60 protein-coding genes, 1 tRNA gene and 1 pseudogene (1 of these 62 cut by a window edge) are annotated in these 53,941 nt (G+C 72.1%); 29 read left to right on the top strand and 33 right to left on the bottom strand.

Annotated elements, in window-relative coordinates; translation table 11 throughout:
* Nucleotides 1-79 carry the 3' end of a DnaJ family domain-containing protein gene (locus tag ACWEVP_RS18265; protein ID WP_452063703.1) on the top strand. 335 nt of this gene lie to the left of the window's left edge, so only the last 79 of its 414 coding nucleotides appear in the window; the start codon falls outside the window, past its left edge; it ends in the stop codon at nucleotides 77-79.
* Here the strand turns inward: ACWEVP_RS18265 and ACWEVP_RS18260 are convergent.
* The gene (locus ACWEVP_RS18260) at nucleotides 62-709 is read right to left on the bottom strand and encodes a YidC/Oxa1 family membrane protein insertase (RefSeq protein WP_452063702.1); all 648 of its coding nucleotides are present in this window, start codon (nucleotides 707-709) and stop codon (nucleotides 62-64) included. The two genes, ACWEVP_RS18265 and ACWEVP_RS18260, sit on opposite strands and share 18 nt — an antisense overlap.
* A 64-nt stretch (nucleotides 710-773) precedes the next feature.
* Nucleotides 774-1,046: a DUF6412 domain-containing protein gene (locus tag ACWEVP_RS18255; protein WP_452063701.1), complete on the bottom strand. Its 273-nt coding sequence runs from the start codon at nucleotides 1,044-1,046 to the stop codon at nucleotides 774-776.
* 96 nt (nucleotides 1,047-1,142) lie between these two features.
* On the opposite strand from ACWEVP_RS18255, the gene ACWEVP_RS18250 reads away from it, so the two are divergent.
* From ACWEVP_RS18250 to ACWEVP_RS18235, 4 genes are all read left to right on the top strand, one after another.
* On the top strand, nucleotides 1,143-2,261 hold the full coding sequence (locus ACWEVP_RS18250) for a metallophosphoesterase (protein WP_452063700.1): 1,119 nt from the start codon (nucleotides 1,143-1,145) through the stop codon (nucleotides 2,259-2,261).
* Between the two features lie 95 nt (nucleotides 2,262-2,356).
* Entirely contained in the window at nucleotides 2,357-3,001 is a 645-nt protein-coding gene (locus tag ACWEVP_RS18245) for a DUF998 domain-containing protein (RefSeq protein ID WP_452063699.1), read from the top strand.
* On the top strand, nucleotides 2,998-3,789 hold the full coding sequence (locus tag ACWEVP_RS18240) for an alpha/beta fold hydrolase (protein ID WP_452063698.1): 792 nt from the start codon (nucleotides 2,998-3,000) through the stop codon (nucleotides 3,787-3,789). Before ACWEVP_RS18245 ends, ACWEVP_RS18240 begins: the two co-directional genes overlap by 4 nt.
* A gap of 57 nt (nucleotides 3,790-3,846) precedes the next feature.
* Nucleotides 3,847-4,494, top strand: a complete 648-nt coding sequence (locus tag ACWEVP_RS18235; RefSeq protein ID WP_452063697.1) for an HAD family hydrolase — start codon at nucleotides 3,847-3,849, stop codon at nucleotides 4,492-4,494.
* On the opposite strand, the gene ACWEVP_RS18230 is transcribed toward ACWEVP_RS18235, so the two are convergent.
* Both ACWEVP_RS18230 and ACWEVP_RS18225 read right to left on the bottom strand, forming a co-directional pair.
* A complete protein-coding gene (locus tag ACWEVP_RS18230) occupies nucleotides 4,480-4,947 on the bottom strand; it encodes an NUDIX domain-containing protein (protein ID WP_452063696.1) in 468 nt (155 codons plus the stop codon). The two genes, ACWEVP_RS18235 and ACWEVP_RS18230, sit on opposite strands and share 15 nt — an antisense overlap.
* Before the next feature lie 8 nt (nucleotides 4,948-4,955).
* Nucleotides 4,956-5,699, bottom strand: a complete 744-nt coding sequence (locus ACWEVP_RS18225; protein WP_452063695.1) for an aspartate racemase/maleate isomerase family protein — start codon at nucleotides 5,697-5,699, stop codon at nucleotides 4,956-4,958.
* A gap of 122 nt (nucleotides 5,700-5,821) precedes the next feature.
* Between ACWEVP_RS18225 and ACWEVP_RS18220 the strand changes: the two genes are divergently transcribed.
* Nucleotides 5,822-6,256 carry a DoxX family protein gene (locus ACWEVP_RS18220; RefSeq protein WP_452063694.1) on the top strand — a complete coding sequence of 145 codons (435 nt, stop codon included), beginning with the start codon at nucleotides 5,822-5,824 and terminating at the stop codon, nucleotides 6,254-6,256.
* 19 nt (nucleotides 6,257-6,275) lie between these two features.
* On the opposite strand, the gene ACWEVP_RS18215 is transcribed toward ACWEVP_RS18220, so the two are convergent.
* From ACWEVP_RS18215 to ACWEVP_RS18195, 5 genes are all read right to left on the bottom strand, one after another.
* On the bottom strand, nucleotides 6,276-6,878 hold the full coding sequence (locus tag ACWEVP_RS18215; protein WP_004561734.1) for a GTP-binding protein: 603 nt from the start codon (nucleotides 6,876-6,878) through the stop codon (nucleotides 6,276-6,278).
* Nucleotides 6,859-7,230: a DUF742 domain-containing protein gene (locus ACWEVP_RS18210; protein ID WP_072476759.1), complete on the bottom strand. Its 372-nt coding sequence runs from the start codon at nucleotides 7,228-7,230 to the stop codon at nucleotides 6,859-6,861. The genes ACWEVP_RS18215 and ACWEVP_RS18210 overlap by 20 nt, the downstream gene beginning before the upstream one ends.
* Entirely contained in the window at nucleotides 7,227-7,640 is a 414-nt protein-coding gene (locus ACWEVP_RS18205; protein WP_072476758.1) for a roadblock/LC7 domain-containing protein, read from the bottom strand. Before ACWEVP_RS18205 ends, ACWEVP_RS18210 begins: the two co-directional genes overlap by 4 nt.
* Entirely contained in the window at nucleotides 7,640-10,153 is a 2,514-nt protein-coding gene (locus ACWEVP_RS18200; protein WP_452063693.1) for a sensor histidine kinase, read from the bottom strand. Before ACWEVP_RS18200 ends, ACWEVP_RS18205 begins: the two co-directional genes overlap by 1 nt.
* A gap of 598 nt (nucleotides 10,154-10,751) precedes the next feature.
* On the bottom strand, nucleotides 10,752-11,408 hold the full coding sequence (locus ACWEVP_RS18195) for a transcriptional regulator (protein ID WP_452063692.1): 657 nt from the start codon (nucleotides 11,406-11,408) through the stop codon (nucleotides 10,752-10,754).
* Between the two features lie 192 nt (nucleotides 11,409-11,600).
* Here ACWEVP_RS18195 and ACWEVP_RS18190 point away from each other — a divergent pair, with 192 nt between their 5' ends.
* Complete coding sequence (locus ACWEVP_RS18190; RefSeq protein WP_452063691.1) at nucleotides 11,601-13,457, top strand: AMP-dependent synthetase/ligase; 1,857 nt, start codon at nucleotides 11,601-11,603, stop codon at nucleotides 13,455-13,457.
* Here ACWEVP_RS18190 and ACWEVP_RS18185 read toward each other — a convergent pair.
* Entirely contained in the window at nucleotides 13,454-14,353 is a 900-nt protein-coding gene (locus tag ACWEVP_RS18185; RefSeq protein WP_452063690.1) for an SDR family NAD(P)-dependent oxidoreductase, read from the bottom strand. The two genes, ACWEVP_RS18190 and ACWEVP_RS18185, sit on opposite strands and share 4 nt — an antisense overlap.
* A 383-nt stretch (nucleotides 14,354-14,736) precedes the next feature.
* On the opposite strand from ACWEVP_RS18185, the gene ACWEVP_RS18180 reads away from it, so the two are divergent.
* Both ACWEVP_RS18180 and ACWEVP_RS18175 read left to right on the top strand, forming a co-directional pair.
* A complete protein-coding gene (locus tag ACWEVP_RS18180) occupies nucleotides 14,737-15,951 on the top strand; it encodes an MFS transporter (protein WP_452063689.1) in 1,215 nt (404 codons plus the stop codon).
* Nucleotides 15,952-16,262: 311 nt separating this feature from the next.
* A complete protein-coding gene (locus ACWEVP_RS18175) occupies nucleotides 16,263-17,702 on the top strand; it encodes a diguanylate cyclase (RefSeq protein WP_452063688.1) in 1,440 nt (479 codons plus the stop codon).
* A 21-nt stretch (nucleotides 17,703-17,723) separates the two neighbouring features.
* Here ACWEVP_RS18175 and ACWEVP_RS18170 read toward each other — a convergent pair whose 3' ends face one another.
* Complete coding sequence (locus tag ACWEVP_RS18170; protein WP_452063687.1) at nucleotides 17,724-18,605, bottom strand: hypothetical protein; 882 nt, start codon at nucleotides 18,603-18,605, stop codon at nucleotides 17,724-17,726.
* Nucleotides 18,606-18,767: 162 nt separating this feature from the next.
* Between ACWEVP_RS18170 and ACWEVP_RS18165 the strand changes: the two genes are divergently transcribed.
* The 3 genes from ACWEVP_RS18165 to ACWEVP_RS18155 all read left to right on the top strand — a co-directional run bounded on the left by ACWEVP_RS18165 (nucleotide 18,768) and on the right by ACWEVP_RS18155 (nucleotide 23,437).
* The gene (locus tag ACWEVP_RS18165) at nucleotides 18,768-20,921 is read left to right on the top strand and encodes a phospholipase A2 (RefSeq protein ID WP_452063686.1); all 2,154 of its coding nucleotides are present in this window, start codon (nucleotides 18,768-18,770) and stop codon (nucleotides 20,919-20,921) included.
* Between the two features lie 143 nt (nucleotides 20,922-21,064).
* Nucleotides 21,065-22,726: an LCP family protein gene (locus tag ACWEVP_RS18160; RefSeq protein ID WP_452063685.1), complete on the top strand. Its 1,662-nt coding sequence runs from the start codon at nucleotides 21,065-21,067 to the stop codon at nucleotides 22,724-22,726.
* Between the two features lie 240 nt (nucleotides 22,727-22,966).
* Nucleotides 22,967-23,437, top strand: coding sequence for a helix-turn-helix domain-containing protein (locus ACWEVP_RS18155; protein WP_452063684.1), 471 nt, complete (start codon nucleotides 22,967-22,969; stop codon nucleotides 23,435-23,437).
* A 49-nt stretch (nucleotides 23,438-23,486) separates the two neighbouring features.
* Here the strand turns inward: ACWEVP_RS18155 and ACWEVP_RS18150 are convergent, their stop codons facing one another.
* Nucleotides 23,487-24,944: a flavin-containing monooxygenase gene (locus ACWEVP_RS18150; protein ID WP_452063683.1), complete on the bottom strand. Its 1,458-nt coding sequence runs from the start codon at nucleotides 24,942-24,944 to the stop codon at nucleotides 23,487-23,489.
* Between the two features lie 114 nt (nucleotides 24,945-25,058).
* Here ACWEVP_RS18150 and ACWEVP_RS18145 point away from each other — a divergent pair, with 114 nt between their 5' ends.
* A complete protein-coding gene (locus tag ACWEVP_RS18145) occupies nucleotides 25,059-25,616 on the top strand; it encodes a TetR/AcrR family transcriptional regulator (protein WP_452064001.1) in 558 nt (185 codons plus the stop codon).
* 205 nt (nucleotides 25,617-25,821) lie between these two features.
* Complete coding sequence (locus tag ACWEVP_RS18140) at nucleotides 25,822-26,235, top strand: hypothetical protein (RefSeq protein WP_452063682.1); 414 nt, start codon at nucleotides 25,822-25,824, stop codon at nucleotides 26,233-26,235.
* Nucleotides 26,236-26,241: 6 nt separating this feature from the next.
* On the opposite strand, the gene ACWEVP_RS18135 is transcribed toward ACWEVP_RS18140, so the two are convergent.
* A complete protein-coding gene (locus ACWEVP_RS18135; RefSeq protein WP_086679911.1) occupies nucleotides 26,242-26,463 on the bottom strand; it encodes a DUF3618 domain-containing protein in 222 nt (73 codons plus the stop codon).
* Between the two features lie 97 nt (nucleotides 26,464-26,560).
* Between ACWEVP_RS18135 and ACWEVP_RS18130 the strand changes: the two genes are divergently transcribed.
* Nucleotides 26,561-26,634, top strand: a tRNA-Leu gene (locus ACWEVP_RS18130).
* Between the two features lie 454 nt (nucleotides 26,635-27,088).
* Here the strand turns inward: ACWEVP_RS18130 and ACWEVP_RS18125 are convergent.
* Entirely contained in the window at nucleotides 27,089-27,940 is an 852-nt protein-coding gene (locus ACWEVP_RS18125) for an NAD(P)H-binding protein (protein WP_452063681.1), read from the bottom strand.
* Nucleotides 27,941-28,024: 84 nt separating this feature from the next.
* On the opposite strand from ACWEVP_RS18125, the gene ACWEVP_RS18120 reads away from it, so the two are divergent.
* Complete coding sequence (locus tag ACWEVP_RS18120) at nucleotides 28,025-28,951, top strand: AraC family transcriptional regulator (RefSeq protein ID WP_452063680.1); 927 nt, start codon at nucleotides 28,025-28,027, stop codon at nucleotides 28,949-28,951.
* On the opposite strand, the gene ACWEVP_RS18115 is transcribed toward ACWEVP_RS18120, so the two are convergent.
* A complete protein-coding gene (locus tag ACWEVP_RS18115) occupies nucleotides 28,944-29,891 on the bottom strand; it encodes a saccharopine dehydrogenase NADP-binding domain-containing protein (RefSeq protein WP_452063679.1) in 948 nt (315 codons plus the stop codon). The two genes, ACWEVP_RS18120 and ACWEVP_RS18115, sit on opposite strands and share 8 nt — an antisense overlap.
* Nucleotides 29,892-29,961: 70 nt before the next feature.
* Here ACWEVP_RS18115 and ACWEVP_RS18110 point away from each other — a divergent pair, with 70 nt between their 5' ends.
* On the top strand, nucleotides 29,962-30,882 hold the full coding sequence (locus ACWEVP_RS18110) for a helix-turn-helix domain-containing protein (protein ID WP_452063678.1): 921 nt from the start codon (nucleotides 29,962-29,964) through the stop codon (nucleotides 30,880-30,882).
* On the opposite strand, the gene ACWEVP_RS18105 is transcribed toward ACWEVP_RS18110, so the two are convergent.
* Nucleotides 30,876-31,958 carry an aldo/keto reductase gene (locus ACWEVP_RS18105; RefSeq protein WP_452063677.1) on the bottom strand — a complete coding sequence of 361 codons (1,083 nt, stop codon included), beginning with the start codon at nucleotides 31,956-31,958 and terminating at the stop codon, nucleotides 30,876-30,878. The genes ACWEVP_RS18110 and ACWEVP_RS18105 overlap by 7 nt on opposite strands.
* Before the next feature lie 140 nt (nucleotides 31,959-32,098).
* On the opposite strand from ACWEVP_RS18105, the gene ACWEVP_RS18100 reads away from it, so the two are divergent.
* The 5 genes from ACWEVP_RS18100 (at nucleotide 32,099) to bcp (ending at nucleotide 35,468) form a co-directional block, all read left to right on the top strand.
* Nucleotides 32,099-32,989 carry an AraC family transcriptional regulator gene (locus ACWEVP_RS18100; protein ID WP_452064000.1) on the top strand — a complete coding sequence of 297 codons (891 nt, stop codon included), beginning with the start codon at nucleotides 32,099-32,101 and terminating at the stop codon, nucleotides 32,987-32,989.
* Between the two features lie 49 nt (nucleotides 32,990-33,038).
* Nucleotides 33,039-33,926: a hypothetical protein gene (locus tag ACWEVP_RS18095; protein WP_452063676.1), complete on the top strand. Its 888-nt coding sequence runs from the start codon at nucleotides 33,039-33,041 to the stop codon at nucleotides 33,924-33,926.
* 135 nt (nucleotides 33,927-34,061) lie between these two features.
* Nucleotides 34,062-34,244 (top strand): hypothetical protein, encoded by a 183-nt coding sequence (locus ACWEVP_RS18090; RefSeq protein ID WP_452063675.1) that lies wholly within the window; start codon nucleotides 34,062-34,064, stop codon nucleotides 34,242-34,244.
* A 192-nt stretch (nucleotides 34,245-34,436) separates the two neighbouring features.
* The gene (locus ACWEVP_RS18085; protein WP_452063674.1) at nucleotides 34,437-34,979 is read left to right on the top strand and encodes a hypothetical protein; all 543 of its coding nucleotides are present in this window, start codon (nucleotides 34,437-34,439) and stop codon (nucleotides 34,977-34,979) included.
* A gap of 15 nt (nucleotides 34,980-34,994) precedes the next feature.
* Nucleotides 34,995-35,468, top strand: coding sequence for a thioredoxin-dependent thiol peroxidase (gene bcp / locus ACWEVP_RS18080; RefSeq protein ID WP_452063673.1), 474 nt, complete (start codon nucleotides 34,995-34,997; stop codon nucleotides 35,466-35,468).
* A gap of 18 nt (nucleotides 35,469-35,486) precedes the next feature.
* Here bcp and rdgB read toward each other — a convergent pair whose 3' ends face one another.
* The 5 genes from rdgB to ACWEVP_RS18055 are packed head-to-tail and all read right to left on the bottom strand — an operon-like array spanning nucleotide 35,487 to nucleotide 39,131.
* Nucleotides 35,487-36,095, bottom strand: coding sequence for an RdgB/HAM1 family non-canonical purine NTP pyrophosphatase (rdgB, locus tag ACWEVP_RS18075; RefSeq protein ID WP_452063672.1), 609 nt, complete (start codon nucleotides 36,093-36,095; stop codon nucleotides 35,487-35,489).
* Complete coding sequence (gene rph, locus ACWEVP_RS18070; RefSeq protein WP_093948149.1) at nucleotides 36,092-36,868, bottom strand: ribonuclease PH; 777 nt, start codon at nucleotides 36,866-36,868, stop codon at nucleotides 36,092-36,094. Before rph ends, rdgB begins: the two co-directional genes overlap by 4 nt.
* A gap of 24 nt (nucleotides 36,869-36,892) precedes the next feature.
* A complete protein-coding gene (locus ACWEVP_RS18065; RefSeq protein ID WP_372664185.1) occupies nucleotides 36,893-37,660 on the bottom strand; it encodes an MBL fold metallo-hydrolase in 768 nt (255 codons plus the stop codon).
* Between the two features lie 29 nt (nucleotides 37,661-37,689).
* Entirely contained in the window at nucleotides 37,690-38,496 is an 807-nt protein-coding gene (gene murI, locus ACWEVP_RS18060; protein ID WP_364452653.1) for a glutamate racemase, read from the bottom strand.
* On the bottom strand, nucleotides 38,493-39,131 hold the full coding sequence (locus tag ACWEVP_RS18055) for a rhomboid family intramembrane serine protease (protein ID WP_452063671.1): 639 nt from the start codon (nucleotides 39,129-39,131) through the stop codon (nucleotides 38,493-38,495). Before ACWEVP_RS18055 ends, murI begins: the two co-directional genes overlap by 4 nt.
* A gap of 93 nt (nucleotides 39,132-39,224) precedes the next feature.
* On the opposite strand from ACWEVP_RS18055, the gene ACWEVP_RS18050 reads away from it, so the two are divergent.
* Nucleotides 39,225-40,073: an arylamine N-acetyltransferase family protein gene (locus ACWEVP_RS18050; RefSeq protein WP_452063670.1), complete on the top strand. Its 849-nt coding sequence runs from the start codon at nucleotides 39,225-39,227 to the stop codon at nucleotides 40,071-40,073.
* On the opposite strand, the gene ACWEVP_RS18045 is transcribed toward ACWEVP_RS18050, so the two are convergent.
* The 7 genes from ACWEVP_RS18045 to clpS form a co-directional block, all read right to left on the bottom strand.
* Nucleotides 40,063-40,785, bottom strand: coding sequence for an aspartate/glutamate racemase family protein (locus ACWEVP_RS18045; protein WP_452063669.1), 723 nt, complete (start codon nucleotides 40,783-40,785; stop codon nucleotides 40,063-40,065). The two genes, ACWEVP_RS18050 and ACWEVP_RS18045, sit on opposite strands and share 11 nt — an antisense overlap.
* Nucleotides 40,786-40,799: 14 nt before the next feature.
* On the bottom strand, nucleotides 40,800-41,750 hold the full coding sequence (locus ACWEVP_RS18040; RefSeq protein ID WP_452063668.1) for a PLP-dependent cysteine synthase family protein: 951 nt from the start codon (nucleotides 41,748-41,750) through the stop codon (nucleotides 40,800-40,802).
* Between the two features lie 3 nt (nucleotides 41,751-41,753).
* Nucleotides 41,754-42,026, bottom strand: coding sequence for a MoaD/ThiS family protein (locus tag ACWEVP_RS18035; RefSeq protein WP_372664180.1), 273 nt, complete (start codon nucleotides 42,024-42,026; stop codon nucleotides 41,754-41,756).
* A 67-nt stretch (nucleotides 42,027-42,093) separates the two neighbouring features.
* Complete coding sequence (locus ACWEVP_RS18030; protein ID WP_452063667.1) at nucleotides 42,094-42,501, bottom strand: Mov34/MPN/PAD-1 family protein; 408 nt, start codon at nucleotides 42,499-42,501, stop codon at nucleotides 42,094-42,096.
* Nucleotides 42,502-42,639: 138 nt separating this feature from the next.
* Entirely contained in the window at nucleotides 42,640-43,620 is a 981-nt protein-coding gene (locus ACWEVP_RS18025; RefSeq protein ID WP_452063666.1) for a P1 family peptidase, read from the bottom strand.
* Nucleotides 43,617-44,174 (bottom strand): DUF2017 domain-containing protein, encoded by a 558-nt coding sequence (locus ACWEVP_RS18020; protein WP_086679754.1) that lies wholly within the window; start codon nucleotides 44,172-44,174, stop codon nucleotides 43,617-43,619. The genes ACWEVP_RS18025 and ACWEVP_RS18020 overlap by 4 nt, the downstream gene beginning before the upstream one ends.
* On the bottom strand, nucleotides 44,171-44,470 hold the full coding sequence (clpS, locus tag ACWEVP_RS18015) for an ATP-dependent Clp protease adapter ClpS (RefSeq protein WP_043776748.1): 300 nt from the start codon (nucleotides 44,468-44,470) through the stop codon (nucleotides 44,171-44,173). Before clpS ends, ACWEVP_RS18020 begins: the two co-directional genes overlap by 4 nt.
* 74 nt (nucleotides 44,471-44,544) lie before the next feature.
* On the opposite strand from clpS, the gene ACWEVP_RS18010 reads away from it, so the two are divergent.
* Genes ACWEVP_RS18010 through ACWEVP_RS18000 form a run of 3 tightly spaced genes read left to right on the top strand, consistent with a single transcriptional unit; the run spans nucleotide 44,545 to nucleotide 47,071 of the window.
* Nucleotides 44,545-45,846, top strand: coding sequence for a nicotinate phosphoribosyltransferase (locus ACWEVP_RS18010; protein ID WP_452063665.1), 1,302 nt, complete (start codon nucleotides 44,545-44,547; stop codon nucleotides 45,844-45,846).
* Between the two features lie 14 nt (nucleotides 45,847-45,860).
* Nucleotides 45,861-46,430 carry an isochorismatase family protein gene (locus ACWEVP_RS18005; protein WP_452063664.1) on the top strand — a complete coding sequence of 190 codons (570 nt, stop codon included), beginning with the start codon at nucleotides 45,861-45,863 and terminating at the stop codon, nucleotides 46,428-46,430.
* Complete coding sequence (locus ACWEVP_RS18000) at nucleotides 46,427-47,071, top strand: bifunctional 4-hydroxy-2-oxoglutarate aldolase/2-dehydro-3-deoxy-phosphogluconate aldolase (RefSeq protein WP_452063663.1); 645 nt, start codon at nucleotides 46,427-46,429, stop codon at nucleotides 47,069-47,071. Before ACWEVP_RS18005 ends, ACWEVP_RS18000 begins: the two co-directional genes overlap by 4 nt.
* Nucleotides 47,072-47,098: 27 nt before the next feature.
* On the opposite strand, the gene ACWEVP_RS17995 is transcribed toward ACWEVP_RS18000, so the two are convergent.
* Complete coding sequence (locus tag ACWEVP_RS17995) at nucleotides 47,099-47,716, bottom strand: choice-of-anchor P family protein (RefSeq protein WP_452063999.1); 618 nt, start codon at nucleotides 47,714-47,716, stop codon at nucleotides 47,099-47,101.
* A gap of 213 nt (nucleotides 47,717-47,929) precedes the next feature.
* Between ACWEVP_RS17995 and ACWEVP_RS17990 the strand changes: the two genes are divergently transcribed.
* From ACWEVP_RS17990 to ACWEVP_RS17980, 3 genes are all read left to right on the top strand, one after another.
* Nucleotides 47,930-48,517 (top strand): biotin transporter BioY, encoded by a 588-nt coding sequence (locus ACWEVP_RS17990; protein WP_452063662.1) that lies wholly within the window; start codon nucleotides 47,930-47,932, stop codon nucleotides 48,515-48,517.
* 101 nt (nucleotides 48,518-48,618) lie between these two features.
* Nucleotides 48,619-50,667 (top strand): ATP-dependent DNA helicase, encoded by a 2,049-nt coding sequence (locus ACWEVP_RS17985; protein WP_452063661.1) that lies wholly within the window; start codon nucleotides 48,619-48,621, stop codon nucleotides 50,665-50,667.
* 58 nt (nucleotides 50,668-50,725) lie between these two features.
* The gene (locus tag ACWEVP_RS17980; RefSeq protein ID WP_086672538.1) at nucleotides 50,726-51,067 is read left to right on the top strand and encodes a hypothetical protein; all 342 of its coding nucleotides are present in this window, start codon (nucleotides 50,726-50,728) and stop codon (nucleotides 51,065-51,067) included.
* Here the strand turns inward: ACWEVP_RS17980 and ACWEVP_RS17975 are convergent.
* The 4 genes and pseudogenes from ACWEVP_RS17975 to ACWEVP_RS17960 all read right to left on the bottom strand — a co-directional run.
* Nucleotides 51,064-51,468, bottom strand: coding sequence for an OsmC family protein (locus ACWEVP_RS17975; RefSeq protein ID WP_452063660.1), 405 nt, complete (start codon nucleotides 51,466-51,468; stop codon nucleotides 51,064-51,066). The two genes, ACWEVP_RS17980 and ACWEVP_RS17975, sit on opposite strands and share 4 nt — an antisense overlap.
* Before the next feature lie 16 nt (nucleotides 51,469-51,484).
* Complete coding sequence (locus tag ACWEVP_RS17970) at nucleotides 51,485-52,264, bottom strand: peptidyl-tRNA hydrolase (RefSeq protein ID WP_452063659.1); 780 nt, start codon at nucleotides 52,262-52,264, stop codon at nucleotides 51,485-51,487.
* Complete coding sequence (gene serB, locus ACWEVP_RS17965) at nucleotides 52,261-53,490, bottom strand: phosphoserine phosphatase SerB (RefSeq protein ID WP_452063658.1); 1,230 nt, start codon at nucleotides 53,488-53,490, stop codon at nucleotides 52,261-52,263. The genes ACWEVP_RS17970 and serB overlap by 4 nt, the downstream gene beginning before the upstream one ends.
* 118 nt (nucleotides 53,491-53,608) lie before the next feature.
* Nucleotides 53,609-53,941, bottom strand: a pseudogene (locus ACWEVP_RS17960) (cytochrome ubiquinol oxidase subunit I); the annotation flags it as partial.

Raw genomic sequence — 53,941 nt, 5'->3', positions numbered from 1 at the left:
CGGCCCGCCGCTCACGGTGGCGCTCGTGGACGTCGAGGAGGCCGTCGCGGACTGGCGGCGGTCACGAGCCGCGTCGTAGCAGCGCCCGTTCCGCGGCGGTCCACGCCGTCGTCGTGAGCAGGTAGATCCCGGCGGCCTGCGGCAGGACGAGCGTCGCGAGCACGGTGCCGTACGGCAGCAGCCGGATCAGCTTGCCGCCCGGGGCGTCCACGGTGGCCTGCCGGTTCAGCCGGACCGAGAACCACGCGACGACCGCCAGCCCGGCGGCGATGACGAACACGAGCGGGCCGCCGGCGAGACCGTGCGCGCCCAGCGGCGTCCCCAGGAGGGTCGCGCCGAGCAGCGAGTTGGGTTCGCCGCCGATGACCGGCGTCGTGAAGAGCCGGTACATGACCGTGAAGAACGGCAGCTGCAGCAGCATCGGCAGGCAGCCGGTGAACAACGAGGTCCCGGATTCCTGCTGCAGCTTCGTCACCTCCGCGGCGAGCCGGTCCCGGTCACCGCCGTGTTTGGCCTGCAGCGTCTTGATTTCCGGCAGCAACGCGGACCGGGCGCGCTCGCCACGGGCGGCCGACCGGGCGAGGGGGTGCAGCAGCAGCCGCACGGCGAGGGTGAACAGGACGATGGCCAGCGCGGTCGAGAACGGGCCGGTCAGTGCGTGGATCAGGTGGTACGCGCCTTCGACGGGCACGTCGAGAAAGCCGAACATGGGCAGCACTCCGCATGAGCAGAAGGGGTGTGGGTGAGCGGAATGGCTGCGTCGAAACGGGTTCCTACGCAGCCGTGCTGCGGGAACCGGGTGCTCGTGGCCTGCTGCGTCCCGGGGCGCCGGGGTCGCGCAGGCGGATCGACTCGGCGCGCCGGGCGCGGCGGCGCAGGGCGGTCGCGCGGCTGCGCACCGGCGCCGACCAGAGGGCGAGCTCGGCGCGGTGGGTGCTGCCGACCAGCAGCACGACCAGCAGGCTCGCGGCGGCGATGGAGGCGAAGGCGACCAGCGCCGTCGGGCTCGCGACGACGGGGAACGCCAGCTCCAGCAGTGTGTTCACGGCCGGTGTCACCCCCTGTCCTCCGAGACCCCAGGGTAGCGGAATCGCGACCCCGGCGGTCCGGGGTAAGAGCCCGATGGGCTGTAACCTGAATCGATGAGAGGCCAATTCGTCGTCGTGCCGATCCTGGCGCTGATCCTGCTGTTCACCGTGCCCTGGTGGACGCTCGTCCTCGCGCCGGACTGGGGCACGGCGGCCACGGTCGCCGGTACCGCGGTGTTCGCGCTGGGCCTGGTCACCATGCCGGTCGCGATGTTCCGCGGGCACGCGCGGCACCATGACGCCGCCGCGAAGCTCGGCGACTCGCTGCTGGCCGTGATCTGGGTGCTGTTCAGTTGGTCGGTCCTGAGCCTGGTGCTGCGCGCCGCGCTGCTCGGCGTCGACGACCCGCTGCGCTCGCGGATCGTCGCGGGCGCAACGTTCGTGGTGGCGGCCGGGCTGCTCGTGCACGGCAACCGCGTCGCGATGCGGGTGCCGCCGGTGAAGGCGACCGACGTCGTCATCCCGCGGCTCGGCCCCGGCCTCGACGGCCTGCGCGTGGCGGTGCTGACCGACACCCACTACGGGCCGATCGACCGGACGAAGTGGTCGGAGCAGGTGGTCGCGGCGGTCAACGCGCTCGGGGCGGACGTCGTCTGCCACGCGGGCGACCTGGCCGACGGCTCGGTCGCCGCGCGCCGCAAGCAGGTCGACCCGCTCGGCGGGGTCCAGGCCGCGCTCGGGCGGTTCTACATCACCGGCAACCACGAGTACTTCGGCGAGGCCCAGGCCTGGATCGACCACATGGAAGGCCTCGGCTGGGACACCCTCCACAACCGCTCGACGCTGCTGGAGCGCGGCGGCGACCGGATCGTGTTCGCCGGCATCGACGACCCGACCGGCTCGGCGTCGGGCCTGCCCGGCCACGGCCCCGACCTGGCGGCGGCGCTGGCGGACGCCCCGGACGACGTCCCGGTGGTCCTGCTGGCGCACCAGCCGAAGCAGGTCAAGCAGGCGCGCGAAGCCGGCGTCGCGCTGCAGATCTCGGGGCACACGCACGGCGGGCAGATCTGGCCGTTCCACCTCCTGGTGCGGCTCGACCAGCCGACGCTGTCGGGGCTGACCCGGCACGGGCCGACCCAGCTGTACAACAGCCGGGGCACCGGGTTCTGGGGACCGCCGTTCCGGGTCTTCGCGCCCAGCGAGATCACGCTCCTCACACTGCGCTCCGCCTGACCTGAAGCCGTGACGGGCAGCCTCACCGCAAGCGAGCCCACCGACAACTTTTTTTGTCTTGACAGTTTCGACCGTCGGATGCCACGCTGTCCGCCATGACCTCCACAACGCTTCCCACCAGCACCCTCCCGAGTACTCGCACGCTGCTGACCTGCGGAGTCCTCGCCGGGCCCGTCTTCGTCGTCACCGGCGTCCTCCAAGGCCTGACCCGTGCCGGCTTCGACTTCACCCGGCACCCCGCGAGCGTCCTGTCCAACGGGTCGCTCGGCTTCGTCCAGGTCGCGAACTTCCTGGTCACCGGCCTGCTCACGATCGCGGCCGCGGCCGGGATCCGGCGTGTCCTGCCCGGCCGGTGGGGGCCGAGACTGCTGACCGTCTACGGCGTCGGCCTGCTGTGCGCGGGTGTGTTCCGCGCCGACCCGCAGGACGGGTTCCCGGCCGGCACGCCCGCGGGCCCGCCGTCGACGATCAGCTGGCACGGAACGCTGCACTTCGCCGCCGGAGGCGTCGGCTTCCTCGCCCTGGTCGGAGCCTGCTTCGCGATCGGCTCGCACCTCACGCCCGCCCGGGCGTGGTACTCGCGGCTCAGCGGGTTGCTGTTCCTCGCGGGCTTCGCCGGCGTAGCGTCCGGGTCGGCGAGCCCGGTCGTCACCCTCGGCTTCTGGGCGGCCGTCGTGATCGCCTTCGCCTGGCTCGCCACCACGTCCACCCACCTGCTGTCGCGAGGAGAATCCCGATGAGCACGACGGTTTCCGCCGACGGCACGAAGATCGCCTACACGCGTGCCGGGTCCGGTCCCGCGCTCGTCCTCGTCGACGGCGCGATGTGCTACCGCGGCTCGTCCCCGAACGACGCCCTCGCGAAGGAGCTGGCCGCGCGCTTCACGGTCTACACCTATGACCGGCGCGGCCGCGGCGAAAGCGGCGACACCGGGCCGTACGCGGTCGAGCGCGAGGTCGAGGACCTCGCCGCGCTGGTCAAAGAAGCCGGCGGCGAGGTGTTCCTGTTCGGCATCTCGTCCGGCGCCGCGCTGGCGCTCGAAGCGGCCCGCACCCTCCCGGTGACGAAGCTGGCGCTGTACGAACCGCCGTTCGTCGTCGACGGCACGCGCCCGCGCGTCCCGGCCGACTACCCGGCCCGGCTCGACGCCGCGCTCCGCGACGGCAAGCCCGGCAAGGCGGTCAAGATGTTCATGACCGAGGGCGTGGGCTTGAGCGGCGCGACGGTGGCGCTGATGCGGATCATGCCGTTCTGGGCGAAGCTCAAGCGCGTGGCCCCCACGCTCCCGTACGACACAGCGCTGGTCTTCGACCACCAGGCCGGCGAGCCCCTCCCGGCCGCGTGGCCGGAGGTGAAGGTCCCGGCGCTGGCGATCGACGGCGGCAAGAGCCCGGACTGGATGCGCCACGGCGTGGCGTCGCTGGCGAAGGTGCTGCCGTCGGCGGAGTACCGGACGCTGCCGGGCCAGACGCACATCGTGAAGGCCACGGCGCTGGCCCCGGTGCTGGCGGGCTTCTACCTGGGCTAGCCACCCTCGTCACACCTCCCTTGCCCGGTCGATCACCGACCGGGCAGGGTGCAGGACGTGCCCACCCGCGCCCTGGTCTTCGACTTCGACGGGACCCTCGCCGACACCGAGTCCGCCGTCCTGCAGTCCTGGCGGGAGCTCTTCCTCGACCACGGCGTGGAGCTGCCCATGGAGGCGTGGTACGCCGTCATCGGCACCCAGCACACCACACCGGCCATGTTCGCCCTGCTCGCCGAACACGTCCCCGGCATCGACCCCGAGGCGCTGCGGCCGAAGACGAAGGCCCGCGTCTTCGAACTCCTCGACGAGCTCGGCCCGCGGGACGGCGTCCGCACCTACTTGGAGACCGCGAAGCAGCACGGCCTCAAGCTGGCCGTCGCCTCCAGTTCGTCCGGGGCCTGGGTGAACCCGCACCTCGACCGGCTCGGCATCGCGCCCTACTTCGACGCCGTGCTCACCGGGGACCGCCACCAGGCCAAGCCCGACCCCGACCTCTACCTCGCCGCCCTGGACGCGCTCGGCGCCGCGGCGGAAGAGACCATCGCCTTCGAGGACACGCCGCACGGCGTCACCTCCGCGAAGGCCGCCGGGCTGACCTGCGTCGCCGTGCCGAACGCCATCACCGAGAGCCTCGACTTCGGCCGGGCCGACATCGTGCTGCCGTCGTTCACCGCCAAGCCGCTCGAGGCGCTACTGAGCCACTAGCTCCAGCAGCCGGTCCAGGAACGGCAGCTGGCCCTTCAGCAGCTTCTCGCGCGCGACCGCCACCGTGAACCACTCGACCCGGTCGACCTCGGGGAACTCCTGCTGCTTGCCCGAGCGCGGCGGCCACTCCATGCTGAACGTCCCGGGCACGACCGACGCCGGATCGAGGTCGGCCTCGACCGCCCACGCCGTGACGACCTTGCCGCCCGACTGCTTCACCTCGCCCAGCGGGACGTACTCACCCGCGGGCGCCGGCAGGCCCAGCTCCTCTTCGAACTCACGCCGCGCGGCGTGCTCCGGCTCCTCGTCCGGGTCGAGCTCACCCTTGGGCAGCGACCACGCCGCCGCGTCCTTCTTCGCCCAGAACGGCCCGCCCATGTGCCCGAGCAGCACTTCGACGTCCTCGCCCCGCCCGCGGTGGAGCAGGAGCCCGGCACTGCGTTTGCCCGCCATCGCCCCAGTCAACCGCATGCGGCCGCCCGGCCGAACAGGACACCGGCGTTCGGCGCGCCGGGTCGACGGCCCAGGACGTCGTAGGCGGCCCAGACGCTGACCTGGGTGGCGGTCAGGACCGGACGGCCGGCGGCGTCGTCGAGCCGGTCGGCGATCGCGGCGGTGTGCAGCGCGGTCTCCGGCAGGACCACGGCCTGGGCCCCGTCGTGCCGGCAGGACCGGACCAGCGCTTCGATCCGGTCGCCGGTCCACCCGGCGAGCTCGCGGTCGGAGGACGCGTCGGCGTCGACGCGGGCGACGGTGGCCGCGCCGGCCTCGGCGAGGCGCCGGACGAAGTGCTCACTGGCCGAGGGGTGGTAGACCGAGGCCAGGGCCACCCTGGTCAGCCCGAGCCGCCGCACGGCGTGCTGGAACGCCGAAGTCGTGCTGACGACCGGCAGCCCGGTCAGCCGCCGCAGCGTGCGGAGCTGCCGGCCGACGCCGTGCTCGCCGTGCAGGAAACTGGCGCTGGTCACGGCGAAGATCGCCGCGTCGAACCCGTCGAGCGCCGGGATGACCCGTTCGAGGTGGGCGTCCGAACCCAGCTCGCGGACCGCGGCGTAGGTCTGCTCGGTGCCGAGCGCGGACAGGTCGCCCACGCCTTCCGGCCAGGGGAAGTGGACCGGGACGACCCGGGCCGGCGGGTCACAGCGCGCGGCGAGGTCGACGAAGTCGTCCTCGGCGGCGTCGGGCGTCGGGTAGAGCAGCGCCAAGCGGATCATCTTGGCGGGTACCCACGCGGCCGAAAAAACTTTTCGCGGGGTTGTCGATCCGGGGGGAAGCCACTCGACGCGTAGGCAGAAGGCAAGGAAGAACCCAGGGAAGGAACCCCGAAATGACCACCACCACCGCCCGCGAGACCCAGACCAGCACCGCCGCCAAGGCCACCCCGGTCACCGGCATCGTCGTCGGCGCGAGCCGGATCGTGATCTCGTTCCTGTTCGGCTTCCACGGTCTGCAGGGATTCGGCTTCTTCGGTGGCATCGACGGCCAGGGCGGCGGCGTCCCGTTCGGCTCGTTCCCCGGCTGGTGGGGCAGCGTCATCGAGCTCGTCGGCGCGCTGCTGCTGCTCGTCGGGCTCGCCAGCAGGCCGGCCGCGATCCTGCTCTCCGGCGTGATGGCCTACGCCTACTTCACCGTGCACGCCCCGATGGGCCTGCTGCCGCTGCAGAACATGGGCGAGCCCGCCGCGGTCTACTCGTGGATCTTCCTGCTGTTCGCCGCGATCGGCCCGGGCCGGTTCGCGCTCGACCGCCTGATCAAGCGCTGACCGGGGACGCGCGGCCCGGCTAGTAGCCGCCCTGGGCGGCCGCGAGGTCGGACCGCGCCATCACGTGTTCCATCAAGCTGGTCAGCACCTGCTTCGTCGACTCGCGCTCGCGGGCGTCGCACAGCAGCAGCGGGACGTCCATGCCGACGTCGAGCGCCTGCCGGACCTCCTCGGTGCCGTAGCGGTACGCGCCGTCGAAGCAGTTCACGCCGACGACGAACGGCAGGTTGCGGCGCTCGAAGAAGTCGACCGCCGCGAAGCAGCTGTCCAGCCGGCGGGTGTCGGCCAGCACGACGGCGCCGAGCGCGCCCTCCGCCAGCTCGTCCCACATGAACCAGAACCGGTCCTGCCCGGGGGTGCCGAACAGGTACAGGATCAGGTCCGGGTTGATCGTGATGCGGCCGAAGTCGAGCGCGACCGTCGTCGTGGTCTTCTGCTCGACGCCCGAGAGGTCGTCGACCCCCTCGGACGCGGTCGTGATGACCTCTTCGGTCCGCAGCGGCGGCACTTCGCTCACCGAGCCGACCATCGTGGTCTTGCCGACCCCGAACCCGCCGGCGATGAGTACCTTGACCGCGGTCGCGGTCAGGTTCCGCCGGGGGTCAGAGTTTCCGGATGCCATCAAGGACCGCCTGCAATACGTGTCGGTTGGGGGTTTCCTGGACCGGTGCCGCGGTACGGAACAGCACCAGGTTCTGCTCGATGAGGTCGCTGAGCATCACCTTGACCACCGGCAGCGGCAGGTCGACGCGGGCGGCGACCTCGGCCACCGAGACCGGCCGCTGGCACAGGGCGATGATGCGCGCGTACTCCGGTTCGAGCATGCCCGCTTCGTGCGCCGTGCGCAGCGCGACGACGAGCGTGATGAGGTCGAGCCCGAGCGTGTCCGACCGCGTGCGGCCGCCCGTGACCGCGTAGGACCGGACCAGGGGGCCGGCCTCGTCGTCGAACCAGGCTTCGTGCCGTCCGCTCATGGCGACGTGGGCTGGACGCCGGCGCCGGTCCGCGGGGCCGAAGTGAGCACCTGGCCGACTCGCTTCACCATCAGGTTCATCTCGTACGCGACGAGCCCCATGTCCGCGTCTTCGCGGGCCAGGAGCGCGAGGCACGCGCCCCGGCCGGCCGCCGTCACGAACAGGAACGCGTGGTCCATCTCGACCATCGTCTGGCGGACGTTGCCGCCGCCGAAGTGCCGGCCGGTCCCGCGGGCGAGGCTCTGGAACGCCGAGGCCACCGCCGACAGGTGCTCGGCGTCCTCCTCGGACAGGTTGCCCGACCGCCCGATGAGCAGGCCGTCCGAGGACAGGACCACCGCGCGGTCCGCCCCGGCGACCCGCTTGACGAGGTCGTCCAGCAGCCAGTCGAGCTCACTGACGTTGGCCATTAGTCGCGCTCTCCGTACCTGTCGTCGTTCTCAGCCGGTTCTTCGTCACGGGCCCGGCGGGTGCCCTGCTGGAAGGCGGACAGCCGGCTGCGGGCGGCTTCCGGCGAGTCCAGCCTGACCTCTTCGCGTTCCTGTGCGGGCCTATCTTCCCGCAACTGCGGCACGAGGTTCTGCTGGCGTCGCCGTTGCGGCAGCGGCGGCCGGCCCGGGGCCTCCGGGCGGTGCGGCTGCTGCGGCCGGCCTTCGGGCATCGCGGGTCGCGGCTCCGACGGCGGCCACACCGGCTGCTGCGCGGCCGGACGGGCCGGGCGAGCCGGGCGCGAGGTCCGGGCGGGCGGCGCGGCCGGGCGCGCCGGGGCGATCGGCTGCGCCTGCGTCGGCTGGCTGACCGGCTCCGACACCGACCCCACGGACACCGGCGTCGGCGCGGACGGCGGCTGCGCCGGGGCCGGCGGCGCGACGGGCACGACCGGCTCCGGCTGGGTCACCGGGGCGGGCGGCGCGGGCGGCTCGGTGCGGTGCCGGGCCGCCGGGCGGCGGACCGGCCGGCGCAGCGGCGCGACCTCGTCGTTGCCGGACTCCGGCTCGACCGGGTTCGGGACGAGCTCCGGCTTCGGCGGGGTGATCGGCTGCTCCGGCTCGGACTCGGCGAGCGGGGCGAGCAGGTCGGTGCGCACCAGCACGATCGCCCGGGTGCCGCCGTAGGCCGACTCGCGCAGGTGCACCTGGATGCCGTGGCGGGCGGCCAGCCGCGCGACCACGAACAGGCCGAGGCGCGGCTCGTCCGACAGCGCCATGATCCCGAAGTCCGGCGGGTCGGCCAGCATCGCGTTGATCTCTTCGGTCTGGTCCGGCTCGAGCCCGAGGCCCTGGTCCTCGACCTCGATCACGACGCCCTTGCCGACCACGTTGCCGCGCACCTCGACCCGCGACTGCGGGGGCGAGAACGATGTCGCGTTGTCGATCAGCTCGGCGAGCAGGTGCACGAGGTCGCCGACGACCGGGCCACGGATGGCGATCTGCGGCAGCGCGGCCGTCTTGACCCGCGCGAAGTCCTCGGTCTCGGCGGACGCGCCGCGGACCAGCTCGGCCAGCCCGACCGGGTTGCGCCACTGCCGGCCCGGCTGCCCGCCGCCGAGAATGATGAGGTTCTCGGCGTTGCGGCGGGCGCGGGTGGAGAGGTGGTCCAGCTGGAACAGCGTGTCCAGCTGCTCCGGGTCCTCCTGCTTGCGCTCGGCCTGGTCGAGCACCTTGAGCTGGCGGTGCACGATGACCTGGCTGCGGTGGGCGATGTTGAGGAACACCGTCTTGGTGCCCTCCTTGGTCTTCGCCTCGTCGATGGCGGCCGCGATGGCGGTCTGCTGCGCCTTGTTGAACGCGTCGGCGACCTGGCCGATCTCGTCGGTGCCGTGGTCGAGGAAGTGCCCGCCCTCTTCGAGGTCGACGGGCTCGCCCGCCTGGACGCGGGCGACCAGCTCGGGCAGCCGGACCTCGGCCGCGTCGAGGGTGTCCTCGCGCAGCCGGTGCAGGCGGCCGATCAGCCGGTTCGACAGCCGGACGGCGACGAACACCACGAAGACCGCGAACAGGACCGCGACCACACCGGCGATCAGCGACTCGGTGAACGTCGAGTCGGCGTCGTCGATCGCGGCCTGGCTCGCGTTCGAGCTCTGCGCCACGAAGATGCCCATCAGGGCGTCGCCGACCTGGCGGGCGGCGGTGCGCCACTGGTCCTGCGCCACCGGCAGCTTCGACAGGTCACCGCGCAGGAAAGCGGTTTCGACCTGGGTGACCGTCTGCCACGGCTGGCTGGCCAGCAGCTGGTCGTACTTCGCCTTGACGTCGGGGATCATCTTCGGCGCCGACGCGTCGAGCTGCGCGTGGTAGGCACCGACCTGGCCGACGTAGGTGCGGAACTCGTCGTTGCCGAGGCCGCCGGCGGCCAGCCCGGCCGCGGCGAGGGCGTCACTGCGCTGCATCTGGTCCGCCGCGGTGAACAGCGGGATGGCGGTCAGCCGGTCGAACGCGTTCTGCGCGCCGCGGGCGTTCTGCGCCAGCCCGGCGACACCGTCGGTGAACTGGTCGATGATCTTGTTGTAGTAGGTGAACGCCTGCAGCATCTGGATCTGGCCGCCGTCGACCGCCTGGCGGGTCTGCGGCAGCTGCTGGAACAGGCCGAAGAACGTGGCGATGTTCTTCTGGACGCTCGGCGGCGTCCCGTCGTAGTCGGCGAAGTTGTCGCGGAGGTTCTCGATCTCCTTGGCGGCGGTCGCGTCGACCTTCGGCCGGATGGCCGCGAGCACGGCGCGCTGGTTGCCCTGGCCGGCCAGGAGGCTCAGCGTCGCCTGGCGCTCCTGCTGGAGCGCGGCGAAGAACGGGATCGCCGGGGCTTCCGAGTTCCGGATCTTGGTCGTGTAGTCGCGCGCGGTGACCGCGTCGTAGATGAGGTAGCCCGCGAGGGCCACACCGACGAGCAGCAGGGCCACACTGGGGATGAGCGCGATCGTGAGCACGCGCTTCCGAATCGAGGATCCCCGGTTGCGTCGAAGAGAAATCTGCTTCACCTGGGTCCGTTTTCCTTCCGGCAGTACATGGTTTCGGGTCGCCCGAGGTGGTCAACACCCGGATTCCGACCAGCCGGATCAACATCACCGTGGTCTGCTTCGCCCGCGACGACGGTATGCAGCCGCTCAGGGCGCGTCAAGTCCGTGGCGAGAACGTGATCTTGGAACGGTGACCCGTCCACACTTGCTGCCTGCGCTTGGAAAGTCCACCACCGAAAGTCGTGACGTTCGTCCCAGGCCCACTTCCGTTCCACCGCTTGGGTGCAGGCTCTTCGGTGGTGCGATCGACCCAACGGCTCCGCCGGGACCCGCTACGTACGGAAGCGCCGGATGGTTCGGTGAGAAAGGTCACGGGCCTGCCACGGCGACCGGTACCGGGTCCATCGTCCGGGGTTCACGGTCTCCGCAAAGCGGAATTGCGCGGCATTCGACACCATCGCCGCGGATTCACCGGACGGCCTGCCGAAATTCCCGCCATTCCGCATTCGCGGTGGTTCGACCACCGCGCGTGGCACCCGCACGGGGCCTGGAACCGGTTCCGCGACCCTCAGCCCGGGAACTCGTCGGCGAGGGTGTTCCAGAACTGCAGTTCGTAGCTCTGGAACAGCCGGGCGTAGAGGTGGGCTTCGCGTTCGTCGAGCCGGCGAGCGTCGATCCCGGCCTGGATCGCGGCCAGCGCTTGTTCCTCGATTTCCGGAACGTCCGCGGCGAAAAAGTCGAAGAACGCGCATGCGTCGTCGCCGAAGCCGTAGTGCCGGCGCATGCCCTCGGCGACGTCCCGGCAGTACCGGCCGAAGGCGGCGAAGTTCGCGAAGATCCCCGCCGCGGTCGCCGAAGACTCGCCGTTCAGCGCGAGCCACGCGACGTACGCGGGGTAGGCCTGGCAGCCCGCGCGCGGCCGTTCCTTCCCGTGGTCCGGACCAGCCGCCGCGATCAACGCGTCGAGCATCGCGTTCGCCTGCTGCTCCCCCGGGGCGAGGCCGCCGAAGAAGGTGCGCGCCTTCGGCTCGTCGGCTCGGGCCGCGAGCGCGTGGAAGCTGCGCCAGTCGGAAAGCGTGATCCGCTTCTCCTCCGCGGCGAGCGCGGCGAACACCGCGCGCGGTGCGCGGCCCGCGGTGATCAGCGGGACCAGCCGGTTGTCCTCGTCGCGCGGCGCGAGCTCCGCCTGGATTTCGTCGAGCAGTTTCCGAGCCGACCTCGTCATCGCTTCCCCCCAGCGCTCCCCTCCATTGAACCGGAGTTCGCGCGCCACCGCTCGTGTGCACTGTGGACAGTCGTGGGGAGCTGACCGCGAAAGCCGGTGTGAAGGGGACGTTTGGCGTGGCCGCGATTCTCTATCCACCCGGCCGGGGAGCCAATACAGTGTGGGCCATCTTCAGCACCGAGGAGGCCAGCGTTGACCACCCCGTCCGTCGCCGAGCAGACCGAAGGCCTGACGATCCCGCGGCTGCTGCACCGCAACGCGGTCGACTACCCGGACCTGCCGGCGATCACCTCGCTCGACACCGAAGGCAAGCCGACGCTCAGCTGGCTGGAGTTCCGGACCGCGATCGCGGAGGTCTCGCGCGGCCTCGCCGGCCTCGGCCTCGCCGCCGGCGACCGGATGCTGATCATGGCACCCGGCTGCCCGGACCACATCATCGCCGACCTCGCCGCGACGCACCTGTCCGCGATCCCGTGCACCGCCTACGCCACGCTCAGCCCGGACCAGATCCGGTTCGTCGCGCGGCACAGCGCGGCGCCGGTCGTCGTGCTCGGCGGGGAGACCGAGCTGGCGCGCTGGCGGCAGGTGCTCGACGACCTCCCGGCCCTGCGCCACATCGTCGTGATGGACGCGGCGGCGATCCCCGAGGGCGATGAGCGCTTCCACTCCTTCGCCGACGTGCGCGACCGGGGCCGGGAAGCGCTCGCCGCCGACCCCGGGGCGTTCGAGGCCTCCTGGCAGGAGATCAAGCCGGACGACCCGCTGTCGATGATCTACACCTCCGGCACGACCGGCGACCCCAAGGGCGTCGTGCTCTCGCACCGCAACGCGATCCACCAGGCGTACGCGGTGACCGAGCTGCACCACCCGCCGATGCACGCGTCGAACATCGCCTACCTGCCGCTCGCGCACATCGCCGAGCGCGAGCTGTCGATCTACCTGCCGATCGTGTGGGCCGGGCACGTGCACACGCTCGCCGACCCCGCCGGCGTCGTCGGCGCGCTGGGCCAGGTGCACCCGGAGAGCTTCTTCGGCGTCCCGCGCGTGTGGGAGAAGATGGTCGCCGGGCTGAAGAACATGCTCGGCGGCGTACCCGAGGACAAGCGCACCGCGCTCCTGCAGGCGAACGAGCTGCTGCAGCAGGGCTACAAGCTGCGCAGCGCCGGGCAGCCGGTGCCCGAGGAGCTGGCCGAGAAGATCCGGCAGACCGACGAGACCGCGCTCGCGCCGATCCGCGCGCTGCTCGGGCTGGACAAGGTGCTCGTCGCCTCCAGCGGCGCGGCCGCGCTGCCGGTGGAGATCATCTACTTCCTGGCCGGCCTCGGCGTCGAGATCTGCGAGGTCTGGGGCCTGTCCGAGACGACCGGCGCGGCGACGTCGAACTCCGGCGAGTCCTTCCGCGCGGGCACCGTCGGCAAGCCCCTCGCCGACGTCGAGGTGAAGGTCGCCGAGGACGGCGAGCTGCTGGTGCGCGGCCCGATCGTCTTCCTCGGCTACCTCCAGGAGGACGGGACGATCGCCGACGCCACCGACGCCGACGGCTGGTACGCCACCGGCGACATCGGCACGATCGACGAAGACGGCTTCGTGACGATCACCGACCGCAAGAAGGAACTGATCATCACCTCCAGCGGCAAGAACATCGCCCCCACCCGGGTCGAAGGCCTGCTCAAGGAGCACCCGCTGATCGGCCAGGCGGTCGCGATCGGCGACGACCGGCCGTACGTGACGGCGCTGATCGTGCTCGACGACGAGATCGCCCCCGGCTGGGCCGCGGCGAACGGCGTCGAAGCGGCACCGGAGGAGCTCGCCGACCACCCGGCGGTGCGGGCCGAGCTGGAGCGCGCGGTCGAGTCGGCGAACAGCAGGCTGGCCCGGATCGAGCAGATCAAGCGCTACCACGTGCTCCCGAAGGCGTGGACGCCCGAGTCCGGCGAGCTGACCCCGACGCTCAAGCTCAAGCGCCGGGTCATCAACGACCGCTACTCGGCCGACATCGAAGCCCTGTACGCGGCGGCCCGCGACCCCGAGCCGGCCGCGGGTTCCTAGGCGGTGCGCGGCGAGGTCGTCTCCGTCCACTTGCGCAGCCGCGGCGGGACGCGCTTTTCCAGGCCGTAGTTCTCCAGGTGGGCGGAGAAGACCTCGTCGAACGCCTTCTGCACCGTCTCGGTGTCCCACACCGGGCGCTCGAGGATCGGCTGCTTGAGGAACGGCTGGCCCATGACGTGCAGCTGCGGCCCGTTGCACCGGATCATCTGGCCGGTGATGCCGTGCGAGCCCTCGCCGAGCAGGAACAGCACGACCGGCGCGATCCGGTCCGGCGTGCGGTCCGGCGGGCACGCGCGCAGCGAGCGTTCGGACTTCCACACCATCCGCGTGTGCGCGAGCGGGCAGACGGCGTTGACGCGGATGCCCTGCTCTTCGAGGTCGAGCGCCCAGGAGTAGGTCAGCGACGCGACCGCGCCCTTGCTCGCCGCGTACACGCCGAGCTTGCGCTGCCCCAGCGACGCCCCCGAGGAGATGTTGACGATCGAGCCGACGGTGCCGGCGTCGACCATCGCCTTGATCGCGGCCAGGCCGGTGTTCACCACGCCCATGACGTTGACCTGCACGAGCTCGCGCGCCTGCTCGGCGTCGTCCTCCCAGGGCAGCGCCTCGTAGTTCAGGCCGGCGTTGTTCACCAGCCCGTCGATCCCGCCGAACTCCTTGACGCAGAGGTCGACGATCTCCTGCGCCTCCCCGGCCTCGGCCACGCTGTGCCCGCTGGCCACGGCGCGGCCGCCGTGCGCGCGGATGTTCTCCGCCGTGCGTTCGGCCAGCTCGACGTCGACGTCGTTGACGACCACCGCCCCGCCCGCCCGCGCGACGTGCACCGCGAACGCCTCGCCAAGGCCACGGCCGGCGCCGGTCACCACGACCGCCTTGCCCTGCATCAACCCGTCCATCGTCGTCTCCCCGCTCTGCGGCGCGCCGCCATTGGCGCGGTCCGTCCACCCCGGCCGGCTCTGCGTCCAGTCTTGGCCCATTCGGTCCAGTGGGGCATCGTCGCGACGACGAGCGGCCGCCGCTCTGCGCCGAGCGAATCCGGTTCGATCAGCCCGGAGGTACCCGCGAGCCGGTCACGGCCAATCACCGGACCCCGGGGGCGGCGTAACCCGATCGGCTCCGAAGGGACCAGTGCCGCGCGTTCCGGGGACACCCGCGCGTAATCGGCGGCATACTGTTAGTGCTTCCGGGAGGACGGGTGTGACTCCCCCGGACGGGGTCGTCACACGCGAGGCACAATGCGGACGATCCATTCACTCGATCGGGGGACGGTGGTTACGAGGTGACGACGCGCGCGACTCCCCGGCTCCGGGCCGTCCTGGCCAACCGCGAGTTCCGCGCGCTGTGGTTCGCCGAAACGCAGTCGATGCTCGGCGACCAGCTGACCATCGTCGCGCTGGCCATCCTGATCTTCGACCGGACCGGGTCGCCGCTGCTGTCGGCCGTGGTCTACGCGCTGACGTTCCTGCCCGCGCTCGCCGGCGGGCTCGGGTTGTCCCAGCTCGCCGACCGGTTCCCGCGGCGCGCGGTGCTGGTGACCGGCTCGCTCGCCCAGGCCGTGCTGATCGGGCTGATGGCCCTGCCCGGGATGCCGATGGGCTGGCTGTTCGTCCTCTTCGTCTTCGCCCGGCTGGCGAACGCGCCGGGCAACGCGGCGCAGAACGCGCTCGGCCGCGAGATCTTCGGCGACGACGACGTCTACCTGCAGAGCCAGGACCTGCGCGGGATCACGAACAACACCGCGATGCTGGCCGGCCTCGCCGCCGGCGGCCTGCTGGTGACCGGCGTCGGCACGTCGTGGGCGCTGGCGATCGACGCGCTGACGTTCCTGGTCGCCGCCGTCGCCGTGCGGCTGGCGGTGCTGCGGCGACCGGCCGCGGGAGACGGCGCCGCCCCGTGGTTCGGCGCCGTCCGGCAGGTTTTCGGCGACGAACGGCTGCGGGTGCTGCTCTACCTGTCGTGGCTCGTCGGCCTGGCGGTGATCCCGGAGGGCCTCGCCGCACCGCTCGCCGCGCAGCTGGGCGCGGGCGAGGAGGCGGTGGGCTGGCTGCTGGCGGCCGATCCGCTCGGCTTCGTCGTCGGGACGTTCCTGCTGTCGCGGTTCGTCTCGACGGAGCACCGGCGCCGGCTGCTGGGGGTGCTGGCCGCGCTGCCGCTGGCCGCGCTCGCGGCGTTCGCGCTGCGGCCGAACCTCGCGGTCGCGCTGGTCCTGCTCGCGCTGGCCGGCGCGACGGGCGCGTACGTCATCACGGTGTCGGCCACGTTCATCACGTGGGTGCCGAACGACATCCGGGGCAGCGCCGGCGGGCTCTACCGGACCGGGCTGCGGGTGGCCCAGGGTGTGGGCGTCGGCATCGGCGGGCTCGTGGCCCAGTGGCTCGGGTCCGCGGACACGACGATCGCGCTCGCGGGGGCGGTGGGTCTGCTGCTGGCGGTGCCGGTCGCGTTGTCCTGGCGCCGCGTCGGCGGCGCGGAACCGGAACCGCGGCTGTCATGAGCGGGACGGATCACCAGTCACGGTTGGCCATCGGGTGCCACCTCTCTGTGCTGCCAAGATCATGAATGGCATTCGCGGACTACACGGGCGACAATTCGCGGATGGTTCACCAGTCGCGGTTGCTCATGGGGGACACCTCCATGCGGGGACAGTCTCGCGGGAATTTTCGCGCCGCGTTCCCGGCAGTTCATCCGGGGCCTTGGCGAGTCCGTTGCTGTGGGATGGTACCCGGCCGCGGAATGCGTGAACACTCTGCCAGGTACCGATGAGATTACTCAAGACGGCGACTAGGCTGGAAAGGAGGTGACCAATTGCATCCAGGACCGGACGGCGGCCCGGGCGCGCCGGACGAGCCGGGCGCGGCGGAGCCGGCGCGGCGGGGAGCCACCGCGGAACAGGGCGTGACCACGGACGGGACCGCGACCACGACGGGTGATCCACTCGCGACCGTCCGAACCGGCCACGCCTACCGCCCGCGCAACTGGGCGTTGTGGCGCCGCCGGCCGGCGCAGGTCGCCTTCATGCTCGTGGCCGAAGCCGTCGCGGCCGCCATTCTCGTCGTCGCGTTCGCCCGCTCGCCGATTCCGTCCGGAAACGACTGGATCAATTTCGCGATTCTGGCGGCCGGGGCGACGGTGCACATTCAGCTGACCCAGCGCCAGGAAGAGCGTCGGCGCAACCGCGCGAATACGGTGCTGATCGACCTCACCGCAGTGTGGACGTTTTCCGCGGCGATGATACTGCCGGTACCGCTGACGCTTTCCGTCATCGCCGTGATCCGGGCGCAGCACTGGTTCATCGCGCGCCGCCCGGCCCACAACTTCGTTTTCTCGTCCATTACGCACGGCCTCGCCGGCACGCTCGCGCACCTGACGTACACGGCGCTGGGGCCGCACCCGCTGGGCACCGCGGGCTGGGGCGGCTTCCTCCGCGAGTTCGGCACCATCGCCGTCACCGGCGCGATCTACGAGTCGATCCAGATCGTGTACGTGGGCGGGGTCCTGCTGCTCGGATCGCCCGCGGGGCGCAGTGTCCGTAACGTCCTGGGCAGCCCGGCCGACAACATGCTCGAAGCGATCACCATCGGCCTCGGCGCGGTGACCGCGATCCTGCTCGACGCCGTCCCGCCGATGGTGGCGGTGATGGCCGTGGTCACCGTGGTCTTCAATCGGCTCGCGGAACTCGACCAGCTCCAGAACGACGTCCGGACGGACCCGAAAACCGGGATTCTCAACATGCGCGGCTGGTCGGAGTCGGCCGAGCGGGCACTCGAACGCACCGCTCGATCGGGTGATCAACTGGCACTGCTGATGGTCGATCTCGACCACTTCAAGTGGATTAACGACACCTATGGCCATCCGGCGGGTGACGACGTCCTCCGCACGGTTGCGCAAACCCTCGACGAAGTGACGAGGCCGAGCGACTTGGTCGGCCGTTTCGGCGGCGAGGAATTCCTCATTCTGCTCCCCGACATCGACGAAGAGTCGACGTGGGACGCGGCGGAACGCATACGTGTCGCGATTGCCAAGTTGCATATCGTGACAACGGACAAGCGGGGCGATCCGGCCACGATCGCCGACCGGACGACCTCGATCGGGGTAGCCCGCCACCCCCGCCACGGAGACACGCTGGAGCGGCTGCTGCAGTCTGCGGACGCGGCGGTGTACCTGGCGAAAGAAAACGGCCGTGACCAGGTGTGCTTCGCCCCGGACACCCCGGGCGGCGGCCTCCCGGCGCGCGCCGGGGAGTAGACCCGGCCCGCTCGTGCGTGGTCAGGAGGCCGGCCAGCTGGCCAGCCGGACCGTGAGTTCGCGCTTCACCAGCACCTCGGCCGACGTCCCCCGCGCCGACTCCAGCCGCAGGCTCTCGCCCCGGTACCCCGCCGACTCCAGCCGGAGCACCTTCGCCCCCGGTGCCGGGCGCGGGTGACACCAGTGGCGCACCACCCCCGTGCCCTCCGGGTCCTTCCGCAGGATCAGGTACTCGTGCCCCCGGTCGTCGGTCACCCGGCCGAGGCCGTTCCACCACAGCGCCCGCAGCGCGAGGGCCTCGCCGTCGCCGACCAGCTCGACCGGGGCATCGGCCCGGACGTCGACCCGGAACCCGCCGTCCCCCACCCGCAGCGACCGGGCCTCGAGGAACCCCGACCCGCGGCCGTCGAACGCCACGGCCTCGCCGGCCACCTCCGCCCGCGGCAGCAGCGCCGCCACCGTCAGCTCCGCCGCGAACCGCCCGTCCGCGGGGTCCGGGACCAGCGGGGTCCCGCTCAGCTCGTCGGCCAGCAGCCGCGTGCCCGTGGCCGACGCCCAGCCCAGCGCCGCCGCCCGCAACCCCGGCTCCGCCCGGACCCGCGCCAGCAGCTCACCGCACCGCCGCCCGCTGAACCGGGCCGCCCGGACCAGCCGGGCCGCCTCCGGGGCGTCCGAGCCGAACAACCCCGTCATCGCCCGGTCGAGCGCCCGCGCCTGCGCGGCCAGCACCACCCGCACCACCGGCCCCGGCCGCGCCGAAGCCAGCGCCGCCGGCGAACACGAACGCAACGCCCGCGCCAGCACCCGGAGGTCCGGGGAGGACGGCGAGCGCAACGCCGCACCAGGAGCGAGCCGGCGCAACGCGCACACCGTGTTTTCCACGGGCACCACAAGCGAGCCCACCGCACGCCCTCCCGGTCGCCGCACCCCCGTCCGTCATTCTCGCGGGTCCGGGCCGGTCGCGGTACGTAAGAAGGGGCAGCCCCGAGCGCCACCCGATCGGGCAGCCGGATGCCGGGGGTTATCCCCGTGTCGCCCTCCGGACGGGGCTGGCACCCTGGGACCATGCCAGCCGCGATCCAGCCGCCGCGTGTCCGCCGACCCTGGTCGACGTCCGGCTGGCTGCTGCTGGTCCTGCTGGTCGTCTTCGCGTTCGGCCTGATCGCCTCGCGCCCGCCGTCGCCGCCGGACCAGGGCCCGCCCACCGGCGACGTCCTGGCCGCGCAGAACGCCATCGAGGCGCTCGTCCATCCCGGCCCGCACCCCGACGCGCTCGCGCGGCTGCCGAAGGACTTCACCGCGCTCAGCGGTGTCACGCCCGGCGCGATGCCGGCCCGCGACGGCACCGTCCGCGCGGTGCACACCGACGGCGGCTGCTCGACGCCGTGGGGCGACGACAACACGAAGTGGGACTACGCCGTCCCGTGCAAGGCACACGACCTCGGCTACGACCTGCTGCGCTACGCCGACCGCAAGGGCCACCCGCTCGGCCCCGAGGTCCGCGAAGCACTCGACAACCAGCTTTCCCACGACATGCACCACGCCTGCGACCTGAACCCGGTGAACTCGGCGGGCACCTGCCGGGTCGTCGCGACGCTCTACTCGGCGGGCCTGGTCGTCAACTCGTGGCACCAGCGCTGGGGCCCGCCGGTCGGCGACCCGATCGGCCCGATGGTCGCCGGCGTGCTCGTGATCGCCTGCCTGCTGGTGTTCCGGCTGCGCGGCTGGCTGCGCGCCCGGCGCGAGCCGCGGGTGCCGGCACCCGCCGTCACCCCCGCCGAAGTCAGCCGGTGGGCACTGCTCGGCGCGGGCGGGGTCGTCCTGCTGCTCGTCGGCGAGTCGGTGACGGCGCTCGCGCAGTGGGCGGGCGCGCCCGAGGCGTCCGTCTGGCCGCTGACCTGGCTCGCCCAGCTCGCCCCGCTGATCTTCTTCGCCGGCGGCCACGCCAACGCGGCCGGCTGGCGCGCCGAACAGGACCACGGCGGCGGCTACCGCCACTTCCTCGCCGAACGCGCGAGCCCGCTGCTGCGGCCGGCGTTGATCTTCGCCGTCGTCGCCCTCCTGACGCCGCTCGCGCTCGAGCTCCTCGGCATCCCGGCCGGGACGACGGCGACGGTCATGCGGATCGCGCTGCACCCGCTGTGGCTGCTCGGGGTCTACCTCCTGACGATCGTCTGCGCGCCGCCGCTGCTGGCCCTGCACCGCCGGGCCCCGGTGAGCGCGGCGGCCGGGCTGCTCGCGGTGGTCGTCGCCGGAGAAGCGACGGCGAACTGGCTCGGCTCGCCCCTGCCCCGCTTCGCGGCGACGTTCGCCCTCGCGCTGCTCGCCCAGCAACTCGCCTTCGCGCACGCCGACGGCGTACGCCCGGCACGACGGCTGCTCGCCGCGGCCGCCGCCACCGGGGCCGCGGGCCTCGCCGTGGCGAGTGTCCTGCGCACCGGGCCACCCGTCCTGCTCGGCAGCCCGGGCGCCCCGGCCGCGTTGTCGGCCCCGCCGTGGGGCGTGCTGCTGCTCGGCCTGGTCCAGCTCGGCGTGCTCGGGCTCGTGGCCGGCCCGCTGACCCGGCTCGGCGACCGGCCCCGTGTCGCCGCCGCCTGCCGGTTCGTCCTGCGCGCGCCGATGAGCCTCTACCTGGCGTTCCTCGCCGGCATGCTGCTGCTGGTCGCCGTCGTCTACCTCCCCGGCCGGATCGCCGACGGCCTGAGCTGGCTGGTCCGGCCGCGCACGCTGGTCGCGGTCGGGCTGCTCGCGGTGCCCGCGACCCTGGTCTTCTGGTGGTTCGAGCGGCACGCCCACGGCGTCCGGCGGCCCCGCGCGGCCGAGCTGCCGGGCCGCCGGGCGGTCGTCCTGACGCGGGCCGCGGCCGCGTTCGGCATCGGCTACGCGACGCTCGGCGTGTTCGGCTTCGCGCTGACCCGCTTCGGCGGGGTGGCCGCCGACGCCGACCTCCTGGGCCTGCGACTCGACCCGATCCAGAGCCTGGTGCACCTGCTGCTCGGGGTGTTCCTGCTGCACACGATCCGGCTCGGGGCCGGCGCGGCGACCGGGACCTGGCTCACCACCGCGCTCGCCTGCGCGCCCTCGCTGCTGTTCGCCGACGGCAGCGGCACGTCCGAGCTCCTCGGCGTCACGCTCCACGCGGCGACGGCCGGGTTCGCCCTGCTCGCGGCCGCGGGCACCCTGCTGCCGGCCCGCAGACCGGCAAATGCGACGTCCTGACCAGGCGTAACCCGCTCGGATGCGGGAAACTGGGTGGTGCGTGCCACATTCACAGGGGGATGTGTAACGCTACGGCAACCAGGTGAGGGCACCATGCGTCCCAACCCCAGGACCACCGATCGAAGCAGTGAGGAGTCGCCCGCGTGGATCACCCGCCTCGGAACGGGCAAGGCGGCCGCCGCCCCGCCCGGCCCTGGCAGGACGAGCCAGGCCGGCGCGGCACCCCGCCGCCCCGCCGCCCCGCGCCCCGCCGTGAACCGGTGGACGCGCGCCGGAGCGCTCCGCCTGCCCGCCGGCCCCAGCCGAAGCCGGCCCCGCGCGCCCGCCGCAACTCCTTCCGCGGCGCGAAGATCGCGCTGGCCGTCGTGTCCCTGCTGGTGATGGGCCTGACCGGGTACGCGTGGGCGGCCATGCAGGGCCTGGTGAACGGGCTGAACTACGCGAACGTGATCAGCGACGGCGGTGGCGGCGACAAGCCCGCCGACGGCGCCCGCGACATCCTGCTGGTCGGCCTGGACAGCCGCACCGACGCCCAGGGCAACCCGCTTTCGCGCGAGGTGCTCGACGAGCTGCGCGCCGGCGACTCCGACGGCGAGCTCAACACCGACTCGCTGATCTTCGTGCACATCCCGAACGACGGCAGCAAGGCCGTCGCGATCTCGCTGCCCCGCGACACCTACGTCGACATCCCCGGCGGCTACGGCAAGCACAAGATCAACTCCGCGTACGCCCGCGCGATGCTGTCGGCCCGCAAGGACCTGCAGAAGCAGGGCGTCACCGACCCGAAGGAGCTCGACGTCAAGGCCAACCAGGCCGGGGCGAAGGAGCTCATCGAGACCGTCGAGAAGCTCACCGGGTCCACCATCGACAACTACGCCGCGGTCAACCTGCTCGGCTTCAGCGACATCACCAAGGCCATCGGCGGCGTCGACGTCTGCCTCAACAACAACGTCAAGGACCAGTACTCCGGCGCGGACTTCACCAAGGGCCAGCACACCATTTCCGGCGTGCAGGCGCTCGAGTTCGTCCGGCAGCGCCACGGCCTGCCCAACGGCGACCTCGACCGGGTCGTCCGCCAGCAGGTGTTCATGGCGGGCATGGCCCGCAAGGTGCTCTCGGCGGGCACGCTGACCAACCCGTCGAAGCTCTCCGACCTGATCGACGCCATCAAGAAGTCGGTCGTGCTCAACCAGAACTGGGACATCTTCGGGTTCGCCCAGCAGATGAAGGGCCTGACCGGCGGCCAGCTCGAGTTCCGCACGATCCCGGTGAAGAACGTCGAGTACAAGACACCCGAGGACGGCGTCGCCATCCAGGTCGACCCGGCCGAGGTGAAGCAGTTCGTGCAGGGTCTCGCCGGGCCGCAGCCGGGCGCCACGACGCCGCCGGCGCAGCAGGCCGACCCCGCGAACAAGGCGACCACGGTCGACGTGCGCAACGCCTCCGGCAAGACCGGCCTGGCCGCGAGCGTCGCCAAGACGCTGGAGAGCAAGGGCTTCACCTCCGGCGACACGGCGAACGCGACCGCGCGCAAGACCACGGTGATCTGGGTGCCGAAGGGCGGCAAGGACAAGGGTCAGGCCGTGGCCGACGCCCTCGGCGGCTCGCCGACGATCCAGGAGGACAAGAGCGTCCAGGCGGGCCACGTGATGGTGTTCCTCGGCGCCGACTTCGAGGGCACCACCTCGAACGCGAGCGCCGGGTCCGGCGCCGCCGCGGGCGCGACGTCGCAGGCCCCGGCTCCCCCGCCGGTCGCCGACGAGGACAAGCCGATCACCGCCGAAGGTGTCCCCTGCGTCAACTGAAAGACGGCTGGTAACCGCGTCTTTACTGCGATTTTCGTAGTGTGCATCCTGCAAGTTGCACAATGAGCTACCTCCCGTTAACCCGTTCGGCCTAACTCGCGCAATCGGTATCAAAGACATGCCCGAAATCGCGTAAGGGCTGGGCTCCCGCGCACTTACATACACGTGAGGGTGCACCTGCACGGGAAAGTTGTCACCACCGTGCAAGTGCCGTGGGAGAGCACGGCAGGGGACATTGATGTGCTGATCGACGCTGAGGAGTATCAGCGGATTCTCGGAGACGAGCTCCGCAAGCTCAGGCGCAGCCGCGGGTGGACGCGCAAGGAGCTGAACCAGCACCTGCAGAGCGAGATTTCGCTGCAGACGCTGGCCACCTACGAACTGGGCACCAGACAGTGCTCGGTGGTGCGCCTGGTCGAGCTGTGCGTCGCGATGGACGAACTGCCCCAGGACCTGCTGGCCAAGGTGCACCGCCGGGTGTTCGTCGACGAGCCCGGCCGGGTCCGCGTCGACCTGCGCAAGGTCGTCGCCGACGCCTCCGACGACCTGCTGCCGCTGCGCCGCTGGGCCGAGGACCGGCTGCACCAGGCCGGCGAGCACGGGGCCGGCGAGGTCGCCCTCGACCTGCCGGCACTGGAGCGCATGGCGGAGCTGTGCGGGCTGCCGACCGTGGACCTGATCGCCCGCCTGCGCCGCTACGCCTCCCGCTGATCCCCGCGGTCCCCACCGGCCTCCTCCGCCGGTGGGGACCGCGCCCGGATCAGCCGACGAGGAAGTCCTCGCGCCGCACCTTGCGCGTGTCCAGCCAGTAGCGCCAGGTGAAGCCCGGCCAGATCGTCCGGTTGACGCCCTTCGCGTCGAGGTACCAGCTCTTGCAGCCGCCGCGCGTCCAGATGCCCTTCGCGAGCTTGCGCTGGATCGCGGTGTTGAACCGCTCCTGCACCTCGGGCTTGGGCTCGATCGCCTGGCCACGGGCCAGCCGCAGCGCCTCGGCGACGTAGGAGATCTGGGCCTCGATCATGAACACGACCGAGTTGTGCCCGAGCCCGGTGTTCGGGCCGAGCAGGAAGAACAGGTTCGGGAAGCCGGCGACGGTGATCCCGAGGTGCGTCCGCATCCCCTCGGTCGCCCACTCCTTGCCGAGGTTGCGCCCGTCGCGGCCGACGATCTCCAGGTCGTCGAAGGCGTCGGTGACGTGGAAGCCGGTGCCGTAGACGATGACGTCGGCCTCGTGCTCGACCCCCGCGGCGTCGACGACGGAGTGCTCGCGGACCTCGCGCACGCCGTCGGTCACGACGTCGACGTTGTCCCTGGCCAGCGCCGGGTAGTAGTCGTTGGAGATGAGCACGCGCTTGCAGCCCATGGTGTAGTCCGGGGTGACCTTGCGCCGCAGCGCCGGGTCGGTGATCGCGCGGTCGATGTTGCGCTTGGCCAGCCGCTGCCCCAGCTTCATCACCCACGACTGGCCGTTGAAGCCGATCGCGCGCGCTTCGAGCAGCCAGTAGAGCAGGTTGCGGTAGGCACGCTGAGCCGGCGGGAACGCCTTGAACAGCGCGCGGGTGCGCCCGGACATCTCGTGGTCGGCCTTCGGCATGATCCACGGCGGGGTGCGCTGGAACAGCGTCAGCTCCTCGACCTCGGGCGCGATCTTCGGCACGAACTGGACCGCGCTGGCGCCGGTGCCGATCACGGCGACCTTCTTGCCCTTCAGGTCGACGTCGTGGCGCCACCGCGCGGAGTGGTAAGCCGGGCCCTCGAACTTCTCGATGCCGGGCAGCTCCGGGATCATCGGCAGGTGCAGGGCGCCGACCCCGGCGACCAGCGCGTTGCCGGTGAACTCGTCGCCGCCCCTCGTGGCGACGTGCCAGCGGTTCTCGTCCGCGTCCCAGCGGGCCCCGGTCATCTCCTGGCCGAAGCGGATGAACCGGCGCAGATCGTGCTTGTCGGCCACCTCGCGCATGTACCGCCAGATCTCCGGCTGCGGCGAGTACGCCCGCGACCAGCCCGGGTTCTGCTCGAAGGAGAACGAGTACATGTGCGACGGGATGTCGCAGGCGCACCCGGGGTAGCTGTTGTCCCGCCACGTGCCACCGACGTCGTGCGCCTTTTCGAGGATGACGAAGTCGTCGCGCCCCTCCTTGCGCAGCTGGATCGCCATGCCAAGACCGGAGAACCCGGTCCCGACGATGACGACCCCGGTCTCCGTGCGGTTGCCCATCGCGCCTCCCGGCTGCCTGTTACTCGTCGTCCAGCTTACTCGGAGTAGGTTACTAGCGGTAGAGTGTCACCCGTGACCACCGCGAAGCGCAAGCGCATGCCCCGAGCCGAGCGAATGCGGCAGATGGTCGAGGTCGCCGAAGAAGTGTTTTCGGCACGCGGCTACGCGGCGGCGTCCATGGACGAGATCGCCGAACTGGTCGGCGTCTCCAAGCCGATGCTCTACGAGTACTTCAACTCCAAAGAAGGCCTGCTCCTGGCCTGCATCCGCGAGTCACGGTCAGTCCTGCGCGAGGTCACCGAGCAAGCAACGGTCGGCGCCGCCACCGCCGAGGAAGCCCTGCGCCGCGGCCTCCTGGCCTTCTTCGTCTTCATCCGCGAGCGCCGCCAAGCCTGGTCACTGCTACGCCACGAGATGGCCCTGATCGGCACCCCCGCCGCCGACGAAGTCGAGGAAACCCGCCGCCAGCAGACCGACCTCATCGCCGCACTGATGAGCGGCCACTTCGACAACGGCGACGACCTGAGAGCCGAAGCAGCCGCGGAATTCGTGGTCGGAGCCTGCGAACGGCTCGCGATCTGGTGCGAGCGACACGACGAAGTGAGCCCCCAGCTGGCCACCGAATACGCCATGGACGTGCTGTGGAGCGGCCTCCAACACCGTGCACGGTAGTTTGCAAGTGCATTAGGCCATTCGGTCGTTACTCAGCGCTGTCGTGTCCTGTGACACAGAGTTGCTCTACGGTATCCAGGACACGGTAGAAAGTGATGCCGGATTTTTACAGCCGAGAGGGGGCGCGAGTACCGCGTCATGGGAATGCGGTAGCCGCGTCACGGTTGTGTAAAGCATGCTGGAGAGGGAGAGGGGCGTGAGACACATGGTCGAAGCGATCACGGCGACATACACCCAAGAAGACGCCGACTGGGCAATCACGGTCAGCGGCCGAGGCAAAGAACTCACCGCGCGAGCACCCGGCATCATCGCCGCACGCGACCGCGCCGACCAACTGGTCGAACAACTCGGCGGCGACGGCAAAACCACCGTCGTCCACCTGCTCAACGGCAGCGCGTTCGAGTTCACCCAGGCCTACATGACCGCCCGGCTCACCCTCCCCAAACTGCCCCCGCTCGAGATCCCGCCACCCGGCAGCGTCCCCAAGCAGCAGAAAGCCACTTCGGACAAGAAGCCGGCCCTCCCCCCGAGCAAACAGCTCCCCCAAGCCGTCGAGGAAAGCAAGCCGGCAGCCGAGCCCGCCCAAGCCGAGAAAACAGCCGAGCAGGCCCGCGCCTGACGAGCCCTACTTGAGCAGCTTGCGCACCAACAAGACCACCACGAGGATCCCGCCACCGATCAAGGGATACTTGACCTTCGGGTTATCCAGCTTCGCACGCACCCCACGCTGCGCCGCATCCGCGAGCTTCTTGGGGTCCGCCTTGACGGTCAGCTGATCAAGCGTCGCCGCCAACGCAGTCCTGGCCTGCTCGATCTCACGCTCGATCGTCTCCGGATCGCGAGCCACATGTCCTCCTCGCCGCTGCAACATCCACGCCCAACCTAGTCGACGCCCCCACCACAACCACACCGGCCACGCCGCACGCTACGCTTCCCACTGCTGCGGGCCCGTAGCCCAATTGGCAGAGGCACATGGTTTAGGTCCATGCCAGTGAGAGTTCGAGTCTCTCCGGGCCCACGTTCCGCTTCCTTGCTCGTCGCTTCGCTCCTTCGCGGGCTTCACTTCGTCGTTTCTTCTGGGGGTGCAACCCCCAGACCCCGCCCGGCGGGCTTCGCCCCCGGACCCCCTTCTCGGGGCTTCGCCCCGGGCCCCTCCCCGGGCCCCTCCCCGGGGGCTTCGCCCCTGGACCCCGCTCGTCGCGGCTTCGCCCCGGGCCCCCTCCCGGGGCTGCGCCCCCGGACCCCACCCCTCGGGGCTTCGCCCGCGGACCCCACCCCTGGGGCTGCGCCCCTCGACCCCGCCCCTCGCAGCTTCACCCCGAGCCCCCTCCCGGGGCTTCGCCCCTGGACCCCGCTCCTCACGGCTTCGCCCCGGGCCCCTCTCCGGGGCTTCGCCCCTCGACCCCGCCCCTCACGGCTTCGCCCCGGGCCCCCTCCTGGGGCTTCGCCCCCGGACCCCGCGCCTCGTGTGGTCAGCTTTCGGGTGTCGGCCGCCAGATTTCCCTGGCGTATGCCTCTGGTGTTCGTGGGCTTCTTCCCGTCAGGTTCTCGAAGTCGCTCGTTACCGGCGTGAAGACCCCTGCCCTCACCAGCGTGAACAGGTGCAGCATGTGGTTCACCCATGCCTCCGGGCGGCCTGACTTCGCGAAATGCCTGCGGTGCTCCTCCGGTGTTGCGTCTCGGTGGTGGATGGGGCGGCCCGATGCCTTCGCCAGCAGGGCTGCCACCTCCGCGAACGTCAGCTGCTCCGGGCCCGTGATCGTGTACGCGCGGCCTTCGTGGCCCTTCTCCGTCAAGACCGTTGCCGCCGCTTCTGCCAGGTCTCTCGCGTCCGTGAAACTCACTCTGCTGTTGCCGGCTCCCGCGTACAGCTCGTTCGTCTCGCGCAACGCCCTAGCGAACACCCACTCGTCCTCGTCGAAGTTCTGCAAGAACCAGCTCGGGCGCAAGATCGTCCACTCCTTGCCCGCCTCCTGCACCGCCAGCTCCACCGCCCGGCGCGGTGCGCTGTCCGGCGTCTTGTCGACCCCCACCGCCGACATCAGCACCACCCTTGTCACCGGGCTCGCCTCCGCCAGGAACCCCGACATGATCGACGCCGCCTCGTCGTCGCTGTCCAGACCCTTCAGGAACACCGCCTTCGCGTCGCCCAGTGCCGGGGCCCACGTCGACCCGTCGTACCAGTCGAACCGGACCGGTGTCACCGAGCTCGTCCCTTCGCCTGGGTGGCGGCTCGCCGCCCGGACCGGGACACCCGCCGTCGTCAGCGCCGCCACCACTCGCCTGCCCGCCTTGCCCGTCGCACCCTCGATCCACACCGTCATGGCTTCACGTTAAATGCGGCCTGCGAGACGGTGAATGGCCCAAACTCGCGTTGCCTTGTCCCAGCGTCTCGCTATGGTGGATTCATGGATGTGCTCGCCGATGTTCTCGCGGCTCTGCGGGCCGGTACTCCCGTCGCCGCCCACACCGAGGCGCACGCTCCCTGGGGCCTCCGCTTCGCGCACACCACCGGGGCCGCCTTCCACGTTGTCCTGCAGGGCACCTCCTGGCTCACTCCGCTGCCCGGTGACGCTGCCTTCGAACCGGTCGAACTCGGGCCCGGCGACGTCGTTCTGCTCGGCCGCGGCGTTCCGCACGCCATGACCTCGGCGCCCGGCACTCCGCTGAACGATTTCCGGCCCACCCGTCCTTCCCCGGCCACCCCCTTCGGACGAGTGTCGCTGCCCGGTCCCGGTGCCCGCGCGACCGTCGTCTGCGGCGCCTACCGGCTGCGCCGGCACCGGCCGCACCCGCTCCTGCGCGACCTGCCCGAGGTCCTCCACCTGGCCGCCGAGCCCGGCCGTCACCCCGGCCTGCGAGCGATGGTCCAGCTTCTGGGCGACGAAATCGCCGCGCACCCTCCCGGTGCCGCCGTCGTCGCCCCCTCGCTCGTCGACGCCCTGCTCGTCTACATGCTGCGGGCCTGGCTCAGCGAGAACGCCGGCGCTCCCGGCTGGTCCGGGGCCCTCGCCGATCCCGTCACCGCGCGGGCACTGGCCGCCATCCACGGCGATCCCGCCCGCGCCTGGACCGTCGACCAGCTCGGTGCCGCGGCCGGGCTCTCGCGCGCCGCCTTCGCCCGGCGGTTCACCTCGCTGGTCGGCGAGCCGCCCCTCACCTACCTCACGCGCTGGCGGATGACCACCGCCGCGCAGCTGCTCCGCGAGTCCGACCGGCCGGTCGCGCAAGTCGCCGCCGCCGTCGGCTACGGGTCGGCCTTCGCCTTCACCAAAGCCTTCCGGCGCGAGTACGCCACTACCCCGGGCAGCTACCGCGGCGCCGAGCTCAGCTGAATTCGACCGCGACACGCGGGTCCAGCGCCCGCAGGAAGTCGGCCGCGTCGAACATCTCACCCGCCGGCGCCACCCCCGTCGTCCTCGTCCGTCCACTCAGGACGCGCTCCACCGCTTCCACCGCCAGCGGTGCGCTGACCGCGTAGATGTCCTCGCCGCGCGCGACCGCCCGGCGCTCCTCGCCGCCCGCACGGACCACCACGTCCACCACGAACGTCTCCGCCGCGTCACGGTTCTCCGCCGCCGCCAGGCCCTTCACCGCGTCGGCCGTCAGGTAACTGGTGACGTCGGCGACCTTCAGGTGCCGGGGGATCGTCACGATGTCCGCCATCGAGAACTCGCCGAGCACCCGCCGGGTGCCCAGCGGCTCGGGGAACGTCCACTCCAGCGACGGCAGCTCGTCTTCACGGTGCTCGAGCCGGCCACCCGCGAACCGGATGCGCCGGCCGCCACGGCGCTCCCGCGACACCCGGCCCGCCGCCAGCGTCCCCGGTGTCGGGTGCCAGCCGCTCAGCCCGTACGCCACGTGGATCTCGTCGGCCGCCGGCCAGTCCCCCATCGCCGCCGTCGCCAGCAGATCGGCCAAGCCGCCGAAGAACGCCATCGCCGGCACCACCACCGAACCGACCTCCAGCGCGAACGTGTCGAGATTGGCCTCGATCTCGGCCGCGACGTCCACATACGGCACGCCGGCGCGCACCGCCGCCTCGATCACCGGACGCGCCGTCGCGGCGAACGGACCCGCGCAGTTGATCACCGCCGCAACGCCCTCCAGCGCGCGGTCGAGCGACGCCGGATCGCCGACCGAGGCCGGCCGCCCACTCGGGAGCTTCGCCGCGTCGCGACCGGAAAGGACCGGCGTGAAGCCGCGTTCGCGCAGCTCAGCCACCACGAACCGGCCGGTGTGCCCATAAGCGCCGTAAACCAGAACCGAAGTCATGCGGCCATCGTCGCGGCCCTCCTCCGCGCGCGACAGTGTCCGGAACGACGTGCTGCGTACACTTTCGGACATGCACGCTGTCGCGCTGGCCGCCACCGACGGGATGCTGTCGTTCGAGCTGACGATCGCGTCCGAGGTGTTCGGCGACGACCCGAGGTACGACTTCGCGGTCTGCGGCTCCGCGCCGGTCCGCGTCGGCCGCTTCCTGCTGGACCCCGACGACGGCCTCGACCGGCTGGCCCGCGCGGGCACGGTGCTCGTGCCCGGCTGGGCGGACGTCGACGCCGACCCGCCCGCCGACCTGATCGCCGCGGTGCGAGCGGCCCACGCGGCCGGCGCGCGGGTGGCATCCCTCTGCACGGGCGCGTTCGTGCTGGCGGCGGCCGGCCTGCTGGACGGCCGCCGCGCGACGACGCACTGGGCGCACACCGACGTCCTCGCCGCCCGCTTCCCGCGGGTGACGGTGGACCCGGACGTGCTGTACGTGGACAACGGCAGCGTGCTGACGTCGGCGGGCAAGGCCGCGGCGATGGACCTGTGCCTGCACCTGGTCCGCGCCGACCACGGCCCGGCGGCGGCCAACGCCGTCGCCCGCCGCCTGGTGGTGCCCCCGCACCGCGCGGGCGGCCAGGCCCAGTACGTGGCCACACCGGTCCCGGCCCGGGACGACCACCCGCTGGCCGCCCTGCTCCCGTGGATCACCGCACGCCTCGACCAGCCGCTGACGGTGGCGGACCTGGCCCGCAAGGCAAAGGTGAGCACCCGCCACCTGACCCGCCACTTCCACGCGGCGACGGGCACGACGCCGTTGCGGTGGCTGCTGACCCAGCGGATCCGGCGAGCGCAGGAACTGCTGGAGAAGACGGACTCACCGGTGGAGAAGATCGCGGCATCGGTGGGAATGGGCACGGCGACGACGTTGCGCCGCCACTTCACCCGCACGGTGGGCGTGCCCCCGGACACCTACCGGCGCACCTTCCGCGGTCAGTAGCGCACGTCGCTCTGCAGCAACGGCGGGTACACAGTGGACGGTTCGCCGTCGACCGTCGCCCCCGCGAACTGCAGCATCGCCCGCTGGGCGCCGTGCATCGGCGCCGGGTAGTCCAGCGTCGGCGCCGAAACCTCGTCCAGCCGGGCCAGATCCGACGCCGGCAGCGTGACGTCGAGACCCGCCAGGTTGCCCGTCAGGTGCTCCAGCCGCCGCGCGCCGACGATCGGGACCACCGTCCCGGGCCGGGCCCGCAGCCACGCCAGGGAAACCGCGGCCGACGTCGTCTCCAGCGCCGAAGCGATCTCCGCGACCAGATCGATCACCGCGTACTCCGCTTCCGACGGGCCACCCACGAACGCCGCGCGCGCGGAATCCGGCGCCGACGAACCGCGCCGGTACTTGCCCGACAGGAAACCGTTCTTCAGCGGGCTCCACGGCGTCAGCGCGATGCCCTGGTCCAAAGCGAACGGCGCCAGCTCGCCCTCCACCGTCCGCGCCAGCAACGAGTACTCCACCTGCAGCGCGACCAGCGGCGTCCAGCCCCGCAGCAGCGCGGTCGTCTGGGCCTGCGCCGTCACCCACGCCGGGGTGTTCGAGAAGCCGACGTACCGGATCTTGCCCGCCCGCACCAGGTCGTCGAGCGCCCGCATCGTCTCCTCGATCGGCGTGTGGCGGTCCCAGTTGTGCAGCCAGTACAGGTCGAGGTGGTCGGTCCGGAGCCGGCGCAGCGACTCCTCGAGCTGGGCGATGATCGACGCGCGCCCCGCGCCGCCGCCGTTGGGGTCGCCCGGGAACATGTTGCCGAAGAACTTCGACGCCAGCACCACCCGGGAGCGCGAACCCGGGCGAGCGGCGAAGAAATCGCCGAGGATCTTCTCCGAGTGACCGTTCGTGTAGAAGTTGGCCGTGTCGACGAAGTTCCCGCCGAGGTCGAGGTAGGTCGCGAGGATCTTCTCGGACTCCTCGACGCTGCAGCCGGCACCGCCGGGGTCCTCGCCGAAGGTCATCGCGCCGAGCGCGAACGGGCTGACGCGCAGCCCGGACCGGCCGAGGGTGACGTAGTGGTCGAGTGGCATGGAACTCTCCTCCGGTGTCGGATTGACACCACCAGGAAACCGCGAAGCCCCAGTTCAACGGTAGATCGATCAACGCGGGTTCTTGCACGATCCGCGCAACTTGGATTGTCATGAGCAAGCCGGCGTGCTTCCCTGGAGGAGTGCTGACCGAGCTCCGCGACCTCGTCGCCGCCCACGCGCGCGCCGACCTGCGCACGGCCGTCCCCGGCCTGCTGCTGTCCGAAGTGGACACCAGCGAGCCGCACCACTCGCTGGCCGAGCCGCTCCTGGTGGTCATGGCCCAGGGCGGCAAGCGGCTGCTGCTCGGCGACCAGGTGCACACCTACCGCGCCGGGCAGTACCTGCTGGTCGGCACCGACCTGCCGGTGACCGGCCACTTCGTCGGCGCGACACGGGAGACGCCGGCACTGGGCGTGGGCCTGGCGCTGCGCCCCGCGGCCATCGCCCCGCTGCTGCTCGAAGCCCCGCCGAGCCGGTTCCCCCGCACCCCGCCGCCGTCGCCGATCGCGACCGGGGACGCGAGCCCCGAGCTGCTCGACGCCGTCGTCCGGCTGGTGCGGCTGCTCGACCACCCCGCCGACGCGCCCGTGCTCGCCCCGCTGATCGAGCGGGAGATCCTCTGGCGGCTGCTGACCGGCCCGCACGGCGGCCTGCTCCGCCAGATCGGCCTGGCCGACAGCGGATCCCACTCGATCAACGGCGCGATCCGGTGGATCCGCGAGAACTTCGCCGAACCGATGCGGATCGACGAGCTCGCGCGGCTGAGCGGACTGAGCCCGTCGGCGTTCCACCGGCACTTCCGCGCGGTCACGGCGCTGAGCCCGCTGCAGTTCCAGAAGCGCATCCGCCTGCAGGAAGCCCGTTCGCTGCTGCTCGCCGACGCGGGCGACGTCGCCGGGGTCGGCCACCTCGTCGGCTACGACAGCCCGTCGCAGTTCAACCGCGAGTACCGCCGCCTCTTCGGCGCCCCGCCCGGCCAGGACGCGGCCCGGCTGCGCGCGGCGACCGCCCCGGGGCCGCGGCTGCCCTGACGTCCGATCCGTTCAAGACCCGCACCCGCGCCGGTGCGACGCTGAGCGCATGGCTGTGAACCTTTCCGCGGCGACGTCGTTCATGGCGACGCACGCCCGGCTCCTCGACCGACGCCGCTTCGAGCTGCTCCGCGGCGAAACCCACGCCGACGCCGTGCTGGCCGCCGTCGACGCCTACCGCAACCCCGACGGCGGCTACGGCTGGGGCCTCGAGCCCGACCTTCGCGCGCCGGAAAGCCAGCCCGGCGGCGCGCTGCACGCCTTCGAGGTCTTCGAAGAGCTCGGCCCGCACACCACCCCGCACGCCGCCGCGCTCTGCGACTGGCTGGCCTCGGTGTCCACCCCGGACGGCGGGCTGCCCTTCGCCCTGCCCGTCGCGGACCCGGCGGGCTGCGCGCCCTTCTGGGTCCAGGCCGACCCGAAGGAGGCGACGCTGCAGAGCACGGCGTTCGCCGCCGGCGTCGCCTTGCGCGTCGCCCGCCACGACCGTGCGGTGCGCGACCACCCGTGGCTCGCCGCGGCGACCGAATACTGCTTCCGCGAGATCCGCGGGCTTTCCGAAGCGCCGCACGCGATCGCGCTGTCGTTCGCGGTCGGCATGGTGGACGCGGCGCACGACTTCCACGCCGAAGCGGCCCCGCTGCTGGACCGCCTGGCCGTGTACGTCTCCCCCGACGGGCTGGTCCCGGTGGCCGGCGGTTTGGCAGGGGAAACCCTGCGGGCGCTCGACTTCGCGCCGCTGCCGGACCGGCCGGCCCGTGCGTTGTTCGCGGACACCGTCGTCGACGCCGAGCTGCGACGGCTCGCCGGGCAGCAGCAGGACGACGGCGGCTGGCGCGTCGACTTCGCGAGCTATTCGCCCGCCGCGGAGCTCGAATGGCGCGGGTACGCGACCGTCCGTGCGGTGTCGATCCTGCAGCGCAACGGAGTCGCCTGAGCTTCTACACGAGCGATGTCGGGCTTCACCCGGCCGTGGCACATCGTCATTACGGGTGGTGACCGGCCCCGTGCCTTACGGTGTGCCCGGCCGAACCCGTACTGTGACGAGGACGTCGGTGCCCGGAGGTGAAGCATGTCGTCGCGCAACCCGGTGAACTGGTTCACCCGCTGGGCCGACTGGTTCGAGGAACGCGGCGTCTACGTGCCCGGCGAGGAGAGCCGCGCGGTGGACCCGGTCCGCGATTTCGGCTGGCTGATGGCCGCGTGGGTGGCCGGCGTGGCGATCTTCATCCTGCTGTTCGCGCTCGCCGTTTAAGTGGCATGTCGGCGGTGATTGTCACCACCCGTGCCGTTCCGGTCACGGATTGGCCACGGCGCGGCACCAGGTGCGCGACAACCCCCCGTGTTTCCTCGTAACCCCGCGCGATCACGGCCAGAGTGGAGCGGGTTCGCCCGGCACGCCCCGTTGCCGAACGGCACCCCCGACCCGCCGACTGGAGTACCCGCGATGGCGCTCGCGCGCACGTGCAAGATCATGTTCACCACAGGACTGCTTTGCCTGGCGGTGGCGTGCGGGGTCCCTTCGGCGCAGGAGGGCACCGCGGCCATGGGCGCGGGCTCGCCGGCGGGCGCGGGAGCATCGGCTTCCCAGGCGGGCAACGACCTCAAGTTCGGCGCCGACCACCGGTTCCCCAGCGGCCTGACCATCTCGGTCGGCTCGCCCAAGTCGTTCCAGCCCAGCCCGTCGGCCTACCCGCACAGCTCCCGCGGCGCGGCGTTCGACGTGGAGCTGACGAACGACGGCGCGACGACGTACAAGCTTTCGGGCCTCACGGTCACCGCGACGTCGTCGGGCGCCCCGGTCAAGCAGGTCGTGGACACCACACAGGGGTTCACCGGCATCGCGGACGCGGGCAAGGACGTCCCGCCGGGCCGGTCGGTGCACGTCACGCTGGCGTTCGCGGTCCCGCCGGAGCCGGCCCAGCTCCGGCTGCAGATCCGCCCGAGCGCGACGGAGCCCGCCGCGGTCACCTACTGCGGCCCGGCCTGACGCTACGCTCGGCGCATGACCGAGCGACTTTCCCCCGGCGACGAAGCCCCGGACTTCACCCTGCCCGACAGCGAGGGCAAGGACGTTTCGCTGCGCGACTACCGCGGCAAGTCCGTGGTGGTGTACTTCTACCCGGCGGCGAGCACCCCGGGCTGCACCAAGCAGGCCTGCGACTTCCGCGACAACCTGGCGGAGCTGAACGACGCGGGCTACCAGGTCATCGGCATTTCCCCGGACACGCAGGCAAAGCTGGCGAAGTTCGCGGCGAACGAGAGCCTGACGTTCCCGCTCCTGGGCGACCCGGAGAAATCGGTGATCGAAGCCTGGGGCGCGTACGGCGAGAAGAAGAACTACGGCAAGACGTACCTGGGCGTGATCCGTTCGACGTTCGTGGTCGACCCGGAGGGCAAGATCGCGAACGCGTTCTACAACGTCCGGGCGACCGGCCACGTGGCGAAGCTGATCCGGGACCTCGGCCTGGCTTCCTGACCGCGGTCCCGGATCGCGTCAGCCTTCGGCCAGTTCCCGCAACGCCGGGAGCAGGGCACGCAACGCCCTGCCCCGGTGGGAAACCGCGTCCTTCTCGGCCGGCTCCATCTCCGCCGAAGTCCGGGACTCCCCATCCGGCACGAAGATCGGGTCGTACCCGAACCCATTGGAACCCCGCCGCGCGCGGACCAAAGACCCCCGCCACTCGCCGCGGACCACGGTCTCCTCGCCAGACACCAAAACAAGAGCCGCCGCGCACACGAACTGCGCCCCACGGCGCTCGTCCGGCACGTCCCGCAACTGCCCCAGCACCAAGTCCAAATTGGCCTCGTCGTCACCGTGGCCACCGGACCACCGAGCCGACAACACCCCCGGCATCCCGTTCAACGCGTCCACCGCAAGACCCGAATCGTCGGCTATAGCCGGCAACCCGCAAGCAGCCACCGCGTCACGGGCCTTCGCCACCGCGTTGCCCTCGAAGTCCGGCGCCGTCTCGGGCGCCTCCGGGAACGGCGGGACGTCCGCGAGACCGAGGACCTCGATCCCCGAAATCCCCTCCGCGACCAGGATCCGCCGCAGCTCGCCCAGCTTCTTCTCGTTGCGCGTCGCCAACAGCAGCTTCGTCACTTCGAGCCCTTCTTCTTGTCCGGACGCGGTTCCGGCAGCTCGCCCGGGTACGGCAGCGCCAGGGCCTCGTTCTGCAGGCGGGTCAGCTCGGCGCAGCCGGCCAGCGCCATGTCCAGCATCGTGTCCAAAGTGGACCGCGCGAACGTCGCGCCCTCGCCGGTGCCCTGGACCTCGATCAGCGTGCCCGCGTCCGTCGCCACCACGTTCATGTCGACCTCGGCGCGCGAGTCCTCTTCGTACGGCAGGTCCAGCCGGACGCGGCCGTCGACCACGCCCACGCTCACCGCCGCCACCGACGACGACAGCGGCTGCGGGTCGTTGAGCCGGTTCGCCGCGCCCAGCCACGTGATCGCGTCCGCCAGCGCCACGTACCCGCCCGTCACCGCGGCCGTGCGGGTGCCGCCGTCGGCCTGGATCACGTCGCAGTCGATGACGATCGTGTTCTCGCCCAGCGCCGCCAGGTCGATGCAGGCCCGCAGCGACCGGCCGATCAGCCGCGAGATCTCGTGCGTGCGCCCGCCGATCCGGCCCTTGACCGACTCGCGGTCGCCGCGGGTGTTGGTCGCCGACGGCAGCATCGCGTACTCCGCGGTCACCCAGCCCAGTCCCGACCCGGCCCGCCAGCGCGGCACCCCTTCGGTGACGCTCGCCGCGCACAGCACGCGCGTGTTGCCGAATTCGATCAGGACCGACCCCGCCGGCCACTGCTGGAACCCCCGGGTGATCTTGATGTCCCGGAGCTGGTCGTCGTTCCTGCCATCTTTGCGAGCCACGGGGAGCACTCTAGGACCGGCGGGTCAGACGTCGTAGACGGCACCCTGCTTGACGACCTCGGCACCGGGGAACTCCGCCGACGCCTCCGCGAGAACCGCGCCGGCGTCGGTCCACGGCGCGATGTGCGTCAGCAGCAGCCGCCCGACCGCGGCGTCGCGCGCCAGCTCGCCGGCCTGCTTGCCCGACAGGTGCACCCCCGCCGGCCGTTCCGCCGAGTCCGTCCAGGACGCCTCGGCGAGCAGCAGGTCGACGCCGTCGGCGAGCTCGTTCAGCGCCCGGCACGGCCCGGTGTCACCGGTGAACGCCAGGATCCGGCCGCCGTAGGAGATGCGCAGCCCGTACGCCGGGGTCGGGTGGTCGACCTCGACCGCGACGACCTCGAACGGCCCGATCCGGAACGGCTCCGGCCGCAGCGGGTGGAAGGCGTAGACGTCGGAGAGGTCCGTGACGGCCCGCTCGGTCTCGTTGGGCGCGTACGCGTTCGCGAGCCGGACCGGCGCGTCCGGCGGCGCGTAGAGCGGCAGCAGGCGCGGGCGCGCCGGGTACGGCGGCGCCGGGTGGTAGCGCCGCAGGACGGTGAGCGCGCTGACGTCGGCGCAGTGGTCCGGGTGCAGGTGCGTGAGCACCAGGGCGTCCAGGTCGAACGGGTCGGCCACGGCCTGCAGCTGCGCCAGCGTGCCGTTGCCGAGTTCGAGGCCGAGCAGGAAGCCCTCCGCCTCGACCAAGTAGCCGGACGCCGCGGTGTTCGGCCCGGGGATGCTGCCGGAGCACCCGAGGATGGTCAGTCGCACGTCGACACCCTAAGCGCCCGGGGGCCTGATCACGCGGTGGTGGGAGCGAGGACACCCGGGGCGAACCCCATGAACCGCGCGGCGAGCCGGGTGAACGGCTCGGCCGAGCCGGTGGCCAGGAACTCGTGCCGCGGCGGCGTCTCCCGGGTCGTCAGCAGGTCCCGCTCGGTGAGCACGCGGACGACGTCCTTGGCCGTCTCCTCCGCGCTCGACACCAGGGTGACCTCCTGGCCCATCACGATCTGCAGCACGCCCTGCAGGAGCGGGTAGTGCGTGCAGCCGAGCACGAGCGTGTCGACCTGGGCGTCGAGCAGCGGCTGGAGGTAGCCCTGCGCGAGGCCGAGCACCTGGCGGCCCGAGGTGATGCCGCGCTCGACGAAGTCGACGAACCGCGGGCAGGCGACGCTGGTGAGCGTGATGCCCGGCGCGGCGGCGAACGCGTCCTCGTAGGCGCGCGAACGCACGGTGCCCTCGGTGCCGATCACGCCGACCCGGCCGGTGTGGGTGGCCACGACCGCGCGGCGCGCCGCGGGCAGGACCACCTCGATGACCGGGACGTCGTAGCGCTCGCGCGCGTCGCGCAAGCAGGCCGCCGACGCCGTGTTGCAGGCGATGACCAGTGCCTTCACGCCGCTCTCGACGATCTCGTCGAGCGCCTCGAGCGCGTAGCTGCGCGCGGTGGCGATCGGGAGCGGCCCGTACGGGTTGCGCGCCGTGTCGCCGACGTAGCGGAGCTGCTCGGCGGGCAGCTGCTCCAGCAGCGCCCTCGCCACCGTCAGCCCGCCGACGCCGGAATCGAACACGCCGATCGGGGCGTCCGCGGGCGAAGATGTCACCCTTCGAGGTTACCCGGGGCCGCCGGAACGGCCTTGCGCGACCGGCGGCTCGTGAGCCACGCCGCGAGAACGCCGGCCAGCGCGCCGAAGACGTGTCCCTGCCAGGAAACGCCGGGGTTGCCCGGCAGCAGCCCGGCCAGCATGCCGCTCCACACGCCGAGCAGGACGACGGCGACCAGGATCTGCCCGGCCGCGCGGTTGAAGATGCCGCGCACCAGCAGGTAGGCGAGCCAGCCGAAGGCCAGCCCGGACGCGCCGACGGTGACCCCGTTCGCCGGGCCGACCAGCCACACCCCGAGCCCGGACACCACCCAGATGATGGCCGTGACCAGCGCGAACCGGCCGATCCCGGCGGCCATGGCGAGGAAGGAGAACACGAGCACCGGCACGGTGTTCGCGAACAGGTGCGACCAGCCGGCGTGCAGCAGCGGCGCGAAGAGCACGCCGTCGAGGCCGGAGAGGGCCCGCGAGTGGATGCCGCCCTGGTCCAGGTCGCCGGGCAGGATCACGTCCGCCAGCTCGACCAGGTAGAGCAGCAGGGTGAAGGAGAGCGCCACGAGCGCGGCCGCCTTGGGCTTCGGCGGCAGCACGCGCTTGGCGGCGTCGGTTTCCGGGGCGGGGTTCAAGGTGCTCACGTGATCGACGCTACGTGGGTCGCGGCGCGTCCACCTCGGGTGAAATCCCTGATCCGCGCTTTTTGTCGGTGCCCGCCGCTAACGTTTCGCGGCATGGGGAACTTCGATGTCACGGGATACCTGGCGAGGCTCGGCCTGGAGGCGGAGCCGCCGAGCGTGGGCGCGCTGCGGCGGCTGCACGCGGCCCAGGTCGAGCGCGTGCCGTACGAGGCGCTGGAGGTCCAGCTCGGGCGGGCGACGCCGCTGGAGCCGTCGGCGTCGCTGGCGCGGATCCTGCGTGGCCGCGGCGGGTACTGCTACCACCTGAACGGCGCCTTCTCGGCGCTGCTGCGCGAGCTCGGTTACCAGGTCACGCGCCATCTCGGCGGGGTGCAGGGCAGTCCGGGCGACGCGCCGAACGTCGACCGCAACCACCTGGCGCTGACCGTCGCCGGGCTGCCGGACGATCCGGAAACGACGTGGCTGGTGGACGCGGGGCTGGGCGACGGCATCCACGAGCCGCTGCCCCTACGGGAAGGCACCTACACGCAGGGCCCGCACACCTACCGGCTGCGGCCGTCGGAGGTGGCGCCGGGCGGCTGGCGGTTCGACCACGACCCTTCGGGCAGCTTCACCGGCTTCGACTTCGCGCCGGGCGAGGCGGAGATGGCCGACTTCGCGGAGAAGCACGCGTGGCTGTCGACGTCCCCGGAGTCCGGGTTCGTCCGGGTGTGCGTGCTGCAACGCCGGGACGCGGCGGGCGTCGACACCCTGCGGGCGCTCACGGTGAACCGCCACGGCGCGAAGGAGGTCGTCGAGTCGCCGTCGCAGTGGTGGACGGCCGCGGCGGACGTCTTCGGCGTCACGCCGGACCTGTTCACCGGCGAGGAGCGCGAGCGGCTGTGGCGGCAGGTCGTGGCCCAGCACGAGGCCCACTCGGGAGGCCCGGTGGTCAGCGTGTGACCGGCGCCCGCGGCAGCGGGGTCGTGCCCAGCGCGAAGCCGACGGCGGCGTCGGCGTGCAGGCGGGTGGTGGGGAAGGTCGGCACGGGCGAGTCGTCCGGGCCGACGAGCAGCTCGATCTCCGTGCAGCCGTAGATGATGCCCTCGGCACCCGCCTCGACGAGCCGCGCGATCACGCCGCGGTAGGCCTCGCGCGACTCGGGCTTCACGACGCCGAGCACGAGCTCGTCGTAGATGACGCGGTGCACGAGGTCGCGGTCCTCGGCGTTCGGCACGAGCACGTCGAGGCCGTGCGCGGCGAGGCGGTCGCGGTAGAACGGCTGGCCCATGGTGAACCCGGTCCCCAGCAGCCCGACCCGCCGGATCCCGGCGGCCTCGATGGCGGCGGCGGTGGCGTCGCCGAGGTGCAGCAGCGGGATGCCGAGGCCGGCTTCCAGCTGGTCGGCGACCTTGTGCATGGTGTTGGTGCAGAGGACGACGAAGTCGGCCCCGGCGGCTTCCAGCGCGCGAGCGGCCCGGTTCAGCTCGGCCCCGGCGTCGTCCCAGCGCCCCTCGGCCTGCATGGCCTCGATCGCGGCGAAGTCGACGGAGTACAGCACGGTGTGCGCGGAGTGGAAGCCGCCGAGCTGGGCTTTCACGCGTTCGTTGACGAGCCGGTAGTACTCGATCGACGACTCCCAGCTCATCCCGCCGAGCAACCCGATGACCTTCATGCCACCAGGATGCCTCAGGCCCAGAGCTGCCCGTCGAGCCGCTCGGCGGCCTCGTCGAGCGACCCCGCGTAGGCCCCCGTCGACAGGTACTTCCACCCCGCGTCCGCGACGACGAAAGCCACGTCCGCCTGCTCACCGCGGGCCGCGGCCTTCTCGGCCACCGCCAGCGCCGCGTGCAGCACCGCCCCCGTCGAGATGCCCGCGAAGATGCCTTCGTGCTCCAGCAGCTCGCGCGTGCGCCGCAGCGCGTCGTAAGCGCCCACGGAGTACCGGCCGTTGAGCACCGAAGGGTCGTACAGCTCCGGCACGAACCCCTCGTCGAGGTTGCGCAGGCCGTACACCAGCTCGCCGTAGCGGGGCTCGGCCGCGATCACCTGGACCTCCGGCTTCGCCTCGTGCAGGTAGCGCCCGACGCCGACCAGCGTGCCGGTCGTGCCGAGGCCGCCGACGAAGTGCGTCAGCGTCGGCAGGTCCTTCAGCAGCTCGGGCCCGGTGCCGCGGTAGTGCGCGTCGGCATTGGCCGGGTTGCCGTACTGGTAGAGCATCACCCAGTCCGGGTTCGCCTCGGCCAGCTCCTTCGCCCGCCGGACGGCCTCGTTCGAGCCGCCGGCGGCCGGGGAGAACACGATCCGCGCGCCGTAGGCCTGCAGCAGCTGCTTGCGCTCGGTCGAGGTGTTCTCCGGCATCACGCAGACCAGCCCGTAGCCCTTGAGCTTGGCGGCCATGGCCAGCGAGATACCGGTGTTGCCCGACGTCGGCTCCAGGATCGTGGAGCCACGCCGCAGCTTGCCTTCGCGCTCGGCGGCTTCGATCATGGCCAGCGCGGGGCGGTCCTTGATCGAGCCGGTCGGGTTGCGGTCCTCCAGCTTCGCCCACAGGCGCACGTCGTGCGTGGGCGAGAGCCGGGGCAACCCGACCAGCGGGGTGCCGCCGAGCGCGTCGAGCAGGGACTCGAAGCGAGCCATCGATCAGCCACCGGCCACGGCGGGGAGGATGGTCAGGGTGTCGCCGTCCTTGACCTCGGCCTCGAGCCCGCCGGCGAAGCGCACGTCCTCGTCGTTGACGTAGACGTTGATGAAGCGGTGCAGCTTCTCCTCCTTGACCAGGCGCCCCTTGATGCCGGCGTGCCGGGATTCGACGTCGTCGATGACCTCGAGGACGGTCGAGCCCTTCGCCTCGACGGACTTCTCGCCGCCGGTGTGGGTGCGCAGGATCGTCGGGATGGAGACGGTCACGGCCATGGGTTCTTACCTCCGGTGGGTTCCTACTCGCAGACGCCGGTGGCGCGGCGGTTTATTCCGAACGGGGTCAGTCGACGATCTCGACCGGCTCTTCGGTGATCTCGGCGTCCACGATCCGGTACGACCGGAACTCGTGCACTTCGGGGTCGCGGGTGGAGACGAGCACGTAGTGCGCGTCCGGCTCGGCCGCGATGTTCGCGTCGGTCCGCGACGGGTAGGCCTCGGTCGCGGTGTGCGAGTGGTAGATCACCACGGGCACCTCGTCGTTCGCGTCCAGCTCGCGGTAGAGCTTCAGCAGGTCGGCGGAGTCGAACTCGTAGAACGTCGGCGACCGGGCGGCGTTGAGCATGGGGATGAACCGCTCGGGCGAGTCGGACCCTTCGGGCCCCGCGATGACGCCGCACGCCTCGTCGGGGTGGTCACGACGGGCGTGGGCGATGATCTCGTCGACGAGTTCACGGCGGATCCTGAGCACGTCCCCATCTTAGGTGGTGGACAAACCGAGTCCAGATGATGAGATATTGCGCTCACCAGGGCAATCGGTGCACGCCGATGCCGCTCCCGGACCTCTGACGCGGTCACAGCTCCCGGAGGGCCGGCACCAACTCGCGCGTTACGCGAACGCCTCCGGCCAGACGTCCCGGTACGCGGGTACCCCGCCGGCCGTGGTCGCCGCCAGCAGCCCGTGGACCATCGCCCGCGCGAACACCCGCGCCGCCGCCGAGCACAGCGCGTCCAGTGCCGCCGGCCGGGCCGCCGCGCCGAACGGGCCGCTCGCCTCCGGCAGCTCGCGGGCCCCGGTGGCCAGCGCGAACACTGTGTCGCCGTCGAACATCGTGTGCGCCGGGCGCACCGCGCGCGCCAAGCCGTCCTGGGCCGCGACCGCGAGCCGCCGCGCCTCGGCCTTGGACAGCGCCGCGTCGACCGCGACCACGCCGATCGTCGTGTTCAGGTCGGTCCGCCGCGAAGGCAGGTCGGCGGGCCGCGAAGGCCACGTCACGCCGAAGTCGCCGTGGTCGGCCGCGTACGCCCGGCCCGTCGTCAGGTCCACGGCCTCGCCGGCCGCGTTGACCGCCGCGATCGCCCCGACCGTGTACTCGCCGACGACCTCGCTCGCGGAACCGATCCCGCCCTTCAACGACCCCACGGCCGCGCCGGCACCGGCACCGACTGTGCCCAGCGCGAAGGAGTCCGAAGCCGCTTCGCACGCCGCGTAGCCGAAGGACGCGTCGGGCCGGTTGCCCCACTCGCCGCGCGGCAGGTCGAACAGCACCGCCGCGGGCACGATCGGCACGACCTCGTGCGGCTTGGCGCCGACGGGAAAGCCCAGGTTGCGCTCGGAAAGCCACGTCATCACGCCGTCGGCCGCCGCCAGGCCGTACGCCGAACCGCCCGACAGGCACACCGCGTTGACCCGCTGCACCAGGTTCTCCGGCTCCAGCAGGTTCGTCTCCCGCGTGCCCGGCGCGCCGCCGCGCTGGTCGACCGCGCCGACCGCGCCGTCCGGGACCAGGACGACCGTCGTCCCGGTCGCCCAGCCGTCGCCGACCCGCTCGTGGTGCCCGACGAGGACACCCGGCACGTCGGTGATCATCCGGTCAGCGCCTGGATCAGCGTCTCCTGCACCCAGGTCAGCCAGTGGTAGACGCCCAGGTGCGGCGCCCGCGGGTCGTCCTCGGGCAGCTCGTCGGGCATGTCCTCGGTGACGTCGAGCGCGGTGCCCAGCGCCAGCCGGACGTCGTTGAGCGCGCCCAGCCACGCGTCGGCCTGTTCCTCGGTGAGCCGGACGTGGCCGCCGTCGCGCGGCAGCGTGTCGAGCACGATCTTCGCGACGCCGACCTTGACGTCCAGCAGTTCCGGCTCGTGCAGCGAGCGCATCGCCGCGGCCGCGTCGATGTCCTCCCGCGAGGGGTTGTCCGGGTCGAGCTTGTGGAAGTCCGGGAGCAGCCGCGACAGCACCGGGTCGTCCGGGGACTCGGTGGGCCCGGTCCGGATGCCGGTCAGCTCGGCGAGCTCGTCCTGCGGCGCTTCTTCGGCGCGCGCGGTCAGCATGTCTTCGAGCTGGCTGACCAGCCCGCGCAGCACGGCCGCCTCCTGCTGCTCGAAGCCCGCGTGGATCACCGCGCCCTTGCGCCGCCACCCGTTCACGAGGGCTGCTCCATGGTCGCCCACAGGCCCGCCGCGTGGAGCTTCGCCACGTCCGTCTCCACCTTCTCCTTGCTCCCGGAGGACACGATCGCCTTGCCCTTGTGGTGCACGTCCAGCATCAGCTTGGTGGCGTGGTCGCGGCTGTAGCCGAACAGCTTCTGGAAGACGTACGTCACGTACGACATGAGGTTCACCGGGTCGTTCCAGACCACGGTCCGCCAGGGGGTGTCCGACTCGGCGACCTCGGCCCCGACCGGCTCGACCTGCGTCTGTTCGGAAGCGACAGGCGTGGACATGCACCCCATGGTGTCACGGGGCGCACGGGGTACGCCGCGCCAGGTCCGGCCATGTGGGTGAATAGGCTTACCCCATGGGTTCACCGGAGCCGGCCACGGCCAGCACTGCGCTGCTCACCGACCACTACGAGCTGACCATGCTGGGCAGCGCGCTCGCCGACGGGACGCACGCGCGGCCCTGCGTGTTCGAGGTGTTCGCCCGGCGACTACCGGACGGGCGGCGCTACGGCGTCGTCGCCGGTACCGCCCGCGTCCTCGACGCGATCGCGGACTTCCGCTTCACCGACGCCGAGCTTTCGCAGCTGGAGGCCACCGCCGTCGTCGACGACGCGACGCTGGCCTGGCTGGCCGACTACGAGTTCTCGGGTGACGTCGACGGCTACGCCGAAGGTGAGCTGTACTTCCCGGGCTCGCCCCTGCTGACCGTCAGCGGCTCGTTCGCCGAGTGCGTGCTGCTGGAGACGCTGGTGCTGTCGATCCTCAACCACGACAGCGCGATCGCGTCGGCGGCGGCCCGGATGTCCGGGGCCGCGCACGGCCGCCCGATCATCGAGATGGGCGGGCGCCGCACGCACGAGTACGCCGCCGTCGCGGCCGCGCGGGCCGCCTACCTGGCCGGCTTCGCGACGACGTCGAACCTCGAAGCCGGCCGCCGCTACGGCATCCCGACCCGCGGCACCGTCGCGCACGCCTTCATGCTGCTGCACGACAGCGAGGAGGCCGCGTTCCGCGCGCAGGTCGAGAAGATGGGCCCGGACACGACGCTGCTCGTCGACACCTACGACATCACCGCCGGCATCGAGACCGCGGTCCGCGTCGCCGGGCCGGAGCTGGGCGCGATCCGGATCGACTCCGGTGACGTCGGCCCGCTCGCCCGCCGCGCCCGCGAGCAGCTGGACTCCCTCGGGGCGAAGGACACCCGGATCGTCGTCTCCGGCGACCTCGACGAGCACGCCATCGCGGCGCTGCGCGCGGAGCCCGTCGACGCGTACGGCGTCGGGACGTCGGTGGTCACGGGGTCCGGCGCGCCGACCGCCGGGATGGTCTACAAGCTGGTCGAGGTGGACGGCAAGCCGGTCGCCAAGCGCAGTGCCCACAAGGAGTCCCGCGGCGGGCGCAAGTCCGCGCTGCGGCGCCACCGCGGCACCGGCACGGCGGTCGAAGAAGTCGTCTGGACGACGTCCGGGAAGGCGCCGGAGCCGGACGCGAACGACCGGCCGCTGCAGATTCCCCTGATCCGCGGCGGCCGCGCGGAGGCGGACCTGCCTACGCTCGACGACGCGAGGCAGCGGCTGCGCCGCGGCCTGGTCAGCCTGCCGTGGGAGGGCCTCAAGCTCTCGCACGGCGACCCCGCCATCCCGACGCTCTTCCTCTAGAACGGAGTCCGGCCATGGGAACCGCGCTGATCGTGGTGGACGTGCAGAACGACTTCTGCGAAGGCGGCTCGCTGGCCGTCGCGGGCGGCGCGGCGGCCGCCGCGGCGATCTCGGCGCTCAGCGTGAGCGGCGGGTACTCGCACGTCGTGGCCACCCGGGACCACCACATCGACCCGGGGGCCCACTTCAGCGACACCCCCGACTTCAAGGACAGCTGGCCACCACACTGCGTGGCGGGCACGGCGGGCGCGTCGTTCCACCCCGAGCTGGACGTCGTCCCGATCGGCGAAGTGTTCTCCAAAGGCGAGTACAGCGCGGCCTACTCGGGCTTCGAAGGCGCGTCCCGGGACGGGAAGTCCCTGGAGACGTGGCTGCGCGAGCACGACGTGACCGACGTCGACATCGTCGGTATCGCGACCGACTACTGCGTGCGGGCGACGGCGCTGGACGCGGCCCGGGCGGGGTTCGGCGTGCGGGTGCTGCTCGACCACACGGCCGGGATCGCCCGTGCTTCGGTCGACAGCGCGTTGCGGGACTTCGACGAGGCCGGCGTCGCACACACCGGAACGGCGCACGTCGCGTGAAGGACCTGCAGGCCCTCTTGGCCGAACACCGGCTCGTCGCGATCCTGCGCGCCGCCGACGCGTCCCGGTTCGCCGACGCGGCGATGGTCCTGCACGCGGCGGGCGTCCGCCTGCTCGAAGCGACGCTGACGACGCCGGGCGCGCCGGCGGCCATCACCGCGCTGCGCCTGGCGCTCGGCGAGGACGCGCTGATCGGCGCGGGCAGCGTCCGCGAACCGTCCGATGTGGACATCGCGGTCGACGCGGGCGCGGCGTACCTGATCACGCCGACGGTCAACCCGGCGGTGCTGGAACGCGCGGCCGACCTGGGCACCCCGGTGGTCTGCGGCGCGCTGACGCCGACGGAGATCGACCAGGCGTGGCGCCTCGGCGCGGCCGCGGTGAAGGTGTTCCCGGTGGCGGCGGTGGGCGGGATCGCCTACCTGCGCGCGGTCCGGGCCCCGCTGCCGGACGTCCCGCTGGTCCCGACGGGCGGAGTCCACCTGTCCGACGTCGAGGGCTACCTGAAGGCGGGCGCGATCGCGGTGGCCGCGGCAACGCCGTTGCTGGGCGACGCGCTGTCCCCGAGCGGCAGCCTCCCGGACCTGGCGGCCCGGGCCGGCGAGTTCGTCGCGGCGGCCGCCCGCTTCACGACCGCCTGAGCGGCACTTTCACGGGAAAGTGCCGCGCTACTTCTTCCCGAACGGGTCGCAGGCCGCCGTGCCCAGGTAGATGTCGCCGCTCGCCGGGCCGCCCTGCGGGAACAGCTCGATGTGCACCGCGTGCGTCACCATGCTGCCGTCCGGCGGCTGGGGCGTCACCGTCTCGTTGAGGACCACCGTCGCCAGCGCCGTGCCCGCGGGCCCGCCCGGGATGACGATCCGGTCGTTCGGCGGGATCTGCGCGGGCACGGTGATCCCCTCGACCTCGCCGATCGAGACCTCACCGCCGCTGCCGGTCTCGCTCGTCGCGCACTTCACCGAAAAGGTGCGCACCGTGATGACCGGGCCGCCGTAGCGCTTGAGCAGCGTCGCCGCGAACCGGTGCCCGGACGCCTGCGCGACCGACACCGCGCCCGAGCGGCCGCAGCCGCTCTCGCCGACGCCGAACACCGCGACGTCACCGGTCGCGCCCCCGGCCGTCCGGGCGCTGTAGGGGCCGTCGACGGTGCACTTCGCCAGCTCGCCGGTGACGACGTGCTCGTTGTCGACAGTCACGTCCAGCGACCCGGAAGACGCCCATCCGGTGGACGTGCCCGGCGCCGCCGCGACCAGGAGCGGAGTGGCCAGCGTCGTCACCGCCAGCAACCGGAATGTCCTCTTCCTGGCGATTCGCATGCACCGGCCTCCCCGTTCGCGTGACAGTTCGTAGTTACCCACTTCGTCATCGGCAGGCCGGCCGCCGCCCCTGATCGGGTCCACCCGGACGGGTGGCCGGTGAGGAACGCAACTTAAGGGGCTGCGCCGGGGGTAACGAGCGTTAACCTCGATCGTCGCCTGTGTCCCACCCTGGGAGGTTTCGTGTCTTCGCTGTCCTTCGCCGCCAAGCGGCCCGTGCTGGCCGACCTCGTGCCCGGTTCGCTCGTCCGGGACATCGCGCTGGTCGCCGGCGGTGCCGTGCTCACCGGCGCCGCCGCGCAGCTGACGATCCCGGTGCCGGGCAGCCCGGTGCCGATGACCGGCCAGACGTTCGCCGCGCTGCTCGTCGGCGCGTCGCTCGGCATGTCGCGCGGTGCCGCGTCGATGCTCGTGTACCTGCTCGTCGGGGCGGTCGGGGTGCCGTGGTTCCAGCACGGCACCGCGGGCCTGTCCGGCGCGAGCGCCGGCTACATCGTCGGCTTCGTCTTCGCCGGCGCGCTGGTGGGCGCGCTGGCCGGCCGCGGCGGCGACCGCACGCCGGTGCGCACCGCGGGCACGATGGTGCTCGGCAACCTCGTGATCTACGCGTTCGGCGTGCCGTGGCTGATGGCGTCGACCGGGTTCGACCTGTCCACGGCGTTCGCCAAGGGCGTCACGCCGTTCCTGATCGGGGACGCGCTGAAGATCGTCGTCGCCGCCGGCCTGCTGCCGCTGACCTGGAAGCTCGTCAAGGGCCGCACCGAAGGCTGACCGCTCGTCGCGGGACCTCCCGTCCGGAGGTCCCGCGACGCGAGTGGCCCGTTCGCGACGGAGCACCGATCTTTGTCGGGGGCGGCGGCTAATGTGTCGCTGTGCCCGCCCGAACCGATTTCCCCGGCGTCCTCGAACTCCTCACCCACGCGGTGGAGGCCGTGGGCGGTGCCGAACGCCCAGGGCAGGTCGAGATGGCGGACGCCGTCGGCCGCGCCATCCGCACCGGCGAGCACCTGGCCGTGCAGGCGGGCACCGGCACCGGCAAGTCACTGGCCTACCTCGTCCCCGCGATCCGCCACGCCGTCGAGAAGGAAGCCACCGTCGTCGTCTCGACGGCGACGATCGCGCTGCAGCGCCAGCTGGTCGACCGCGACCTGCCTCGCCTGGCGAAGGCGCTGAAGAAGCCGCTGGGCCGCGAACCGACCTTCGCGATCCTCAAGGGCCGCCGCAACTACATGTGCCTGCACCGCCTGGACTCCGGCGCGCCGGACGAGCCGGAGGACGCCCAGCTCTTCGACCCGTTCGCGGTGTCGCGGCTGGGCAAGGAGGTCACGCGGCTGCGGGAGTGGGCGTCGGACACCGAAACCGGCGACCGCGACGAGCTCGTCCCCGGCGTCACCGACCAGGCGTGGCGCCAGGTGTCGGTGACGGCGAAGGAATGTCTCGGCGCTTCGCGCTGCCCGATCGGCACGGACTGCTTCGCCGAGAAGGCCCGCGCCGAGGCCGGCCGCGCCGACATCATCGTCACCAACCACGCGCTGCTGGCGATCGACGCCCTGCAGGGCTACCAGGTCCTGCCGGACCACGACGTGGTGATCATCGACGAGGCGCACGACCTCGTCGACCGCGTCACCTCGGTCGCGACCGGCGAGCTGACCAGCGCGATGTGCGCGTCGGCGGCGCGCCGCTGCGGCAAGCTGATCGACGCCGACGTCGCCGACGGCCTGCTGGAGGCGGGTGACGGGCTGGCCCTGATCGTCGACGACCTGCCCGCGGGCCGGATGGACGAGCTGCCCCGGCCGCTGAAGGGCGCGATCCCGGCGGTCCGCGACGCCGCGCACGCGTGCATCACGGCGCTGGGCTCCGACCGCAAGGAGGACGTCGAGGGAGCCACCGCGCGCAAGCTGGCGCGCTCGCTGCTCGACGAGGTGCACGACACCGCGGTCCGGCTCCTGGAGGCGTTCGACGACGACCAGGCGCACCAGCGCGACGTCGTCTGGCTGTCGGGCGACAAGTACTCCTCGAACCCGCGGCCGCCGGCGCTGAAGGTGGCGCCGCTCGGCGTCGCCGGCCTGCTGCGCGAGCGCGTCTTCAACCTGCACACGACGATCCTGACGTCGGCGACGCTGACCCTGGGCGGCACGTTCGACACCATGGCGCGCCAGTGGGGCCTCCCGCCGGGCGCGGCCCGCGTCGAAAAGGCGCCGGGGGCCGCGACGGACAAGGAAGCGCCGTCGGACGAATCCGGCCCGAAGTGGACCGGCCTGGACGTCGGCTCGCCGTTCGACCACCAGCGCAACGGCATCCTCTACCTGGCCAAGCACCTGCCACCGCCGGGCCGCGACGGCCTCGCGTCGTCCACAATGGACGAACTGGCCGAGCTGATCGAGGCCGCGGGCGGGCGCACGCTCGGGCTGTTCTCCTCGATGCGCGCGGCCAAGCAGGCGGCCGAGGAGATGCGCGAGCGGCTGGACTTCCCGATCCTCTGCCAGGGCGAGGACGCGACTTCGCTGCTGGTCCAGAAGTTCTCCGAGGACGTCCGCACGTGCCTGTTCGGCACCTTGAGCCTGTGGCAGGGCGTGGACGTGCCCGGGCCGTCGCTGCAGCTCGTGGTCGTCGACCGGATCCCGTTCCCGCGCCCGGACGACCCGGTGTCCTCGGCGCGGCAACGCGCGGTGGAAGCCCGCGGCGGCAACGGGTTCCTCACCGTCGCGGCCACGCACGCGGCGCTGCTGCTGGCACAGGGCACCGGGCGGCTGCACCGCTCGGTCACCGACCGCGGGGTGGTCGCGGTACTGGATTCGCGGCTGGCGAACGCCCGCTACGGCGGATTCCTCCGTGCGTCGCTGCCCCCGTTCTGGCCGACGATGGACCCGAAGGTGGCACGCGACGCGTTGCGCCGGCTGGACGCAGCCGCGCCCGCGTGACGCGGTCCACGGCCGCGCCCGGTACGGTGAACCCACCGACGCAGCAAGGGAGCACCGGTTGACCCAGGATTCGTCCAGCGCACAGTCCCGGACCGTCAGTGTCGACGACACCGGCGTGCGGCGGCGGCTCGCGGACGGCAGCGAAGAGGCCGTCACGTGGGCCGGCCTGTCGTCGGTGATGGTCCGCGTCATCCCCGACGGCCCCTGGAACGAAGACGTCTTCTTCATGCTGGTGGGCACCGACGGCAAGGGCACGGCGGTCCCGAGCGGCGACCCGGCGGCGGACGCGCTGATCGAGCGCCTGCAGGCCCTGCCCGGCTTCGACAACGAGAAGTTCATCGAGGCCATGACGACCGACGCCGACCAGGCCTACGTCGTCTGGGAATCCAGCGAGAACTAGGCGGTCGGGAACTCCTCCGTCACCGGGATCCCCTTCTTGAGCGTCCGGCTCACCGTGCACAGCCGCTCGATCGCGCGATCCACGGCGCCGGCCAGCGCTTCCCGCTGATCCGCGGCCAAAGTCGACACGTCGACATCGAACGCGACGTGCACGGCGTCCAGCTCCGAAGCGCCTTCGCGGCGATCGGCGCTGACGGTCACGCGGAACTTCGCGTCCTCCCCGACCCGCCGCGTGATCAGCTCTTCGGCCGTCACCGCGCTGCAGCCCGCGGCCGCGATCTGCAGCAGCTCCGCGGGCGAGAACGCCCCTTCCGCGCCCGCCCGGCCGAGCCGGACCTCGGCACCACGGTCGTTGCGGCCGACGAACGCGTGCTGCCCGTCGCGCTGTACTTCCAGTCCCATGCCCGCTCCAACCGGCTCAGGAAGCCCCTTGTTCCGGCTCCCACTGCGCGAGAACCGTGATGGTGCCCGGGTCGACCTCGGTGAACCCGGCATCCCGCACGGCGACGACGCGGTCGCGCCGCCACGCGCCCTCGGGGTCGTCGCCCGGGTGCAGTTCCTTCCACCGCGCGACGCTCGCCGCCCGCACCGCGGTCCGGTAGCCCCGGGCGGCCCAAGCCGCGCGCTGCTCGTCGTCCAGCAGCGCGGCGAGGATCATCGTGGCGTGCCCGACCTGCGCGGCCGCCTTGCCGACGGTCATCGGCGCGTGCGGGTTCAGCAGGAGCAGCGGGACACCTTCGGGGATCGGGCCCGGCTCGTCCGGCGGCAGCTCGCTGCCCGAGATCTGCAGCCGCGAGACCTCCTTGGGCGCCTCGGTGACCAGGCCCGGCACCAGGGCCCGCGCCTCGGCGCCGTCGATCTCGACGGTGATGCCGGGCAGGTCCTGCACGGCCGCCCAGTGGGCACCGCGCGCCCGGCGCGCGACCTTGCGGATCCGGTTGTCGAGCCACGCGTGCATCGGCTCGGCCCACTCGCCGCCGGGCTCCGAGCGCTCGTCGAGGCAGACCGCCAGCGCGGCGGCCGCGGCGGCCTCCAGCAGCGGCGTGCGGCCGGGCGGCTCGGCGCGTTCGATGCGCAGGATGACCGGCATCGCCCGGACTTCCTCGGGGAGCTCGTCCGAGGTGTCCGACGTGTCTTCGGCCGGAAGCCCGAGCCAGTAGGCGTAGCGGGCGCCCAGGGGGTCGAGAACGCTGCTCACGGACGCATCAGCTCGAGCCCGTCGGCGGCGTCGGCCGCCTCGACCTCGCCGCGGGTGAGGCCGAGCACGAACAGCACGGCGTCGAGGTACGGGTGCGACAGCGCGGTGTCGGCCACCTCGCGCAGCGCGGGCTTGGCGTTGAACGCGACGCCCATGCCGGCCGCCGAAAGCATGTCGATGTCGTTGGCGCCGTCCCCGACCGCGACGCACTGCTCGAGCGGGATGTCGTACTCGCCGGCGAAGCGGCGAAGCACCTTCGCCTTGCCTGCGCGGTCGACGACGTCGCCGACGACCTTGCCGGTCAGCTTGCCGTCGACGATCTCGAGCTCGTTCGCCGCCGCGAAGTCCAGGCCCAGCTCGTCCACGAGCCCGCCGATGACCTGCGTGAACCCGCCGGACACCACGCCGGTCTTGAACCCCATCCGCTTGAGCGTGCGGATCGTCGTGCGGGCGCCCGGGGTCAGCTCGATCGACGCGGCGACCTCGTCGATCGCCGTGGCGGGCAGGCCCTCCAGCAGCGCGACCCGGCGCTCCAGCGACTCGGTGAAGTTGAGCTCGCCGCGCATGGCGGCTTCGGTGATCTCACGGATCTCCGGCTCGACGCCGGCGTGCGCGCCCAGCATCTCGATGACCTCACCCTGGATGAGCGTGGAGTCGACGTCGAAGACGACCAGCCGCTTCGCCCGGCGCGTGATCCCGGCCCGCTCGACGGCGATGTCGACTCCGACCTCGACCGCCGCGTCGGCCAGCTCCGACCGCAGCGCGGCATCGGCGTCGGGGGTGTCCTGGTCGACCGAGACGTACAGCTCGAGGCCGGTCACCGGGTAGTCGGCGACGCTGCGGATCGCGTCGATGTTGGCGCCGAGCGATGCCAGCCGTCGCGCGACCTCCGAGAAGCCCCGTGCGGTGACCGGGCGGCCGAGCACGACGAGCACGTGGGTGGAGTCGCGGCGGCCGAGCGCGAAGGGGTCGTCCCCGATCGCCGAGCCGATCTTGACGTCGACCTGCATCCCGACCGACGCCATCGCCTGCTCGACGGACTCCTGCAGGCCCTCGGGGTCGCGATACACGCCGGCGAGCACGCCGAGCACGAGCTGCCCGCGGATGACGACCTGCTCGACGTCGAGCACGTCGACGTCGTGGCGGGTCAGCACGGCGAACAGCACGGACGAGACACCCGGCTTGTCGGGGCCGGTCGTCGTGATCAGGACGGGGGTCTGGGTCACTGGTCATCCCTCGTTCGGCAACGCTGCACGATCAGTCTGCCGGTCCGGGCTCGAACATAAGTAGAGCGCGTGCCCGGCTTCACAAAAGCCGGGCACGCGCTCTCACTCGTTCGGGGTGTTACTTGTCGTCGCCCTGCTCGCTGGCGTTGTCCCGGGAGTGGTCACCCGGGATCACGGCCTCGGTGAGCAGCTGCGACGGGGCCGCGTGGCTGTTGACCTTCTGCTTGCCGAAGAAGCCGATCTCGCCCTCGTTGTGGATGCGCTCGATCATGTGCGGGTAGTGCAGCTCGAACGCGGGCCGCTCGGAGCGGATCCGGGGCAGCTCGGTGAAGTTGTGCCGCGGCGGCGGGCAGGACGTCGCCCACTCGAGCGAGTTGCCGTAGCCCCACGGGTCGTCCACCGTGACGATCTCGCCGTACCGGTAGCTCTTGAAGACGTTCCAGATGAACGG

The sequence above is a fragment of the Amycolatopsis sp. NPDC003865 genome, assembly GCF_053605345.1.
This window is presented reverse-complemented; position numbering and strand designations above follow the sequence as displayed.

What these genes read in the sequence shown, in the direction of transcription:
- ACWEVP_RS18260 (WP_452063702.1), bottom strand. Translation starts at nt 709, where the DNA reads ATGTTCGGCTTTCTCGACGTGCCCGTCGAAGGCGCGTACCACCTGATC.
- ACWEVP_RS18250 (WP_452063700.1), top strand. Translation starts at nt 1,143, where the DNA reads ATGAGAGGCCAATTCGTCGTCGTGCCGATCCTGGCGCTGATCCTGCTG.
- ACWEVP_RS18245 (WP_452063699.1), top strand. Translation starts at nt 2,357, where the DNA reads ATGACCTCCACAACGCTTCCCACCAGCACCCTCCCGAGTACTCGCACG.
- ACWEVP_RS18240 (WP_452063698.1), top strand. Translation starts at nt 2,998, where the DNA reads ATGAGCACGACGGTTTCCGCCGACGGCACGAAGATCGCCTACACGCGT.
- ACWEVP_RS18230 (WP_452063696.1), bottom strand. Translation starts at nt 4,947, where the DNA reads ATGGCGGGCAAACGCAGTGCCGGGCTCCTGCTCCACCGCGGGCGGGGC.
- ACWEVP_RS18220 (WP_452063694.1), top strand. Translation starts at nt 5,822, where the DNA reads ATGACCACCACCACCGCCCGCGAGACCCAGACCAGCACCGCCGCCAAG.
- ACWEVP_RS18215 (WP_004561734.1), bottom strand. Translation starts at nt 6,878, where the DNA reads ATGGCATCCGGAAACTCTGACCCCCGGCGGAACCTGACCGCGACCGCG.
- ACWEVP_RS18210 (WP_072476759.1), bottom strand. Translation starts at nt 7,230, where the DNA reads ATGAGCGGACGGCACGAAGCCTGGTTCGACGACGAGGCCGGCCCCCTG.
- ACWEVP_RS18205 (WP_072476758.1), bottom strand. Translation starts at nt 7,640, where the DNA reads ATGGCCAACGTCAGTGAGCTCGACTGGCTGCTGGACGACCTCGTCAAG.
- ACWEVP_RS18195 (WP_452063692.1), bottom strand. Translation starts at nt 11,408, where the DNA reads ATGACGAGGTCGGCTCGGAAACTGCTCGACGAAATCCAGGCGGAGCTC.
- ACWEVP_RS18185 (WP_452063690.1), bottom strand. Translation starts at nt 14,353, where the DNA reads ATGGACGGGTTGATGCAGGGCAAGGCGGTCGTGGTGACCGGCGCCGGC.
- ACWEVP_RS18165 (WP_452063686.1), top strand. Translation starts at nt 18,768, where the DNA reads ATGCCAGCCGCGATCCAGCCGCCGCGTGTCCGCCGACCCTGGTCGACG.
- ACWEVP_RS18150 (WP_452063683.1), bottom strand. Translation starts at nt 24,944, where the DNA reads ATGGGCAACCGCACGGAGACCGGGGTCGTCATCGTCGGGACCGGGTTC.
- ACWEVP_RS18145 (WP_452064001.1), top strand. Translation starts at nt 25,059, where the DNA reads ATGCGGCAGATGGTCGAGGTCGCCGAAGAAGTGTTTTCGGCACGCGGC.
- ACWEVP_RS18140 (WP_452063682.1), top strand. Translation starts at nt 25,822, where the DNA reads ATGGTCGAAGCGATCACGGCGACATACACCCAAGAAGACGCCGACTGG.
- ACWEVP_RS18125 (WP_452063681.1), bottom strand. Translation starts at nt 27,940, where the DNA reads ATGACGGTGTGGATCGAGGGTGCGACGGGCAAGGCGGGCAGGCGAGTG.
- ACWEVP_RS18120 (WP_452063680.1), top strand. Translation starts at nt 28,025, where the DNA reads ATGGATGTGCTCGCCGATGTTCTCGCGGCTCTGCGGGCCGGTACTCCC.
- ACWEVP_RS18115 (WP_452063679.1), bottom strand. Translation starts at nt 29,891, where the DNA reads ATGACTTCGGTTCTGGTTTACGGCGCTTATGGGCACACCGGCCGGTTC.
- ACWEVP_RS18110 (WP_452063678.1), top strand. Translation starts at nt 29,962, where the DNA reads ATGCACGCTGTCGCGCTGGCCGCCACCGACGGGATGCTGTCGTTCGAG.
- ACWEVP_RS18105 (WP_452063677.1), bottom strand. Translation starts at nt 31,958, where the DNA reads ATGCCACTCGACCACTACGTCACCCTCGGCCGGTCCGGGCTGCGCGTC.
- ACWEVP_RS18095 (WP_452063676.1), top strand. Translation starts at nt 33,039, where the DNA reads ATGGCTGTGAACCTTTCCGCGGCGACGTCGTTCATGGCGACGCACGCC.
- ACWEVP_RS18090 (WP_452063675.1), top strand. Translation starts at nt 34,062, where the DNA reads ATGTCGTCGCGCAACCCGGTGAACTGGTTCACCCGCTGGGCCGACTGG.
- ACWEVP_RS18085 (WP_452063674.1), top strand. Translation starts at nt 34,437, where the DNA reads ATGGCGCTCGCGCGCACGTGCAAGATCATGTTCACCACAGGACTGCTT.
- bcp (WP_452063673.1), top strand. Translation starts at nt 34,995, where the DNA reads ATGACCGAGCGACTTTCCCCCGGCGACGAAGCCCCGGACTTCACCCTG.
- ACWEVP_RS18050 (WP_452063670.1), top strand. Translation starts at nt 39,225, where the DNA reads ATGGGGAACTTCGATGTCACGGGATACCTGGCGAGGCTCGGCCTGGAG.
- ACWEVP_RS18045 (WP_452063669.1), bottom strand. Translation starts at nt 40,785, where the DNA reads ATGAAGGTCATCGGGTTGCTCGGCGGGATGAGCTGGGAGTCGTCGATC.
- ACWEVP_RS18040 (WP_452063668.1), bottom strand. Translation starts at nt 41,750, where the DNA reads ATGGCTCGCTTCGAGTCCCTGCTCGACGCGCTCGGCGGCACCCCGCTG.
- ACWEVP_RS18035 (WP_372664180.1), bottom strand. Translation starts at nt 42,026, where the DNA reads ATGGCCGTGACCGTCTCCATCCCGACGATCCTGCGCACCCACACCGGC.
- ACWEVP_RS18025 (WP_452063666.1), bottom strand. Translation starts at nt 43,620, where the DNA reads ATGATCACCGACGTGCCGGGTGTCCTCGTCGGGCACCACGAGCGGGTC.
- clpS (WP_043776748.1), bottom strand. Translation starts at nt 44,470, where the DNA reads ATGTCCACGCCTGTCGCTTCCGAACAGACGCAGGTCGAGCCGGTCGGG.
- ACWEVP_RS18010 (WP_452063665.1), top strand. Translation starts at nt 44,545, where the DNA reads ATGGGTTCACCGGAGCCGGCCACGGCCAGCACTGCGCTGCTCACCGAC.
- ACWEVP_RS18005 (WP_452063664.1), top strand. Translation starts at nt 45,861, where the DNA reads ATGGGAACCGCGCTGATCGTGGTGGACGTGCAGAACGACTTCTGCGAA.
- ACWEVP_RS17975 (WP_452063660.1), bottom strand. Translation starts at nt 51,468, where the DNA reads ATGGGACTGGAAGTACAGCGCGACGGGCAGCACGCGTTCGTCGGCCGC.